This window comes from Rhizobium sp. BT-226 (assembly GCF_025847085.2).
Taxonomy (GTDB): Bacteria; Pseudomonadota; Alphaproteobacteria; order Rhizobiales; family Rhizobiaceae; genus Rhizobium; species Rhizobium sophorae.
The window spans coordinates 1-53,662 of record NZ_JAOYTI010000001.1 but is presented as its reverse complement, the minus strand read 5'-3'; the positions used below and the strand labels follow the sequence as shown (position 1 = coordinate 53,662).

Genomic DNA, 53,662 nt, shown 5'->3' with positions numbered 1-53,662 from the left:
ATCGGCATCGCGAATAACTGGCCCATGATCAAGGCAGCCATCTTTCACTGAACAAGCACTAGCCTGTCCTTGGCTTGGCTGAACTCCCGACATGAGTGCGCAATTTCCTGCATTAGCCAACGGTGAGGCGGCGCGCACATGTAGCTCTGGCCGTCGTCACCCACGAAATTCATGAGCGGCAGGACGGAAAACTCTTCCTCGTCGCCGACCGGCGCGAATGGCCCGACCTTGAACCGGTACCCTGGAAACCGATTGCCGAGGTAATTCTCGAACCGTTCCTTAGCCGCCATGACTACCGCCCGCTGCTCGAATGGCGGGACGATGATGAATTCCAAAGCTTCTCTCTCAGTAGCCATACGCATTACCTCCTGTAATCCCGACTAGCCGGCCGATCACGCTTCCGCAGGGCTGGCATCGGAACGGGATACTTTCCAAATAGACGCTCTCGATCAGCTCTTCCGCGTCTCGCGGAACATCGTCGCCGGTCGGCATCTGCACCACCTTTTCACTGTCTCTCATGCAGTTCTCGCACCTGATGTGGAGCGCGAACCAGGCTGACGACTTCAATGCTGCTAGACCCATTCTGTTCTCCTTTCGTTCTCATGAAAGCAGAAGCCGCATTGAGAGTCGAATCGATTCTTGCCGGACGAAAAAGATTCTTCATGTCGTCATATCGTACAAAATGTACTTGACCATGGATCGTACATAACGTACGTTCAGTCCATCAACGAAACGCCACGGCGCGAGGATGGAATGCAGCACATTCGCAACATCGAGACTGAGCAGAGCAAGCGCGACGCTCGCTGGAATGCAGCCCGGACCATCGCCGACTGCGACGCCTACATGGCGATCGAGGCTCAGCGCATGGGCGCTCACGGCTTCGAATTCATCCGCCAGCCTCAGCACCGTCTCCGCGGCCCGTCGTGGCTGCGCGGCGCTACTGCCTCCGTCCAGGAGCACTACCGCTACGCCCGCGAAATCATGAACATCCGCGATGAGGATCAGCTCTATGCGTAACAAGGCTGAACGTCTCGCTGCTCTTCATCAGTTGAGCGCCGCCGACGAGGCCAGCTGCGTCCGCTACGGACTGAGCGTTCCGAACGCGCTCCTCCTCTACATCCAAGATCGCATCATCATTCATCAGCATTGGGCGCGCTCCTACGCCGCCTATGCCCGCGAGCAGATGGGCGTCACCGATGGGGACCAGGTCTATGCGTGACGCCCCGTCGGATATCCAAGCCCGCCTCACCGACATCAACCGCCGCGCCGCCCCTGTCCTCGAAGAGAACAGCCGGCTCCACGCCGCGCTCGGCAAGGCCGTCACCCTCATCCTCACCATGGCCGCTGTCGGCGTCCTCACCTTCATCGCTATCGCGCCGACTGAGCAGAGCCTCAAGGCAAGCGCCCTCGTCAACCAGGAGAATGTTCAATGACCGCTCTCGCTAAGCAGGAAATCGCACCGCAGGAAGATGTCAGGCTCATCCCTGCGAATGACGCGCCAATGGTCGCCATGATCGAGCGCATCGCCATGGATCCGAATATCCCGATCGACCGCCTCGAAAAGATGCTGGCGATGAAAGAGCGGATGGAGGATCGCAGCCGCGAGATGGCGCGGGAGGATCGGATCGAAGCGGCCCGCCGCGAATGGCTCTCTGCCTTCTCGGCCGTCCAAGCGGAGATCGGCCCGATCTTCCGGACCAACGACAACAAGCACACCAAGTCGAAATACGCCGACCTTGCGGATATCGAGCGCGTTGTAACGCCGATCCTGACCAAGCATGGCTTCTCGACGACGTCAGCGCCAGTCCATTGCGATCTGGCCGGCCATATCCGCATGCAGCTCACGATCGGACATGCTGGCGGTCACGAGAAGGTCTACGAAGACGATTTCCCCCTGGACAACACCGGTTCCGGTGGCACGGTCAACAAGACCGCCATCCAAGCCAAGGGCAGCACGCAAACCTACGCCCGCCGCTACCTGAAGGCCAGCGCGCTCGATCTCGCCTTTTTCGATGACAAGGATGGCAACGCGCCACCGGCCAAGACTGACGAGCCGATCACCGAAGCGCAGGTTTCCGTCATCCGCGACTTGGTCGCCAAGGCCGAGCTCGAGACCGACCAGTTCTGCAACCACTGGAAGGTCGAATCCATCCCCGACATTCCGTCTTCAAAGTTCAACGAGGTCGTCGGCTCGCTGCGCCGTCGCATCGCGGTCATTGCCGATCGCGCCAAGGGGAATGCAAATGGATAACATCGTCCAAGGCACACCCGAATGGCACCAGATCCGCGTCGGCAAGGTCACAGCCTCGAAGGTCGCCGACATCATTGCCAAGACCAAGACCGGCTATTCCGCCTCGCGCGCCAACTATGCGGCGCAGCTCATCACCGAGCGGCTGACCGGCCTACCGACCGAAGGTTTCACCAATGCCGCTATGCAGTGGGGAACCGAGAACGAACCGGAAGCCCGGGCGGCCTACGAGTTCAACTGCGTAGCTTCCGTCGTCGAGGTGGGCTTCGTCCCTCACCCGACGATCGGCGAGACCGGCGCTTCTCCGGACGGCCTTGTCGGCGACGATGGCCTTGTCGAGATCAAGTGCCCCAACACAGCCACGCACATCAAGACGCTGCGCGGCGGCTCGGTACCTGGCGACTATGTCACGCAGATGCAGTGGCAGATGGCGTGCACGGGCCGGAAGTGGTGCGATTTCGTCTCCTACGATCCGCGTATGCCTGAATCCATGCGGTTCTTCTGCCAGCGTGTCGATCGCGACGATGCCATGATCGCCGATCTTGAACGCGAAGTGGTGGCGTTCCTCAACGAGGTCCGCGCGGCCGTGATCGACTTGCGCCGCCGCTACGATCCACCGGTTGCTGATGAGGCAGCCGACATGCTGATGGCAGGCTAGCCATGTCCACCAACAACCGCATCGTCGACACCGACCAAGCCCGCGACATGCTGGTCAAGTACATCATGGGCAAGACCATGCCCTTCACCTGCAGCATCACGGACGGCAAGCACCGAACCAGCGACCAGAACCGGCTTCAGCGCCTGTGGGTGTTGGAGATCTCAGCGCAGCTCGGCGACCAGGCGCCGGAAGAGGTCCGCGGATACTGCAAGCTCCATTTCGGCGTGCCGATCCTTCGGAACGAGAACGACGTGTTCAAGGCGGAATATGACGCCGTGATCATGCCGCTTCCCTACGAGCACAAGCTCAAGCTGATGATGGTGCCGTTTGATTTCGGCGTCACCCGCCTGATGACGACGCGGCAGAAGACGATCTACCTCGACACGGTCCATCGGCACTATTCCGAGCAGGGCGTGATCCTCACCAATCCAGAAGATTTGAAGCGGAGAGCGGCATGACCGAGAAGCGTCTCTATGAGGTCGTCAACCCTTCCGACGCCATCACATTTCGCGCCACGGTCGTCGAGGCGGCCTGCATCGCCGACCGTCTCCGCCCTGCCTGGTATTTCGTGAAGGACGTTCAGACCGGCGAAGAGCCGAAGATCGACAACCTCGAAGAAGTGTACGAGGCGATCTGGAAGAGCGCCGACAAGCTGGCCTCCTACGCCGAAGCGTACCGTTCGTTCATGGTCGGCAGCCGTTCCGAGCGGGAGCTTCTTGAGGAAGCTGTTTCGCGGATGACTGAGGACGAGGCCAAGGCCTACCGCGCCCAGTGGCACGACAAGCGCCGCACGTCGATGAACGATATCTGCCGACAGGTTTGGGAAACGGCCGAGAAGATTGCCTCCTACGAAGCGGAGGCAGCATGATCGACTGGCAGAAAACCGCGTCCAGCGTCATCGGCGAGGTTCATCGCAATCTCCCGACTGATGCCGACCTCGCCACCCGCAAAAAGGCGCTGCGCGCCGCTCGCCCGTGGGAATTCGCCTCGACGAGCTGGGGCAAGAAGGTCTGGGCGAAGCACTCGCGGAAATATCTCGAAAAGTTCGGCCTGCCGCCGCTGAAGGCGAAGGCCGTCGAAAACCACCTGTCGCCGCTTGAGCGGCTGATGGCGAAATCGAAGGAAGCGAACCCATGACCGAGATCGAGGCAAACTGCCAATTCGTTTCCGTCAAGATCACCGGGAAGCACGACCCGAAGAAGCCGGTCCCGCTCCGCCTGAAGAAGGACGCTCGCAATCCGAACCTCTGGGCGACCGCAGATGGCAAGCGCGTCTTCAACTCCGAAGAATGGGCCGCAAAGTCCATGGAGATGGACACGCCGGAGTACCGGGAGGCCGGCCGCAAGCGGATGGAGGCCTCCCGCCTTGTCCGCGCCGAGGTCGTCGAGAACTACGACGGATGGGTGACGACGACCGGCGACGAAGACGATTATGCCGCTGATGTTGCCGAGCTTCTCGAAAAGCATGGCGATAGGCTGTCGTGGAGTGGGATGCCGGACGATGAGATCCCGTCGCGGCTTCCGGCATGGGCTTTCTGCTGCCGAGAAGACGGATTTGATTTCGACCTCGAGGAAGTGCTCGACAATTATCTTTCCGACAACCACCACGAAAGCGCGCGCGACTGGCTGGTAGATCAGAAAGAGCTTTGGGATTTCTGGACGGCCTGGTCTGCGAAGCAAACCCAGCTCAAAAGCTATTTCATCGACACGCAGCGGATCGTCGTCATTGATCGCCCGCGGTATGAGGTCGAGCTTGCCGACGCAAAGGAATATCTTGCGGGGTTGCCAGCATGAGCACCCGTCAGCAACGCCGCGCCGCCCGTTCTTTCGAACGCCGAGGCCTGAAAGGTGATTGGGGCCTCTGGCGCATCACCGATCTGCCAAACGGCATTCCCGGCGGCAAGGGCTGGAACAAGGAAGTCCGCCGTGTCCAGGCGAACAACCTCTATGTCGTGCTGGTGCGCGCGTTCGTCGACGAGCAGGGCAACGAGGTAATTCACCTCGCCATCCGGACCGCATCGCAGCTGGAGCCGCCGTGGCGCGACATGCAGCGCATCAAGAACGAAATCTGCGGGGAAGAGGCGACGGCCGTCCAGGTCATGCCGCCGGCGTCCGAATTGATCGACGAAGCCGACATGTATCACATGTGGGTTCTGTCCGGTCGCCTCCCCTTCACCTTGGCAAGGAGAGCAGCATGACAGACCGCCCTATTCTATTTTCGTCTCCGATGGTGCGCGCCCTGCTCGCCGGGACCAAGACGCAGACGCGGCGACTGATCGAGACGACACCCAAGCCCATGGCTCCCGGTCAGATACTCGTGATGACCGGCCCTCGCTTTGGAGGGACGGCATATCGTTTCGCCCCTCGCATCAGAACCGGCGACCGGCTCTATGTTCGCGAACACTGGCGGTCGCGGGCCGACCTTGATCGCATCCCCCCACGCGAAATGATGAGCGGCGTTGCCGTTTGGTATGAAGCAGATGGGAAAGGGCCGGCAACCGATCTGCATATGCCCGGCAAGCACCGACAGGCGATGCACATGCCCCGTTGGGCCTCGCGCCTGACGCTCACCGTCACCGACGTTCGCGTCGAGCTGCTGCAGAACATCAGCAAAGCGGACGCGATCGCGGAGGGGATAGTTGAGGACGACGGCAGCGAGCCGGATATCTTCTATCTTCCAGGATCGCACCTGATTTCTGGCGTCAATGCACCGAAAGGTCGCTTGCCGATCGGGCAGCACAGCGATCCTCGCCTTGTTTACCGAGACCTGGTGAACAACCTGCACGGCGGCGATCTTTGGAAAGAGAACCCTTGGATGGTCGCCTACACCTTCTCGGTGCATCGCGGAAACATCGATAAGATCGCGAGGTCAGCATGAGAACCGCAGCCGACTACCTTCGCAAGCATCCCAGCGCGCGACCGAGCACCATCGCCTTCATCGATCGCCGGAACGCTGTCGTCGAGCAGCTCAAGAGAGAGCTTGAAGCAGACGAGGCAGCAAAGCGGCCGACGCGCAAATCGATCATTGGCCGGTTCATGCCGTGGTTCGGGAGGCGAGCATGATGGAAGACTACGGCTGGGCCGCGTATTGGAGCAATGAACCTCGCCCGTTCATCCTTGTCCACACGGCCAGCAGCACCCGCAAAGAGGTCTGCATCAAAGTCGGCGCAGTGTGGAAGCACGCAGGCGAGACGGACATGCAGGGCTGGCGGCGTGCTTATCGCGAAGGCTGCCGGACAACCCGGGTCGTCGTCAGACCGTTTGGGGGAACGCCATGAGAGCGGTTCCGGAATGGATTGGCAAGACCGACAATGACGCTATCCCGCCGCGCGTCCGCCTGCGAGTTTTCGAAAAGTTCAACGGCGTCTGCCAGCTTTCGGATCGGAAGATCCTGGCTGGTGAAGCGTGGGACCTGGACCACATCAAGGCGCTGTGGCGCGGCGGCGAGCATCGCGAGAGCAATCTGCAGCCGGTCCTGAAGCAGCCTCATCGCGTGAAATCCGGTGAAGAACAGACGGAGCAGGCCAAGGCCGACCGCGTTCGCAAGAAGCACCTTGGCATCTGGCCCCAATCGAAAGCGAAGATCCGCGGCGGCGGTTTCAGGAAGACGAGGGATGTGTGAAATGAGCAAGATCACCCAGACGCAAAAGTCAGGGCAGGATAGTCCACATGATCGTGCCGAAAACCACGATGAAGCAGATGGGCACACTGAGAAAACGGAGCATTCCGATGTTGGTGTTAAGACGCCCTACCCAAGCGAACCACCAGCCCGGCCCCTGGTTTCCATCTTCCATGAGATCACTCCCGAATTGAATTCTGCTCGAGACCACGAACTGCCGAGAGAGAGCCCAGGTTCCACGCCTTGCGCAAAGACCGAAACCGTCGACCACATCGAAGCCATGGAGCGCAGGATAGCGGAACTGGAGAAGGCGCTACGAGATAAGTTCTGTCCACGCCCGTGCAATCACCGACCCGACGAGTTTGGCGTGGGAGACTGCGTTGATGCCGGGGAATGTGGGTGTGGTGCTCTTCACGCGCTTATCCCAGAGAAGGAGGGGTAGGATGACGCCAGACCTCCCATATTGGCCGGCCGCCATGGACCAGAAATCCGCAGCTGCATATTGCGGCGTCTGTGTCGAGACCTTCAAGAAGGTTTGCCCCGTTCGGCCGCTGAAGTTCACGGAATCCACAAGGGGCGAAAGATATCTTCGTCAGCGCCTGGACGAATGGCTGGCGTCTCTCGATCCAAACAAGCAGGATGCCGCCCCGAAGCGGAAATTCGGGGAGCGGCTCTATGGTGGTCAAAGTGAAGCTGGAAGGGCTTAACGTCATCAAGGCGCGCGGGAAGTGGTACGTCTATGTGCGTTCCACGAAGGAGAAGCTGATCGGCGGCTTCGATGGAACGCGGGCCGATCTCGAAAAGCGCATGGCGATGCCCGACTTCATCGGCGCCTACAACGGACGCCGGAAGCTGACGGAAAAGCGGACATATGCCGATGGCACGCTCGGAGCCCTCGTCTACTGGTTCGAAAACGATTGCCCGAAATATCAGACGCTCGCCGACGCCACGAAGAAGGACTATACCGACGCCTTCGGTTGGCTGCGGCCGGAATTTGATTATCCGCTCGACGACATAGAGCAGGCCGACATCTACGATATCCGCGATCGATGCGCCAAAGAGAAGTGGCCCCGCTTCGCTGACCAGATGGTCGCCGCCCTCTCCTCTATGTTCAGCCAGGCCGTCAAGCGCCGGAAGATGCGAACCAATCCAGCCAAAGGGCTCGACAAGGCCCACACGTCAGATCCGAACGCCAACCGGGAATGGTTCGCCCATGAATGGGAGTACGTGCGGGATAACGCTCCTCGATATCTCCTCACCCCGATGATCATTGCCAGACACGCCGGCTACCGCGGGCAGACGCTCGTCAAGCTCCGCTGGTCGGATTATGGCCCTCACCCGCAGCATGGGTGGAAATGCTTTCGCAAGGTGACGAGGAAGAATCAGGAAAACACGATGGTGCCAGCCGTCGAGGAGCTTCAGGAGTATATCGACAAGCTGGACAAGACGGCCTTGGAGATCTGCACGCGCCAGGACGGCACGCCGTGGGAAGACGAAAAGCAGATGCAGACGGCAGTCAGCCACTATCTGCGGGATCTGGAGCGGGATGGGAAAATTGGCGCGGGAACCACGCTGCATGGCCTGCGGACGACCTATGCTGCCGACCTTAGACGGGCTGGCGTGGAGATCGGCGATGTCGCTGCTGCGCTGGGTGACCGGTCAGAGCGGATGGGCGCTCACTATACCCGGCACGTCGAGAATGAAAGCAAGGTAGTCCGCGCCTTCAACAGCAAAAAGAAGCGGTAAAATGTTTTGCAAATCTCGTTTTGTTCCGTCGTTTTCAGTCGTAAAATCGAGCATGTTTTGCAACGGGAAATCCAACAGCTCAAGGATTTCTAAGGGATTTTAAGTCCCTTGCGTCTACCAGTTTCGCCACGCCCGCTTGCGGCATTTTCAATATCTTGCGTCATGGGCGATGGGAAGAGCCGCAAGGGGTAAAAAATCATGCCTGTTTTGCCGGCAGCACCGACGAATGATCGGCCAGGCATTTCCCTCCCGAAAGCGATGAAGGCTGCGCAGTCTGTCGTGGGAGAAAACAGAAAAGACGCGGCGAGCCTCACGCCCGCCGCGCCTTCATTATTTCAGCGTCAAAGATCAGGCGAGCTTGGCAGCAAGCTTGGCGACATGGGCGCCCTGGTATTTCGCGCCTTCCAGCTCGATCTCGGAAGGCAGGCGAGAGCCGTCGCCGTTGGTGATGGTGGAGGCGCCGTAGGGCGAGCCGCCCTTGACTTCCTCGGTACCCATCTGGCCCTGGAAGGCATAAGGCAGGCCGGCAACGACCATGCCCTGATGCAGGAAAGTCGGGATGAAGCCGAGGATGGTCGATTCCTGGCCGCCGTGCTGGGTTGCCGAGGAGGTGAAGACCGAACCGAGCTTGCCGACGAGCTTGCCGGCGAACCAGAGGCCGCCCGTCTGGTCCCAGAAATTGCGCATCTGCGAGGCGACCGTGCCGAAGCGGGTGCCGGCGCCGACGATAATCGCGTCATAATCCGCCAGTTCATCGACGGTGGCGATCGGAGCCGCCTGGTCGACCTTGTAATAGGAAGCCTTGGCGACGTCTTCCGGAACCAGTTCCGGAACGCGCTTGACGGTGACCTCGGCACCGGCCGACTTCGCGCCTTCGGCGACGGCGTAGGCCATAGTTTCGATATGGCCGTAAGCCGAATAATAAAGGACGAGAACCTTCGCCATCTTTTATCTTCCTTGAAACATCGGGTTGAATTTCGTGCCCGACGCGATTTCTATCAGCGCGCCTGGCTGAACAAAGCCCCGTGACGAAGAACTAAGTGTTCACCACTTGGAGACGAAAAATCGCTTGCGGTTTTCATTTCGGCAAAAATGACGCATCGCCCGAATTAAAAAGTTAGAGCATCATGTCGCCCGAACCCCCCTGTACTTTTCGGCATCATGCCTCTGGTGTTTGCAAAGCGACCGAACGGCGCTACCTATTTCCCAGCCTCACATCACGGAACATCCCATGAGCCAAGACATCGTCGTCACCGCCGCCATGCTCGCCATCGGCGACGAACTTCTCTCCGGCCGCACCAAGGATAAAAATATCGGCCACCTCGCCGATCTGCTGACGCTTTCCGGCATCGACCTCAAGGAAGTGCGCATCGTCGCCGACGACGAAGACGCGATTGTCGAGGCGCTGAACGCGCTTCGCGGCAAATATGATTACGTCTTCACTTCGGGCGGTATCGGGCCGACGCATGACGACATCACCGCCGACGCCATTTCCAAGGCTTTCGGCCTGCCTTGTGAATACGACGAAGCGGCAATGACGCTGCTGGCCGAAATGTACCGCCGCCGTGAGATGGAATTCACCGAGGCGCGGCAGCGCATGGCGCGCATGCCGCGGGGCGCTGTGCATATCGCCAACCCGGTCTCGACTGCGCCGGGCTTCATCATCGGCAATGTCTATGTCATGGCCGGTGTGCCCCAGGTCTTCCAGGCGATGGTCGACAATGTGCTGCCGACGCTTCGGACCGGCACGCCGGTGCTCTCGCTCGCCATTGCCTGCCCTTACGGCGAAGGCGAGATCGGCACGCCCTTGACCGCGATCCAGAAAGCACATCCGGAAACCAGCATCGGCTCCTACCCGCGCTATATCGGCCAGAAATTTTCGACCGAGATCGTCGTGCGCGGCCGCTCGCAGGCGGTGATCGACGCGGCCGGCGCCGAGGTGCGAGAGATGATCGACGCCATCGGCCGAAGGAAGGACATCGCCGAAAACCATTCCGCCGAGGCTTGAGAGCAACGCCGGAACTCAAGGCCATCCTTGATCCCGATCAAGGAACAGGAGAACGGTCCGGCGCATTCCTTCCCTCGCGCAAGCCCTTTCAGCGCAAGGAGAATTGATATGTCCTACAAAACCATTCTCGCCATTCTCGATACATCCGACAATAGTTCTGCGGTTGCCGATTTCGCCTTTGCCATCGCCGCTGAAAGCGGCGCCCATGTGATCGGCTTGCATGCCGAAATCATTTCCGCCGTGCCGTTGGTCGCGCCGATGGAAATCCCCGATCCCGTTGCCGTGCAGGCGCTGCAGGATATGGCGCATAGCGAAACGATTGCCGTGGAGCGCATCTTCAGGGCGAAAGCGGAGGCGGCTGGCGCCTCCTTCGAATGGCGCAGCTTTGCCACATCAACCGGATACGGCTCCGCCCCGCTGATCGAAAGTGCGCGCAGCGCCGACCTCCTGATCGCCTCGCAGGCCGACCCGGCCAAACCTTCCGACAGCCACGTCGACGTCGACAGTTTCCTTTTCGAAACCGGCCGGCCGGTGCTGATGATCCCCTATATCATCCGCCAGCCGAAGCCGATCAAGCGCGTGCTGATCGCCTGGAACGGATCGAAAGAGGCGGCGCGCGCGACCTTCGACGCGCTGCCGATCCTCAAAGCCGCCGACGAGGTGGAGATCTTTTCGGTCGATCCGGCCGACACGGCGCTGCAATCGCCGCTGACCGCCGGCGCCGACATCGCCGCGACGCTTGCTCGTCATGGCGTCAAGACGACGCTTTCGTCGGCCCAAAGTGTGGATAAGAGCGCATCGCATGTCATCGAGAACCGGCTTTCGGACAGCAGCATCGATCTTCTCGTCATGGGCGCCTATACGCATTCCTGGCTCTGGCAGATGATCTTCGGCGGCACGACGAAGACCCTGCTGCAATCGATGACGGCGCTGACCCTGTTGTCGCGTTGATTGGCTGCTCTTGCCTTTTGCCGGCAAATCCCGCTAATTGCGGCGACCGATGACAGCTTCGAGCCTCGGCCCCATCTCGCGCAGTTCCGGCTGCGCGATTTGCGTTTTGCCGATCGCCGCTTCAAGCCTGTCCGGTCGCCGGCAAACGGCGTGTCGTTTTTTCATGCCGCGGAGCAGCCCGATGTCCCTTCCCGATAAAGCCTTTCCCGTTTCCTGGGATCAGTTCCACCGCGATGCGCGCGCCCTTGCCTGGCGGCTTGCCGGCCTCAATCAGGCGTTCAAGGCAATCGTCTGCATCACCCGCGGCGGCCTCGTTCCGGCGGCTATCATCTCACGCGAGCTGAACATCCGGCTAATCGAGACTGTCTGCGTCGCTTCCTATCATGACTATGTGAACCAGGGCGACATGGTGCTGCTCAAGGGGATCGCGCCCGAACTTCAGGAAAATGGCGGCGAAGGCGTGCTTGTCGTCGACGACCTGACGGATACCGGCAAGACCGCCGCACAGGTGCGCACCATGCTGCCGAGGGCCCATTTTGCCTGCGTCTACGCCAAGCCGAAGGGCGTGCCGACCGTCGACACCTTCATCACCGAGGTGAGCCAGGACACCTGGATCTACTTCCCCTGGGACATGGGCTTCACCTATCAGGAGCCGATCGCCAAGGGCGCACGCTGACACCACCGATCGCGGCGCGCGACCAGCGCATTTACCACTTGAAATTGTTCCAATTTTTGTCGGCGCGGTTTCCCGAATCCGCTATCGGGATCTGCACATCTATTTTATCTTGTCCGCATAAACTCGACAGCTGCGAATCACATCAAATTGCGCTTAAAGCGTGCAAGAAACGATGCGATATAAGGAAGCAAGATGGCGCGGTGGGGGCATAGAGGAGCGGTTGTGACCGTCGGGCTGGCCGCATCACTGTTTCCCCTCACGCCTGTCCGCGCCGAGCCTGCTTATATTCCCCTCGTGCGCGACTATGTCGAGAAGCAGATCCGGCCGATCGTGGAAACGCCCTTGGTGCTGAAAGCCATTGCCGAACAGAACGCGGAGTTCGGCAATGTCAGCGAAATGGATATGCGGGTGCTCGACGACACCTACCGATCGGAGGTCGATCAGCATCACCTGCATATGGTCAAGCTGCTGCTCGACAGATCCGTGTCGCATTACCTGAAAGCCAGGCAGGACGCCTCGCAGGGAGCGATCGTCGAATTTTTCGTCACCGACAGTCATGGGCTGAATGTCGGGCAGAGCATCATTACCGCCGATTACTGGCAGGGCGACGAGGAGAAATACCTCAGAACCTTCGCCAACGGCTCGCGCGAGGTCTTCATCGACCGGGCGGAGCGCAACGAATCCACCCAGATACTCGAAACGCAGGCGAGCTTCGTCGTCATGGACGAAGAGAACAGGCCGATCGGCGTGGCGACCGTCACCATCGCCATAGATGCGCTCTGATAGGCGCTTGCATGCGGGCGAATCGGCATGCCCATTTGCACCGGAAATGCCATCACAAGATTTGCCGCAGGGCGCTTTTTTCTCGTTCCGACCTTTTCCTTAGCCGGCAATGCCTGCAAGCCATTGTAATTTCAGCGCTCCCCGGCTTTCCCCAATCTTCACAGGCGCATCCACAAGATGTTGTGGTTAGCAATCAATTAAAAGCCAGCCCTTGACGGAATCAGCTGTTTCAAACTTTACTGTCTCTGATGTTGCGGCGGCGACAGGACCGGAGGTAACGAGCCCGGTTCCCTTTTGAAAATCAGGACGCAGAATCAGGGTGATGGGCCGGGAGCGGTTCAGGCCTGACAGGATCTCTGTGCGATTTTCAGCCTCCAAAAAAAGTGACATTGGGACTGGCGATAATAGCTGTTAATACTATATTTAGCGTTTGCAGCCACCATCACCACAAGATACAGGAAGGACATCTCCGGATGACACCCCTGTCACGATACGGAAACGCGGCTGGCTGCACGACGATAAAGTGCCGCCGGATAGGAATTTTGCGCCCCGGTCGCGGGGACCGGGCGCCAACACGAGGTCAAGACCATGCGCATCGAACGTCGTTTCACGAAGGCCGGCCAAGGCGCCTATGCGGATATCGAATTCCGCAAGGCGACGAGCGAGATCAAGAACCCCGATGGTTCGGTCGTGTTCCGCCTCGAGAACATCGATGTTCCCGCGCAGTTCTCCCAGGTCGCGACCGACGTTCTGGCGCAGAAGTATTTCCGCAAGGCCGGCGTTCCCACCCGGCTGAAGAAAGTCGAGGAAAACGACGTTCCCTCCTTCCTGTGGCGCTCCGTTCCCGACGATGGCGCGCTGAAGACCCTGTCCAAGGATGAGCAGACCGGCTCGGAAATCGATGCGCGCCAGGTCTTCGACCGTCTTGCCGGCACCTGGACCTATTGGGGCTGGAAGGGCGGCTATTTTTCCTCCGAGGAAGATGCCTCGGCCTTCAAGGACGAGCTTGCCTATATGCTCGCCACCCAGCGTGTCGCCCCGAACTCGCCGCAGTGGTTCAACACCGGCCTGCACTGGGCCTATGGCATCGATGGTCCCGGCCAGGGCCATTTCTATGTCGATCCCTTCACCGGCAAGCTGACCAAGTCCAAGTCGGCCTACGAACACCCGCAGCCGCATGCCTGCTTCATCCAGTCTGTCGAGGACGATCTCGTCAACGAAGGCGGCATCATGGACCTCTGGGTGCGTGAAGCCCGCCTGTTCAAATACGGCTCCGGCACCGGCTCCAACTTCTCGATGCTGCGCGGCGAAGGCGAAAAGCTTTCCGGCGGCGGCCGCTCCTCCGGCCTGATGAGCTTCCTGAAGATCGGCGACCGTGCTGCCGGCGCCATCAAATCGGGCGGCACGACGCGCCGCGCCGCCAAGATGGTGGTCGTCGATATCGACCATCCCGATATCGAGGAATACATCAACTGGAAGGTCAAGGAAGAGCAGAAGGTGGCGGCCCTCGTCACCGGCTCCAAGGTCGTCGCCAAGCATCTGAAGGCGATCATGAAGGCCTGCTTCAATTGCGAAGGCGGCGACAACGGCGATTGCTTCGACCCCAACAAGAACCCTGCCCTGAAGCGTGAAATCCGTGCCGCCAAGAAGGACCAGGTTCCGGAGAACTACGTCCAGCGCGTCATCCAGTTCGCCCGCCAGGGCTACAAGGATCTGCAATTCAAGACCTACGACACGGATTGGGATTCGGAAGCCTACCTCACGGTATCCGGCCAGAACTCCAACAACTCCGTCTCGATCAAGGACGACTTCCTGCGCGCCGTCGAAAATGATGGCGAATGGAACCTGACCGCCCGCAAAGACGGCAGGGTGATGAAGACACTGAAGGCGCGCGATCTCTGGGAAACCATTTCCTACGCCGCCTGGGCCTCGGCCGATCCCGGCATTCACTTCAACACGACGATGAACGACTGGCACACCTCGCCGGCCGGCGGCCCGATCCGTGGCTCGAACCCGTGCTCGGAATATATGTTCCTCGACGACACGGCTTGCAACCTTGCCTCGCTGAACCTCCTACAGTTCAAGGACAAGGCCACCAAGCGCATCAACATCGCCGATTACGAACATGCGGTTCGCCTGTGGACCGTCGTGCTGGAAGTCTCGGTGATGATGGCGCAGTTCCCGTCGAAGCGCATTGCCGAACTCTCCTACGAATACCGCACGCTCGGCCTCGGCTACGCCAATATCGGCGGCCTGTTGATGTCGTCGGGCATTCCCTACGACTCCGCGGAGGCACGCGCCATTGCAGGCTCGCTGACCGCGATCATGACCGGCATCTGCTATGCGACCTCGGCCGAAATGGCTGCCGAGCTCGGCCCGTTCCCGAATTTCGCGCCGAACCGCGAGAGCATGCTCAAGGTCATTCGCAACCATCGCCGTGCGGCGCATGGCGAGAGCTCCGGCTATGAAGCGCTGTCGATCAACCCGGTCGCACTGATCCATTCGGAAAACCCCGACCAGGATCTCGTCGCCCACGCTAAATCGGCCTGGGACAAGGCGCTCGAGCTCGGTGAGCAGCATGGCTACCGTAATGCCCAGGTCTCGGTCATTGCGCCCACGGGCACGATCGGTCTCGTCATGGATTGCGACACCACCGGCATTGAGCCCGACTTTGCCCTCGTCAAGTTCAAGAAGCTTGCCGGCGGCGGCTACTTCAAGATCATCAACCGCGCCGTGCCCGACGCGCTGCGCACGCTCGGCTATTCGGAAAGCCAGATCGCCGAGATCGAGGCCTATGCAGTCGGCCACGGCAACCTGAACCAGGCGCCGGCTGTCAATCCGTCGACGCTAAAGACCAAGGGCTTCAGCGACGAGAAGGTGGAAGCCGTCAACGCCGCGCTGAAAAGCGCCTTCGACATCAAGTTCGTCTTCAACCAGTGGACGCTCGGTGCCGACTTCCTCAAGGACACGCTGAAGGTTTCCGACGAACAGCTGGCCGACATGAGCTTCAGCCTGCTCGATCATATCGGCTTCTCGAAGAAGGACATCGAAGCCGCCAACATCCATGTCTGCGGCGCGATGACGCTGGAAGGCGCGCCCTTCCTCAAGGCCGAGCATCTGCCGGTCTTTGATTGCGCCAATCCCTGCGGCAAGATCGGCAAGCGCTACCTCTCGGTCGAAAGCCATATCCGCATGATGGCGGCGGCCCAGCCCTTCATCTCGGGCGCGATTTCCAAGACGATCAACATGCCGAACGAGGCGACCGTCGAGGATTGCAAGAACGCCTACATGCTGTCGTGGAAGCTCGGCCTCAAGGCCAACGCGCTCTATCGCGACGGCTCGAAGCTGTCGCAGCCGCTCAACGCCTCGCTGATCGAAGACGAGGACGACGAGGATGCGCTGGAGGAACTGCTGCAGGCGCCCCTCGCCGCCCAGGCTGTCACCGTCACCGAAAAGATCATCGAGCGGGTGATCGAGCGTGTTTCCCGCGAACGCGAGAAGCTGCCGAACCGCCGCCAGGGCTATACCCAGAAGGCCGCCGTCGGCGGACACAAGGTCTATCTCAGAACCGGCGAATTCGGCGACGGCCGCCTCGGCGAGATCTTCATCGACATGCACAAGGAAGGCGCTGCCTTCCGTGCGATGATGAACAATTTCGCCATCGCCATCTCGCTCGGCCTGCAATATGGCGTGCCGCTCGAAGAATATGTCGAGGCCTTCACCTTCACCAAGTTCGAGCCGGCCGGCATGGTCATCGGCAATGATGCGATCAAGAACGCTACCTCCATCCTCGACTACGTCTTCCGCGAACTTGCCGTCTCCTATCTCGGCCGCCATGACCTCGCCCATGTCGATACGTCGGATTTCTCGAACACGGCACTCGGCAAGGGCATCCAGGAAGGCAAGACCAACCTGCTCTCCACCGGCTGGACCCGCGGCTACAAGCCGACGCTGGTGTCCGGCACCGGCGGCGAACGCCAGGCAGGTGAACCCAAGGGTGCGGCGACCGCCGCCCCTGCCCGCGCCGCCTCCTCCGGCACCGTGACTGCCTTTGCTGGCAGCGCTGCCCGCAAGCTGGAGCCGACGGTCGCCATCGCCACCTCCGAAATCGTCGCCTTCAAGCGTGATTACGAGGAGCGCGCCAAGGAACTGGCGGAAGAGATCGCCGAAGAGGTGATCGAGGAAATCACCAGCGACGCAACGGCCTTGTTCTCCGACAAGGCGGCGGCAGACGCGGCAACGGCGAAATCCGAAGCCAAGAAGCGGGAAGCCGAACGCCGCCAGCGCTCGATCATGCAGGGCTATACCGGCAACATGTGCTCGGAGTGCCAGAACTTCACGATGGTGCGGAATGGGACCTGCGAGAAGTGCGATACGTGCGGTGCGACGAGCGGGTGCAGCTGATCATTCGCCCTCCTCTTCTCTTGTGTGAGCGGGTGAATCAGGAAATGCAGCAGGCTGCTTTCCCTCATATCGAGAATTTCCCAGGCGGTAGGTCGCCTGGGAAATGCCTGAAGGAACAAAACAGGATCAAAAATTCGTAAGCCGCCAATAACGAGTTGGGCGTTGGCCGGGCCCAAGCGGGCCAAGAACTAAACCATCGGCTTCTGACGGATTGTCGCACTCAGGCCCAGCATGGAAACCATATATGGTTGAATCGGTAACTCTCGTAGACTGGTGCAAGCGCTTGGCGACATCTTTAGTCTTCATCCCGCTATACGGCTGCGATCCTGTGGTCCAACATTTTGCCGATTTTGAACTGAGCGGCGACTATAAAGCGATAGCCCAGTGCGCAACTCAGTATCTGCCCAGCGATCATTGGCTTCGCGAAGACCATGATGACGCCAAACAAGTGAGATTCCTTCAGCTCCCGCCAGGTAAATTTTCGACCATCATTGATGTTGTTGGATCGGGAGCAGGGCGGACCCACGTCAGCGTATCGGAGTGGTCGATAGGAGGCATGCCTGAGTTGTATGGGAGCTATTTTACCCACTGTGCATCGAAAAAAGCCTGACTAACCATGCGTATATGAGACCATCAACATCATCGAGATCATGTTGATGGGAGTATAGGAGCGGCGTTGCGGTCAGTCGCAGACAATGCCGTAGATGTCGCGATATTGTTCCAACTGTTCTTTCGGACCGGCCAACAGCAGCGGGCAAGCGGTATAGTTGCCCTTCACTTTCCCATTCTCGATATACATCCAATCGAAGATATCCGACCTTTCGAACTCGACGCGATCATCGGGCTTGATGTTATGGATGTATTCCGGCGTATCGCCAAGAAGAGCGGTGAAATGATCACCTGATGCCCTGATCTGATAGACCCACATGTATTCCACGTCAGGCTCCATCTCGTCAGTGGTCAGGGCCACGTCCTTGCCCTTGTCCGTGAACCCAGCTTGATGCTGTAATTTTCGGTTCCCGGCGGTGGACTGCGCAGTTTCTCCAGGAAGCCGTCCAAACCTTTTTCAGACTTCTCATGGGCTGTCGCCGCGCGCGATCGACTTGACGTTTGGGTTGTCGCTGGCCAGAGCGAGTTCGGTAGGAATGGCCAGGATGGATAGTCCAAGCATTGAGAAGAGTGGAATGACGCTGCGCAACATTCGATAGATCCGAAATTGTTGTTACCATACCAACGCAGTATCGCCACCTGGGGTTGATTTCAATATCTGGTTTGGAATTGGATGCGGTGCTCCTAGCGGGTCCGGCCGCTGCTTTTTCTCAGGAAAGGTTTCGCGTTTGAATGGCGAATGGACAAGCGGTTGCTTCCTCGCGAAAAAAGACAGCCATGACTCCTTCAGGCTGTCTTTAGCCGGCACCTCCGGCTTGCGCTCAAAAGGAAAGGAAGTCGAACAGGAGCTTACTCAACCTCGCCGCCCAAGATGGCTTCACGGTCCCGACTGCCAACGGCGGGCCGGATGATGGCGCCAAGGGCGATTGATAGAACCGGTTGAGCATCGCGTCGCAGGCGTAGTGCCCCCAGTTCGTCAGATGCTCCGTCTCTTTCGCGCCCAGAAAATGGAGATAGGTGCCGACCTCGGAGGGAACGACCGACGACGGCGGCAGCGTGTATGACGCGTAGGGCCTGAGCTCGAAGTCCTTGCTGTCGATCGACCAATAGACGCCGCGGGTTCTTGCGCGCAGAGCCGATTTCGCGAGATCGTCGAGGCCAAGCTGATCGGCCTGTTTTGCAGCCTTGAAGCCGCCGATCAGGTCTCGCCGCCTCAACGACCTGACCTGATTGTCGGTGGTATCGAGAACACGCTTGAGCTGGGAGAGATAGTTCCAGTATCCGCGGGTCGAGGATCGCCAAGGCGCTCCGGCATCGCTGACAAGCAGGCAATCGCAGCGTTTCAGCGCCGGCTCGATGCCGTGATTGTCATAGATGCCGCCGTCGCTCAATATCGCCCTGCCCGGAGCAACCGGTTCGCCAACGGTGTCGTCGAGCTTTTCTCTCTTCCAGGAAAACTGCGACAGATCCAATCGTAGCGGCGACAGCACGGGCGGGAATGCCGCCGAAGCCGCAACCGCGGTCGCGAGCGAAAGTCTCGGATGAAAGGACACCCCGATCCTGTAATCCGCGAGATAGCGGTTCGACATCCGGAAGAGCGAACCGGTGCTGAGATTGCTGGAGCAAAATACGAACCAGGGCAATCTCGGAAGATCGCTCAGGCTTGGTGATTTTTCGTCGAAGAGATGCCGCTCGTAGAGTTTAGCGGCTTCCTCGGCCGCGCTCGAGAAGGGGTTGAACACGCCCTTCAGGAAGCTCGGCCCATCCGCGAATAGCTGACTGAAGGCCAGAATGCGATCGAGGTATTCGGTCTTGAAGTTGACGGCGACCTCGTTCTCAAAGACCAGCCGTGGCCAGATATAGGCGAGCAGGCCGGACGCGATGGATCCGCCCGACACCGACGAGATCATATCGAGTTTCGCGAGAAGACCGGCCTCATTGAGCCTGGCAAGCGATCCCGCATGGAAAAGCATGGCCCGATAACCGCCGCCCGAAAGGCAGAGGCCGAGTTTATAACGCTCAGCGGGCTTCTCGGGTTCGTCGGATCCCGGCAGCACAGTGTCTTCCTCGAAATGCTCGTCCTCTGACATGTTTTATCGCGTCACGTTAAAAGGGATGGCGACGATGTATACCAGATCAAGGCCGATCCGCCACACCGCGGAGTGGCCGAAGCCTGCCTCGCGCTGTCCCCATCAGACTTGCAAGACACTCCTCTCAGTGTTCAATAACAAGTACAAAGGCGGAGGGAATCGATGCGTTACATCGTGGCTGGGTTGTTGCTTCTTATCGCATTTCCTCTGTCTGCGGCGGAGATCACGCGACAGCCGTTGGAGGGTGACACGGACCTCATCTCCGTCACGGGCGTCTTGAACGACGGTGACGAAATCGTCTTCAGAAACGTGGCCGCTGCCTCCAGCAAGGCCCTTGTTTTTCTGAACAGCGAGGGCGGGGATCTGAAAGCCGGGATCGAGATCGGGCGTGCCATCCGCCTTCGAGGCTTTGCGACGGCTACCCCGCCGGGGACCTTGTGTGCGTCAGCTTGCGCCCTCACCTGGCTTGCCGGTTCGCAGCGGTTTCTTCAGCCCGAATCCAATATCGGTTTCCATGCCGCCTATCGCGTGGTCGACGGAAAGGCCAGCGAGAGTGGTGTCGCCAACGCACTGGTCGGAGCTTATCTCAACCAGCTGGGATTGTCCGAGACTGCCATCGCCTACGTGACGTCAGCGCCGCCTGAAGGCATCGCATGGCTGACAGCCGCCAAGGCACAGAGCGTGGGCATCACTTACGACGCGATTGATGAGGACGGACCTGATCCGGCGTCCGAGGCGGGCAAGACGTTTCCGCACGACCCGATGGGCGCGGTGACGGCCTTCTACTCAGCGCTCGCAGCAGCCGATGGTGAAACCGCCTCGGCGCTGGTCGTTCCGGAGAAGCGTGGCCAGGGACCCTTCAACGAAGCGTCGATCCACGCCTTCTACGGCGCGATGTCGCAACCGCTCAAACTCACCGGCACGGCGCTGCGCAGCAATGATGATGTCAGGGTTTCGTACCAATACGTCACCAGTGACGGCCGTCGCTGCCAGGGTCGCGCCGATGTCCAGACCACCTATGTGTTTGGCAAGACTTTGGTCTCGAGGATTAAAGCACTTGATGGCTGCTGAGCCGCTGCCTTTGCTTTGCGGGCAGTCACTGACCGCTCGCCTGTCCTTCAGGCAAACTGCCGAACCTTGCGGCTGCTTGCCCTCGATCAGGTATACGTAATCCCTATACCTACGGGAGTTGGCATCGCATTTGTGCCATTTCATGTCCATTCTGGCTTCATCCTCATAGCCATAACACCAGTCGACGCGATCGAGCAGCGGACCGATCTGACGAGAACATTTCAGACCTACCCCAGCAGCATCTGATCAATGCACAAGGGGAAATCTTCTGGCAAGCGACACAATCAGAAGTGATGATACAAGGTAAACCCCGGTTCTCGCCGCGATCGCGAGATCGCGGTCCACGCGATCCGACGCGGTGCCGGCAATTGATGCTGGAGCTGCAGAAAAGAAGGGAACGCTTCTTCGGATTTCGTCGCGGGTTCGCTCTGCCGTTACGGTTTCACGCGGTCAGGATGCGCCGCTTGGAAAGCCGGCAGCTCGGCGCATCTGCCGTCGATGTCGACAATGCGCTTGAAAGCGGTCATATCAACGCCCCAGCGGCGGGCATTGTAGACCTGGGGAACGAGACAAAGGTCCGCCATCGTCGGCCTATCTCCGAAGCTGAACGCGCCATCGGCTTTGCCGATCATGGCTTCCAGTTTGCGCAGTCCGTCGGTGATGAAATGTTTCATCCATTCCTCGCGAGCATCGGCCTTCTCGGTCATGGTCATCAGATGCGACACGACATGCATGTTGCAGATCGGATGAATGTCCATGGCGACCGCATATGCGAGGGCGCGCACTTTCTGGCGATCGACAATGTCAGGTGGCAGCAATCCACATTCCGGCCGTGTCTCGGCGAGGTATTCGGCGATCGCCAGCGACTGCGTCAGTGTTTTCCCGTCGATCACCAATGTCGGCACCAGCCCCTGCGGGTTGAGGGCCAGATATTCCGAAGTCTTGTGTGCGCCGTCCAACAGGTTGATGGGCACGGTTTTGTAGTCGATGCCCAAGAGATTGAGCGCGATGCGGACGCGATAGCTCGCCGATGATCGCCAGTAGTCGTAGAGAACGACCTCGTTCATTGCGGCCGGGCCCCGCTGTATTTTTCGACTGTCTGCTCCATCGCCCCGAAGATCGAATGGCCGGCCTTATCCTTCATCTCGATGCGAACCTGATCGCCGAACTTCATGAACGGCGTCTTCGGCGATCCAGTCTCGATGGCCTCGATCATCCTGATTTCGGCGATGCAGGAGTAGCCGTTTCCCCCCTCTTCCACCGGTTTTCCCGGGCCGCCGTCGAGCTTGTTGGAAACGGTGCCGGAGCCGATGATCGTTCCGGCCGCGAGATTGCGGGTTTTGGCGGCATGGGCGATCAGCTGGCCGAAATCAAAGGTCATGTCGATGCCGGCATTCGCCTTGCCGAATGGCTTGCCGTTCAAGCTCACCAGTAGCGGCAGATGCAGCTTGCCGCCATCCCAGGCATCTCCGAGTTCATCCGGCGTCACCGCGACTGGAGAAAAAGCCGATGCTGGCTTCGACTGAAAGAAACCAAATCCCTTCGCCAGTTCGTCCGGGATCAGACCGCGCAGCGACACGTCGTTGACGAGCATCAGCAGACGGATGGCGCTGCGGGCGGCCTCCGGGCTGGACCCCATTGCAACGTCGCCGGTTATGACGGCGACCTCGCCCTCCATGTCGATGCCATAGGCCTCGTCAGCCGCCAGGATGGGATCGCGCGGCGCGAGGAACGCGTCTGACCCGCCTTGATAGATCAGCGGATCGGTCCAGAAGCTTGCCGGCATCTCGGCACCGCGCGCCTTGCGCACCAGTTCGACATGGTTGACGTAGGCGGAGCCGTCGGCCCATTGGTAGGCTCGCGGCAAAGGTGACGTTGCGTCATGTTCGTGAAACCGGATCGTCGGCTGGGCTCCGGTCTCGACGCCTTCGGCAATGAGCGCGAGCCTCGGAGCCACATGCGCCCAGTCATCGAGTGCTGCCTGCAGGGTCCGAGCGATGTGACCGACCTCCGAACAGCGGGTCAGGTCGCGGGAAACGACGACGAGCCGGCCGTCCCGCGTGGAGTCTTTTAACGTCGCAAGTTTCATGTCCGAAATTCCGTGCCGGAGGATGGCTTCACCTGATGCATCACTTGATACCGGGGGTCCCGTCGAACTTGCGTCCCAGGCCGTCCCAGCATTCGAGGTAATCATCCTGCAGCGTTTCGAGCTCGGCTGCGTATTTCGTCAGTTGCTGCGGGTACCGGGTCTCGAACATGAAGGCCATGGTGTGATCGAGCTTCACCGGCTTGAGCTCGGTGTTGGATGCCTTTTCGAAGGCGACCGCGTCCGGCCCGTGGGGAAGCATCATGTTGTGCAGGCTCATGCCGCCCGGCACGAAGCCCTCCTCCTTGGCGTCGTACTGGCCGTGGATCAGACCCATGAATTCGCTCATGATGTTGCGGTGGTACCAGGGCGGACGGAAGGTGTGCTCGGCGACCAGCCAGCGCGGCGGAAAGATCACGAAGTCGACATTGGCGGTACCGGCATCTTCGGTGGGTGCGGTCAGCACCGAAAAAATCGACGGATCGGGATGGTCGAAGCTGATGGCGCCGACCGGAGAAAACGTCCGCAAATCGTATTTGTAAGGCGCGTAATTGCCGTGCCAGGCCACCACATCGAGCGGCGAGTGGCCGATGTCCGTGACATAGAATTTTCCGCACCACTTCACATGCACGCGGCACGGCGTTTCCTTGTCCTCGAAAGCGGCGACAGGTGTCTTGAAGTCGCGCGGGTTTGCCAGGCAGTTGGCGCCGATCGGCCCGCGGTCTGGCAGCGTGAATTTCGCGCCGTAGTTCTCGCATATATAGCCACGCCACACCGTCTGCTCGCCGCCCCTCAATATCTTGAACATCATGCCGCGCGGGATGAGGCATATTTCCAGGGGCTCGACATCCATGATGCCCATTTCGGTGAACACTCTGATGGCGCCGAGCTGCGGCACGAACAGCAGTTCGCCGTCGGCGTTGAAGAAGTAGTCGTCGACCATGTCTTCATTGAAAAGGTAGGCATGGGCCGACATGCCGACCTGAGTGGTGGCATCGCCTGCCGTCGTGATGGTCCGCACCCCTTCGAGAAACGTCAGTCTCTCCGAGGGTGCGGGGATGGGATCCCAGCGAAGCTGGCCGAGAGGAAGCGAATGTTCGTCGAGGCAAGGCGCGGTTCTCCAGAGCGGATAGGAAGCGTTGGAGAAGCGGCGGGTGTGGCGCACACTCGGGCGAATGCGATAAAGCCAGGACCTTTCGTTCGTCCCGCGGGGTGCTGTGAACGGCGAGCCGGAAAGCTGCTCCGCATAGAGACCGTAATTGCATTTCTGCGGGCTGTTCTGGCCCTGCGGCAAGGCGCCGGGCAGCGACTCGGTTTCGAAGTCATTGCCGAATCCCGGCATATATTTCAGTTTGTTTGTCGTCGCGGCTTCACCGTTGGACGTCTGGATCGATGTCTGGTCCATGCTCACTCCTCCCCGAAAACTCTAGAGTTTACTCCGCTGCAGTCCCGATGACACCACGCTTGATCTGATCGGCCTCGATCGACTCGAACAGAGCACGGAAGTTGCCTTCGCCGAAGCCTTCGTCACCCTTGCGCTGGATGAATTCGAAGAAGATCGGGCCTATGACGGTCTTGGAGAAGATCTGCAGCAGGATTTTCGTCATGCCGCCATTCACCACACCTTCGCCGTCGATGAGGATGCCGTGCTTCTTCATGCGTTCGATCGGTTCGCTGTGACCGTTCACGCGCTCATAGGACATATCGTAATAGGTCTCTGGCGGACCCGGCATGAAGCGCAGACCGTTGTCGGCAAGCCTGTCGGTGGCGTCGTAGATGTCTTCTGTTCCAACGGCGATATGCTGGATGCCCTCGCCCTTGTACTTCTTCAGATATTCCTCGATCTGGCTGGTGTCGTCCTTCGATTCATTCAGCGGTATGCGGATCTTGCCGCAGGGCGAGGTGATGGCGCGGCTCACCAGACCGGTGATGCGCCCATCGATATCGAAGAAGTGGATCTGCTTGAAATTGAACAGGTTGCGGTAAAAATCCCACCATTTGTCCATGTTGCCGCGAAAGACGTTGTGCGTCAGATGGTCGAGATAATAGAAGCCGATCCCCTGGGGCTGCGGGTCGCGCTCGCCAAGCCAGTCGAACTCGGCTTCGTAGGCCGATCCCTTTGCACCATAGATCTCGACGAAATAGAGCAGCGATCCGCCGATGCCGACAATCGCCGGGACGTCGAGTGCCTTGTCGTCCCCTTCATAGGGAACGGCGCCTTTCGACACCGCGTGGTCGAAAGCGTGCCTGGCGTCGACGACGCGCCAGGCCATCGACGGGGCGCAGGGACCATGATTTGCGACGAAACGCGCGGCATGGCTGCCGGGTTCGGCGTTCAGGACGTAGTTGATGTCACCCTGTCGCCAGACGGTGATGTCTTTCGTCTTGTGTTTGGCGACTGCGACATAGCCCATGCGTGTGAAGAGCTCGCGTAGCGTATCGGGCTCAGGATGGGCGAACTCGACGAATTCGAAGCCGTCGGTGCCAGCCGGATTGTCGGCGGTGATTTCCGAGGGCGGCGCGTCATGTGGGAAGGGACCCATTTTCTTTCCTCCAGAGGAGATTGCATTTCTATGCAAAGTGTGGCCCAAAACACGTGCAAAGTTCTTGCATTCTTCATGCTCTAGGAAGAAATTATGCACGATCCGTGAGTGTATTGGAGATTTCATGCAATGAATGAACCGCTCGACAAATTGGATTTGCGCCTGCTCCAGGAACTGCAAAAGGACGGCAGGCTGACGAACAACGAGCTGGGGGAGCGGATCGCGCTTTCACCGTCGCAATGTTCGCGCCGGCGCACGAGGCTGGAGGCTGAGGGATATATCCGCAGCTACCGCGCTTACCTCGATCGGCAGAAGCTGGGCCTGGATATGCTGGTGGTCATTTCCGTGACGCTGGCGACCCACAACAGAGACAATGCCCGCCGATTTTCGCAACTGATCAACGGACTGCCGGAAGTTCTCGAAGCCTATGCCCTGACCGGTGAAATGGACTATCACCTGACGGTGGCGACCCGCGGGCTCGCCGACCTCTCGAAATTCGTCAACGACGTTCTGTTGCCCCACGAGTCGGTGCAGCACGTGAAGACGTCGATCGTGCTCGACACGCTGAAGACATTCGAAGGTTTTCCGGTGCTCATGCCGGGGCACTGACATGGCGGCAGCACACCATGATGTCGACGGCATCGCTCTGCGCAGTCAGAGCGGCAGTTCGGTCGAGAATTTCAGCTCACGCAGTACGAAGCTGGAGACGACGGTGCGCACATGCGGATTGCGCATGAGATAGCGGGTCATGAAGGCTTCGTAGCTTTCCACGTCCCTCGCCCTGATCTTCAGCATGTAGTCGAAGGCGCCCGACAGGGCGTAACACTCCATGATCTCAGGCCGCTCCAGCACCACCGCAGCGAACGACGCGACCGCCTCTTCGTGGTGATCCTCCAGCGTCACATGCGCGATGACACAGAGCTTGAGATCGAGTTTTCCAGGATCGAGCAGTGTCACCCGCTTGCGGATGACGCCGTCGGCTTCCAGCTCCTGGATCTTCCGCCAGGCCGAACTCTGCGACATGCCGGCCTTTTCCGCCAGGTCTGCCAGCGAAAGGCTGCCGTCGGCCTGGACGAGTTGCAGAAGCTTGCGGCGAAAATTCCCAGGTTCTTTCATTTTCCGCATCATATTGGGGAAGATTTGCCAAGAGTATGGCGATAGCCAGCACGAAAGAAAAGAAAATCCTCCGAATCCGGATCATAATGGCAGGAATAGCGCCGTGCCTGGGAGGATCAGCCTATGACCAAGGAAAGCAACTACACCGCCAAACTGCCGGGCCCGGATGGCCTATATGACTACACTCCGGATGAAGATGCGATATGGGGTGAACTCTACCGGCGTCAGATGAAGCTGCTCGCCGATACGGCCTGCCGCGAATATCTGGACGGCGTCAAAATGCTGGGGCTGAAGCCCGATAAGGTCCCTCAGCTTCTCGACGTCAACAGACGCCTGAACGAGACCACCGGCTTCGGCGTCGAAGGCGTGCCGGCCCTCATTCCGCCCTCGCGCTTTTATGAGCTTCTGTCGCAAGGCAAATTCCCGCTCGCAACCTTCCTGCGCCGTCGCGAGCATATCGAGTATATCGAGGAACCGGACCTGTTCCACGAGGTTTTCGGCCATTGCCCCATGCTCACCAACCAGAGCTATGCCAATTTCGTCCGGCATTTCGGCGAAACGGCCGTCCGCCTCGGCAAGGGCTATTCATGGCACCTGTTCCGGATCTTCTGGTTCACTGTCGAATTCGGCCTGATCAATACGCCGCAGGGACGCCGCTGCTTCGGCGCGGGCATCGTCTCATCGCCCAGCGAAGCGAAGGCGGCAATGGAAGGCAAGGCGTGCGAATTCCGGCCGTTCGATCTGCTGAGCGTGCTGAGAACGCCCTACCGGATCGATATCCTCCAGCCGATCTACTATGTCATCGACAGCTTCGCCGATCTTGAAGCGATCGTGGAGCAGGATATCGAGGGCACGATCCTGAAGGCAAAATCACTGGGTGATTTCGCCCCCGCTTTCGAAGCAAAAGCTTCGTGAATCGCGGATGATATGGCGCCGGCGGCAATCGAGCCTTGCCTAATCACGGAACGTCAACGCTTATCAATATCGCCTCGCCGCGGTGCGGCGAGGCAACAGTCCTACGAGCACTACTGCATGACCGCCGCAAACCGCATCCACTTGGCGATCGAGTCGATCGGTGAGTTGTCCGGCATCTTGAGAGGGCTCTGATTGGGCGTGAACCCACGCGAAAGAGCAGAGTCTGGATCCGCAAGCAGCACGCCCACGAAGGTCGACGCCACGAGACAGCTCCCGACTTCGCCCAATCGATTTCCGCCTGCAGCCTCGGCTTCGGCCAGAATGTAGAACCAGAGCGGCGTACGCTCGTGGAAACGCGATGCGGTGCCGGCGAGGAAGTTCTTCAGATCGGGCTTCGCGGCGAACAATGCCGAGACGTCTTGGATCGGCGAGGACTGCACCGCGCCAATCTGGTTGAGATGCTTGTGCAAAGCCTGACCCGTCGGGAGCCTGAGATTGTAGCCCCGACGAAGGTTCCGCCTTGCCAGGTTCTTGAACAACGCCTTAAGCTGTTGGTTGGTCTGGTCTTCACCCTCCTTGAACAGCGTATGCAATGGCGGAGCAAGCTCCGTATCGATCCTCCTGGCAAGACGGGCCGGCTCTCCATCGCCCGCATCATGGGGATCGGCTCCGGTAAAGCGCGTCCAGTCGATTATCCAGTTCTTGGGCAGCTTCTTGTCGTCATCCAGCCTGCCGCCGCCGCCGGTGAATTCGAAAAGCAACTGCAAGGTGGCGCGCGGTAGAAAACCTGTGCCCGGCCGCCCAAAGTTCTTGTTGTAATCATAGAAGGCTCTGACCATGGAATGACCGAACCGATAAGCCGCTGTAGAGAACTCCAACGGCAGAGCATTGCCGAGCCGGGTATTCTGCCTCCGGGCATCGAACTCGGCTCTGAACTTGAAGAAGTGAGATGCCCGATCCTTGACGACACGGTCCACCACAACCGGATCGCAAACGCCCTTGAGATATCCTTCGACAATCAACCATTGGTAATGAAGTCTTGTCAGAGCCTGCGCTGAGCTGAAATCGGCGATCCAGCCCGTGTCATGCGATGCAAGATAGTCGACGGCCTTGTTGTGAAACCGGAGAAAGCTCAGATGGAACTGCGCGACGACGAGATTTTCGTCGTTGCGATTATCCCCGATTATCGCGCGTTGAGGCAAGCTATCGGAGAATTTCTGAAACGCCTCGGGAGTCATCGCGGCCTGAGCCAGACGTAAAGCCGCCTCCCGGACAGAAGACTGGACCTGGCCATAGCGAGGAAGGTCACGATGTTCGTCGAGGTTGTCTGGAAGCGGCCCCGGGTCGACGGCTGTCCCGACACGCATTTTGTCTTTCAGCGTGGGGTGACGAAGGCCGGAGATCACTTTGACAACATCCGCATCGATCCCCTCGCCGACAGCAGATCCGCCGTAGACACTATCCAGATCGAAACGGGGCGAGCGAGCATTCCTGAACTGGCTCTCCACTGTCGACGAGGCGACAGGCGGGTGAGCGTTGACCATGCTCGAGATTGCCCCTTCGCGATCAGTTCGGGCCGTCAGCTCGTGATCCAGGAATTGTCCCCAATATGTGAACACAGGCGGGAGCGTGGAATCTTCCGTCGGATCCTCGCTCGTCGGCGTCGCGACAACATCGATCATCATGTCGCCGAGCTCATCGAGCTCCCCAAGCGTCTCCGCCGTATTGGGAAGGTAATTCTCTGGCGCATCTAATGGCGGTACGAAATAACCGAAGTCAGCTTCTTCATCGACCGCGACGTCACCCGTCGCTGGCCGCCCGGCCCGAACGCTCGGGCCTGGAACTGCACGCTCTTTCTCTGCACCCCCGTGCGATTGAAAAACGATTGCCATTGGCAACACCCTCCGTTTTCCAGCCCGCGGGATAATTCATACAGCTAGAACGCGAAGTCAACTAATCATATTGGGCTATTATTCATCTTAAAGTTGGTAAATTACCCGTAAACCCAGTCGATATCTGTGCGGATTCAGCGCACTCGTTTTGTGCGCATCATACCCCCTGCCCCGCTGTTGGCGCCTCGTCGCAAAGCGGTGCCACAGCGGGCATCGCTGGCGCTTTTCGCGGCAAGTCCGTTATTGCACTGCAGTATCGATAATCGGACAGAGCCTCCCTCGGGCACAAAAATAACGAGGAAATCCAATGGTGAAGAGATGCAGAAGTATAGGCTACCTGAAAAGCAATGAAACGCGGGCGAACGACCGCTAGAATTTTCATTTGCTAACTCAACAATAAGATGTATATTTGCCGCCGAGATTTCGGCTAGGGGAAGTACATCCCGAAATCGACCTACAAGGTACAATTTACTACGCTTCTTTGCCGAACGCTCCAATTTTCGGTTGGCGAAGCTTTCTGTTCTCGCGGCAAGTCAGCGGAAAAAACATCAATCCGCATCGATCTGCCTTTAGGCCCGCCGCTGTCCCGAACGCGAGGTTCAGCTCGATTAACGGGTGCCGCGTCCAGCTTGCGGCTTTTGTATTGCTTTGAAACCGTGAAAAATGGGGGGAGTTGGTATCATGGCGAAATCAACGCGAGGCAGGGTCAACGCACCGAGCGACGGCACATCGGGTCTTGGCATGGTGGTGCGATTTACACCCAAAGCAAGGAGCGAGGGTGTACAGCAACTCGAAAAAGGCGGTTTCCGTGTCGCGTCGTCCAAAGATTTTCGAAGCGCCGCGGCGGTGCCAAATGATTTCGATGGCGCTGATGTTCAATACTTCGAACGTTTCGGAATCGCGATTGTGCGACGGGACGGAGAGAAACTGAAGCCCATGCTGCAAAATGCCATGCAACAGAAGGTCATCAGCGCGGCTCGGCCGGAGCGATCCTATCGTGCCCTCGGCGGCCCGCTGACGAAGCGCCTAGACCTCGCACAGGGAACGGTGGGCGGCGTTGCAACCCCTTTGGACCGTGACTACCTGCTCGGCTATCGTGACGCCGTGAACGAACTGGTCGATCGCTTATTGGGCAAAAAGGGGGCAGAGGGACTTGTCGCCCAGGCCGCCTTTGACGAGACCAGCAACACCTGGGGACTTCAGGCTGCCAGGGCTATCGAAGGTGAACTGAGCGGGGCCGGCATCAAGGTAGCAGTACTGGATACCGGATTTGACGAAACTCATCAGGATTTTGTCGGCCGTTCAGTCACCAAGAAGCTCTTTGCAACACGTAGTTCCGAAGGCGACGTTCACGGTCACGGAACGCATTGCATCGGTACGGCATGCGGTCCATTACGACCGACCAGCGGCCCACGCTACGGCATCGCCTATGAGGCGGAAATCTACGCTGGAAAGGTGCTGGGCGACGACGGCTTCGGCACCGACCGGTCCATCATTGCCGGCATGGAATGGGCGCTGGATGAAGGTTGCCATGTTATTTCGATGTCGCTAGGCGCTGCAACGCAAGTTGGAGATGCACCGAGTGACGACTACGAGCAAATTGGGCAAGTCTGTTTAGACGCGGGAACTTTAGTTATTGCCGCTGCCGGGAACGAAAGTTCTCGTCCTCAACAGATTGAGCCAGTTGGTTCTCCGGCGAACGCGTCCACGATCCTGGGAGTTGGTGCCGTGGATCGCTCCTTCGCGCCGGCGTCTTTCTCATGCGGCGGTTTGAATCCTGGTCAGGAAGTGGATATTGCCGCTCCTGGCGTCGACATATTTTCGAGCTTGCCTGATGACAAGTATGACCGGTGGAATGGCACCAGTATGGCGACCCCACATGTTGCTGGCGTTGCAGCTCTTATTGCTCAGTCTGATCCGAAGTTTCGCGGATGGGCGCTATGGGCGCGCTTGATTCAGCTTACAAAGCCTCTATCTTCCCCTGCTAGGGATGTTGGCAAAGGCCTGCTCCAAGCAAGAGGAAGCGGCGAGGTATGACGATCGACAAGATTGAAGTCACCATTCGGATCGACAAAAACGAGACCCGCAGCCTGGGAGAGGTCGTCGGCGACCTGAAATCGCAAGGCCTCGAACAGGTGCAAAGCCACGAGCGCTTCATGATTGTCAACGGTAGTGTCAATCCTGACGCGCTCGACGCGCTTCGCGCGGTAAAGGGCGTCGCTTCAGTTCGGAAAGATGTCGGATACAAGACCCAAGCGAACTGATCATGCGGGCGGCACGGCGCAGGCGCCGAGCCGGAGGTCTCAGTGACAAGCTGAGAGAGTGGGATTTTCAATATACTCCCCTCACTTCGGCGTGGCCGAACTTCGATTGACGAAGTCCACCATGACTCCCGTCTTGACCATGCCAGCCAGCTCTTCGGCGTCCCAGTTCGTCAGCCGCACGCAGCCATGCGATCCCACCTTGTCGATGAGCTTCGGCTCGGGTGTCCCATGGATTCCGTAGGTCGGCTCGGTCAGGTCGATCCAGACCGTGCCGACCGGGCCGTTCGGTCCTTTCGGGATCGTCAGGACCTTGTCGTTCTTTCCCTGCTTGAAATTGCGCTTCGGGTCATACCGGTAGACCGGCATCCTCGCGACGCCCTTGACCTTATGCTTGCCCGACGGCGCCGGATTGTCTTCGCTTCCGATCGTTGCGGGATAGACGGCAAGCAGCGATCCGTCCGCCGCATAGGCGAGCACCTGCCCCGTCTTCTTGTCGGCCTCGATCCTCTTGACCTTTCCGTCCTTGGGAGGACCGGGGTCCACGACCCACACGGTATCGCCAGGAGCGAACTGCGAAGCCGGGTTGAGCGCATGCACGAGATCGATACCCATGTGGAATCGCTCGGATAACTTCTCGGCAACGCTCGTATACCCCAAGCTCTGCATCTTTGCCTTCTCGCCATAGTCGTCGGGGATCTTGTCAACGAGACCCGCGGCATCCTCTGCCGAGACGACATAGCTCTCAACGATGGGGGCATTGCCTTCCAGGCGGGAGGCGACGTCTGGATCCAGTCTCCCATCGACAGGCAGATTGTTCATCGCCTCGAAGCCGGCCACGGCCTTATCGACGTTTTCGCCGGAGAGACCATCGATCACGCCGGGAGATGAGCCTGCACGGTCGAGCAGGACTTGAAGGCGGACCATCGCCGGGTCTGGATCTCCCGGCGCCGGCTTCTCAGTCCCAATGGACGCAATCAATGCGGTATTGATTTCTTCAGGTCGGAGCTCCCGCGCGGCGGCACCGCCAACGGAGAAGGCCAGAGCGAGCAGCGACATCGGCAGGGCTGTTTTCATGGACGACAAATGGCCGGCGCCGCAACTTGTTCCAGTGCGAACCGAGCGAGGCAGGCGTTCACGATGATTTCAATGTCCAGTCTCTGCAAATTCAGTAAAACCGCCATTCGATCCGAAGGAGCTCGTGAATGCCGCGCGACAGCGTCAATGACCTGATGGCCTTTCTGGCGGTCGCCCGAGAGAAGAACTTTACGCGGGCGGCTGCGAAGCTGGGCGTGTCTCAATCGGCGCTCAGCCACGTTGTCCGCCAACTCGAGACGCGGCTCGGAATCCGGCTTCTGACCCGTACCACGCGGGCAGTTTCGCTCACCGACGCTGGAGAGCGGTTGTTTCGAGGCGTCGGACCTCATTTCGACGAAATCGAGGCTCAACTCGACATTCTCACCGAGTTCAGGGAGAAGCCGGCCGGGAACATCCGCATCACCGCATCCGACCACGCGATCAACTGGATCATCTGGCCGAAGCTCCAGCGTTTCCTGCCCAACAACCCTGATATCAAGGTGGAGTTGATGCGCGAGAACGGGCTGTCGGATATCGTGACCGAGCGCTTCGACGGCGGCGTCCGCATGGGAGAGCAGGTGGCGAAAGACATGATATCGACACGCATCGGGCCTGATTTCCCGTTTGCCGTCGTCGGCGCGCCCTCATATTTCGACGGCAAGGGGGTTCCGGAGCATCCGCAGGACCTCGTCCGCCACAACTGCATCAACGAGCGCCTGCCCACATATGGCGGCTTCTGGGCATGGGAGTTCGAAGACAATGGGAAAGAGATCAGGATCAGGGTGGAGGGACAGCTTGCCTTCAACAACGCCTATCAGAGTGTGGAAGCGGCGCTGGAAGGCCTTGGCCTGGCATACGTCCCGGAAGACATCGCTCTTCCTCATATCGCGGAGGGTCGCCTGAGACGCGTGCTGGAAGCCTTTTCGCCACACTGGGATGGCTACCATCTCTACTATCCGAGCAGAAGGCAGTCCTCTCCGGCTTTCGTGGCGCTCGTGGACGCCTTGCGCCATCGAGCCTGACGATAGTCATCGTCTTTTCTACGGCGCCTTTTGAATGGCTGCCTATTCGATTGAACGAATCATGGATGGAAAACGCTGACGCGCAGGGGCCGTTTCCGGTGAGGCCCTATTTTGGCCGCCCGCTGGTGACCCTCTCAGTGAATTGTCTTCGACCGCTTCTCGGCATGCGAAATGTCATCGAGCGTCGCCATAAGCTTTTCGAACTCGTTCAAGACACGATTGAACTCGGCGTCCTGCATGTTGGCGATTTCGGATATCGTCGAGGACACGGACGCGATCAGCTTGTCGATCCAAACGCAGCGCTCGGCCGGCACATGTCCGAGAACCTCCCGCCGATGCGTCTTCAGCTCGCGGAGGATGCGAACGATAAGGGCTCCCCGGTCCGCCCGGCTCAAGAGCGGAAGCCTTGTCTGTGCCTGCTGGATTTCCGTTATCAGCGTCGTCGCCATCCCCGATCTCCAACCCTCGTGCAACCAGGTATCACAACCGTAGCGTTTGCAACACGGACTTTAGTCCGACTGACCAAGTGGTGCAATCGGGTCCGCACCGTGCGACCACATCAGTTACTCGCCGCTACGAGATCCGACATGTCGCAGCTACGCCGCGGTCCTTCCCACGGTTGATATGTATTGTCTTGCGGCCGATACGACCTGTAGCGAGCGGCGCAGCGGGCTGCCGCCTGTGCATTCACTTTCATGCCGACGCCGCCATCGGCCCCGGCGACAATCCGCTGGAACGGCGAAATGCACTCGCGGGTCCCGCCGCTATAGGATCGATAGCTGTTGGTCGCGGGATCGAAAGAGCGGTAACGGTCCGTACACCAGGCAAGATGCTCGGCGGCAAGTTTTGGCTGCCGTGTTTGAAGTTCGGTCGGCACGCGAGCGGAATCCGGCCTCGCCCTTGCGGTGACGATGGCCGATGCCTCGGTGACATAGCTGGAATAGAGAGGCGGAATTCGTTCATAGCGCTGCTGCCGAGGATCGACTTTCACTGGCGTCGTCGTCCAGAGATCGGGCACTGCGAGGTCATTGAAGGCGTGGGGCTCGGAATCCGCCACGACGTGGGAGGCGACAGATGCAGCAGCCATGCAGGCCCCGACCGAGCTTAAGATTCCAAAAGCGACGGATGCGATAGCTTTCATTGTCCGGACCCCTGCAGTTGAGCCTGTGGAACCCAGACGCGGCCGGCAGCGCTGTTATGTCGGCCGCCGGTAACGACAAGCACGGCGAGAATGCCGGCGATTGCCAGCAGGATGGCGATCAGCGGCACGGCCAGGCCGCCGGATTTCTCTTCGGAATAGATCATGTTCCTCTCCTCGCTGGCGCTCCGGCGGCGGAGGTCGCCGCCGGGCACCGCCCGTTATGCCGAAATGATGTAGACGATCGTGAATGCAGAAGGATCGACGATGACGATCCGGCCATCCGCGAGGAGGAAGAAACGGTAGGCTTTGTACTGCGGTACAATCTCAACGATCCGCGGCGGCAGTGGCTCGAGCCTGATTTTCTTCGGGATGGTGGTGCCGACCGAAACAGTGAAGTCCACCTCCCGCACCGGCTCGACATGAACCTCCTTCACAACGCTACGGATTTCGGTCTGCTGCTCGACGGAGATATTCACGTTGGTCGTGTTGTTCGTCTCAGTCTTCGTGGTGTTCTGAGTGTTGCTGTCGGCGGATGTGTTGTTGGTCTCGACCTTCGTCTTGCTGTTCGACTGGGTCTCAGTCGAGCCGCTGGAAGACTTGACGTCGCCGGACTTCTGGGTTTCACCGGAGCCGGTCGACGTGCCAGTGTCCTGGCTGCCGGCAGGTTTCTGGCTTTCCGTCGAGGACTTGCTCGACGTGGAAGACTTCGAACCGTTCTGGCTTCCGCCAGAAGCGTCCGTACCTGCGGCACCGGAGCCAGATTCGGTCGAGCTTCCGGACTGCGTCTTAGCACCGGGCTGGGTTGTCGTTTGATCGGAAGATCCATCAGTGGAGGTTCCGCCCGACGCACCCGACGAGCTTCCGTCGGAGCCGGAAGGCTGCGTCGCCTGCTCGCTCGATGCTCCCGCGCCGCCCGAGGAGGCACCGCCCGCATCCGGCTGCTGTGTTGCGCCACCGCTGGATTGGTCGTTTTGAGCGGCACCCTTCTTGGGAAGAATCGGTGCATCCTGCGCCGTAGCGGACATGATGCCGACCGGCGAAACGCCAATCGAAAGTGCTGTCATCAGCATGACGAGTGTCTTGGTCTTCATAACAATCTCTCTGCTTTTTTGGCCGCACGACGACGCAATCGTCCGTCGTGCGGCGGTTCTCAGGTTCTGACGTGATATTAGGAGGCAAGACGCGGCCGAGACCGCAAAGATCAGGTCACTTGATAACCTGAATCACCTTGCGGGATGACGGTTCAACGATGATGCGTTCATCATTGACCACTGCGTAGGCATAGGTCGGGTCATCCGGAATAGGCGTCACGACGACCGTCTCCGGCAGGGGCTGGCCGACGACAATCTTCTCCTTCACGACCACGCGCGCCGACGGTGCCGGAGCCTCGCGGACATAGGTGATGACCTTTTGCGGCGGCGGATCGATTGCCGTGCCAACGACTGCACCGGCAACGCCGCCGACAGCAGCACCAACGGGACCGCCGACGATCGCGCCGGTGACCGCGCCACCGGCCGCACCATTGACGGTCGAAGATTGGGCGAATGCGACGCCCGATATCAGGGTCGCGGCAGTGGCCGCACCGACGATAAGCTTGGAGAGCATTTTCTCCTCCTTCTGTTTCGAGGCGGCCTTCGTGACCGCTGCGAAACCAACTAGCTGGAGGCAGGGTCGTTCCACGCCCCGGACCTCAGTCCGATCGGCCCCGGCCTTTGGTCCTAAAACCCATTTCAATATTGGTCGCCGGCGCTAATTGTGGATCGGAAGGCCCTGTGATCGCGGGCATTGAGGAGACTGGAGGAGATGGCACGATCCAACCGCCGGGAAGCGGGACGCAGGCGCCTGGCGATGCGCCTGCCGCAGATGCGCAAGCTGATCATGGCAGCCTGCGACCCGTTGCAGCTCGAGCTCTTCGAAGCCTACCAGATGGCTGTCGAAGCCCGCGACGCAGTGCAGCGGCAACGGTTCGATCCGAATCTGGTGCGGGAATACGATGAGACTTGTTCCGACATCGAGCAGCACGTCATCCGGGCCATGCGCGAGCCTTCCTACGCGCAGCGCACGAGCTGAGTCAGTGAGCCGTCATATCTAAATTAGGCGGGCAGAAACTTCTGTACGCTCCATTCGGAATGCATGCGACCAGAGCCGTCGGGCCGGCCGAAGAGATAGCCCTGCCCCATCTCGCATCCGAGCCGCTGCAGTGCTTCGGCTTCCGGCTCCTCTTCGACGCCCTCAGCGACGACCTCTAGTTTCAAGCCGTGCGCAAGGGAGATGATGGCCCGCACTATTTCGAATATGCTTGGATTGCCGGTCATTCGCCTGACGAAGGACTGATCGATCTTGAGCTTGTCGAGAGGAAGATCGGCAAGATAGTTCATCGACGAATAGCCGGTCCCGAAGTCGTCGAGGGCAATGACGATCCCTCGATCGCGAAGCACGCGCATCTTGGTGATCGAGGCGCCGCCTTGATCGAGGAAAGTGGATTCCGTCAATTCGAGACATAAGCGGGAAGAAGGAAGCCCGCTGCAGGACAACGCGTCCATCACGTCGGCCTCAACGTCGGACCGCTCGAACTGAAGTGCCGAAACGTTGACTGCGACGCTGAACTCGCCGGGCCAAGCGGCCGCCTCGGTGCAGGCTTCAAACAGCGTCCAGCGGCCGATATCGCAGATCAGGCCAGAGGATTCAGCGATCGGGATGAACTCGGCCGGAGATATCAACCCGAACTCCGGATGGTTCCATCTGATCAATGCCTCCGCGCCGACGAGGCGCCTGCTTCTCAATTCGAGCTGCGGCTGGAACTGCAGGAAGAACTGCCGGCTCTGAAGAGCATCGCGCATGTCCCGCTCCAGCCGGCGCGACCGCGCTTGGCGAATGGCAGTAGAAGGATCGAAAGACGACCATCGTTGCCCAGGGCTGGCCTTGACGGCGTCCAGTGCAGATTCAGCGGCGGTCGGAAGAGCGCCGGGAGCCGCGTCGCCCGAGCGCGCTACTCCGAGGCGAATCGAGACCGGGACAACCGCGCCGCGGAGCAATATGGGCTCTTCGAACAGCCGCAAAAGACTATCTGCAAAATCTTCGATCCGACGTTCATCGGTTGTGAAGGTGGCGATGGCGAAATGGTCGCCGTCCAGTCTTGCCAGCAAATCGTCGGCGAAGGCGCTCCCCAGCCTGGCCGCCACCGCTTTCAAAAGCTCGTCCCCAGCGTCGCGGCCAAGAGTGGCGCAAAGCGACGAGAAACGCTCGATATCCAACACCGAGACGAGGACCTCGCCTTCAATGGCAGCCAGTCGAGACGCGAATTCCCGACGATTAAGCAATCCGGTGAGGTCGTCCAGCTCGGACAGTTTCTTCAACCGCCGTTCATATTCGCATCGCGCGGTGACGTCTCGTATGATCAGGCAGCCGGCGAACCGCGACCGCGCCGCCGTCGGCTGTTCGGTAGGTGAAATTGTGATGGACGCCTCGTAATGAGCTGCATGTGAACCGCTGTTGCCGGTGAAGTCGGCGAGCGCGGTATGTATCTTGCCTGGCTCAGCATCGTGCTCTGAAACCAGCCTCTGCAGGATGCCGATCATGGCGGTGTCGGCGCCATCGAGAAGGGAGGCGCCAATATCGACTCGCAACAGGGCTTTTGCGGATTCGCTCACCTCGACGATCCTCAGATCGCCGTCGAATGCAACGACGCCGTCCGAACTGTCGGCAATAATCCTTCTCATGAGGCGTCTTGTGTTTCGAGCTTCCGTGTTGGCTATGGCGACAAGCATTTGACCGAGGTCGACGCGTTCGTTCAGGGCCAGCATCCACGCGAGCAGGAGCAGCGACCACGGCACCGCTGTCCCGACAAGAAGGCCGTACTGCCATTGCAGCAGGAATGCGCCGATTTCGCCGACGATGACCATGATCAGTCCGACTGCCGCCATCGTGACAATTGCCGTCGAGCGCCCACAGATCACACCGACAATAAGCAGGGCCGCAAACAAGAGTTCCAACGGCGCTTGGTCGAGCATCCCGAGGAAGCGGTTCTGCAGCAGCGTTTCCGCAGCGAGCACGTGGATGAGCGGGCCGGCGATGGCTCCGTATACGGGAACGGCAAAAATGTCTTTCAGCTCGGTCGCGGATGCTCCAACCACAACCGAGCGGTCTCTCACCGCCTCGGCCGGTACGCTCCCATACAGAACTTCGGACAAGGAGAAGGTCGGGACAGTGTCGGGTCTTATCGAGTAGTCGACCAGCAGGGAACCGGAACTGCTGTCGATCCTGCCAAGGGCTGATGCAGCGGACTGGGTGGGATTCCCGTCAAGCTGGCTTCCCAAATCGAAACGGCGGACGATCCCATCCGCATCCATCGCGACATTGGCAAATGCGGGCCAGGCATTCTGAAGAAGCTGTGGGATCGGCCTCGTCACCGCGGTTTGAGACGATGACGCCGTCTCCTGCTGCCGGAACACCGGCAAAAGCACGCCCCCTCCGGCTCTAGTCAGCGCCGCCGCCAGGCGGTCATCCTCCTGCTTGCTGGAGAATGCACTGAAATCGACGTCGAGGAAAACGTCTTTGGCGCCTGACGCGATCAGCTTATCGAGCACGGTCGCATAAATGCTCCGCGGCCAGGGCCAAGTCCCAACGGCATCGAGAGAATGCTTGTCGATTGCAACGAAGACGACGTTGCCGGTGGCTTGGCGAGGAGCCCATTCGAAGCGCTTGGCAAAAAGACTGTTGTTGATTCCTTGAAAGATGCCGAAATTGGCACTGGCTAGCGGCAGTGCCAGCATCATAGCGATCAGCAGAATGCGAACCGTTATGGTGCTGACGCTACCGGAGAAATAGTCCCCAGCAGCCCTGGTCCTTCGTCTCACTTGTTCTTGCCTTTGCCGTTTCCGTTGCCGCCGCTATTGTTGTCGCCCTTGCCGCTGTTGTCATTGCCGCCGGAATTACCGCTGCCGTTTCCGCCGGAATTGCCGTTACCGCTGCCCCCGCTATTGTTGTCGCTCTTACCGCTGTTGCCGTTGCCGTTTCCACCGGACTTGCCATTGCCCCCGCTGTTGCCGTTTCCGTTACTGCTGCTTCCATTGCCCTTGCCGTTCGCGCTGTTACCATCGCTGCTGGCGCTGGAACCCTTATCCTTGCCCGCGGCCGAAGACTTATTCTCAGCCTCGGACGCTTCGACTGCACCCGCGATTTTCGTGGTGCCGACGGGAGGAATCTTAGCGAGCGACGGTGCAACCGACGTGATCCCGGGCTTGGTTGCCTGGCCCCTCACCGTCATGCCCGCCATGCTGTCGACTGTTGCGCTTTGGCGCGGCCCAAGGTTGGATTGTTGGCCGCTTGCGAAAGACGTTACCTGAACCAGGCCGCGATCCACGAAGACGGATGCCTTCGTCTTATCGACCGTCACGTGGAAGATCGTCCCTTTCACGACGGCCGCGAGATAGGGCGTCTGCACGGTCGTATGCGGCTGGCTTCGCTTCTCAATCTCAAGCTCCAGCGAGCCAACCTGCTGGACGATCTGCGTCTGCGGCGAGAGGAACCCTCCATAGCCGGTGATGGAGGCGAGCGTGTTCGGCTGGAAAGTGATGCTTTCGACGCCCCTGGCAAGCTGCACCCGCCCGCGCGGACCAGTCGAAACCCATGCTCGGTTGGGAACCACGTCGCCGGCGCGCAGCTCCAGCCAGTTCGTTCTGTCGACGGTATATTTCACCTGCTCCGTCGCCCTGACGACCTTCCAGTCGCCTGCAGCCGCGAACGCGGCGGTCGACAGCAACAACAATGCTGCGACCAGAATTCGAAATATTGCCACCATAGATGCTATCCCCGACCTTCAGCCGAGTGAAGCACCTTCCAATTAAGAATGATTATAAATGGGGACGTTGATTGTAGAAATCGCTTGATTGGAATGCAGGTATACGGCGACGGGCGTTATGAAACACGGCCGACGACGACCAACGCACTCATGCCGCCACACGGACGCACTCCGTGGCGCGATTCCAGTTGCTCGGCCACCTCGTCGACGATCTCCAAAATGCGCCCCGGCGCCCGCTTTTCGATCTCTCCTCTGAGCGGAGTGCCTTGACAGAAGGCTGCAGCGACGTCGTGCGCGGCCGCGACGGAGGTCAACTCGATCCGATCGCAAGAAACCGAATCAAATCCAGCCGAAGACATATGCGCCTTGATCGTATGGGGGTCGAAATAGGAATATGGCAGGCGACTTAGAAAGTCCGGCGGGTCGGAGCGAAAGATGCCTGCCAGGCATTCGTCCATATATCTCGCGAAGTCGTTAGCAGAAAGTGAATCCCAGGTCGCAAACAGGAAACGACCGCCGCTCCGCAACACTCTTGCAGCCTCGCCATAGGCCCTCAGCTTGTCCGGAAAGAACATCACCCCGAACTGGCAGACGACGAGATCGAACATCGAGGGCGCGAAAGGGAGATTTTGCGCGTCGGCGTGCATCCAGTGAGTCCGCGACATCGTCAGCGATGGTGCCCCGACGTCGATCATCGCCTGACTGAGATCGGTGGCAACGAGCTCTGTTGCATGATCGAGTGTCGCCCGCAAAGCGCGTGTCAAGGCGCCAGTCCCCGCCGCGACCTCGAGAACGCTGCCGGGTTTCAACCGTCCGGCGACGATCGCTATCTCCGACGCATAGGGTTCGAAGATGATCGGCACGAGGAGGGTGTCGTAAAGCTCGGCGACGCCTTCCTCGAACGGCGCGAGAGAAGAGGCAGATGCGTCATGGGCGCTGCTTTCGATATCCATGGAAATCGTCACTCACATGCCTCCAAACCCTGGTCTGTCGATCGTGAGATATGACTGAATCTGTTGATGTCTATGGACGTCAGACCTTGGTCCTAGCCCTGTCGGACCGAAGTCCCTGGGGGTGGAACGCGAGTCGGACTCGCGCCGTTTCGAACGATACTGAAGGAGATCCGAACATGAACCAGAGTCATAGATCCCGAGTGAATGACGCCTGTAACGCGTCCGTCTTCGCACTTGTTATTGTTCTGGCCGCTCTTCTCTACATCTTCGGCGCAGCCATGTCCGGCGATACCGCCGGGTTGACCCAGAGCGTGACAGGCGCCGAGGTGTTCGATACCAGGAATGTGCCCTGATGCTGTTTGGAAAACTCTAAAGACGCGGTAGGTTAATCGGGCAGTCTCTTACCGGTATCAAAATGAATTGGCTTCGCCGCTGGAATGCCCGCTCTCTCGCCTCCCAGTTTTTCATCGCGGGTGGGCTCATTTCGATTGCCGCCATGTTCGTGGTGGGCTTTTTTGTGAGCCACCTGATAGAGGAGACCGTTATCCACAACTCAGGCGCGGCGACGGCGCTTTATGTGGACAGCGTGATCGCGCCGCTGCTTCCCGATATGCAAACAGAATCACTGCTTGATGAAGCGAGTGCTCTGGCTCTGGACGAGACGCTCGGTCAGGGTGCACTCGGCAAACGCCTTGTTTCGTTCAAGCTGTGGCGAAGCGACGGCACCATCCTCTATTCGAACGAGAAGGAACTGGTGGGCAGGACGTTTGCAGTCAGCGACAAGCTGCGGAGGGCATTCGCAGGGTCTCTCGTCGCGCGCTACGAAATCGCCAGCGATCCGGAAAGCGACAAGGAGCGCGCGCTCGGCAAGCCGCTGATGGAGATCTATAACCCGGTGCTCCAGCCATGGTCCGGACAGGCAGTCGCCGTCCTCGAGTTCTACGAGACAGCGGAAGGACTGGGCGATAGTCTGGCGCATGCCAGGCTCCGGAGCTGGGGCGCCGTCGCCGCCCTCACGGCGACCTTTTTCCTTGTTCTCTCCATTCTGGTGTTCCGGGGTAGCCGCACGATCGAGGCGCAGCGCAAGGATCTCAAAGAACGGGTCACCGAACTCTCTGCGCTGCTTGCGGAAAACCGCGGACTTCAGCGGCGCCTGCAGCGCGCCTCCCAGCGGGCGGCAGCGCTGAACGAAACATATTTGCGCAGCATCGGTGCCGATCTGCACGACGGTCCGGCCCAGCACATTGCCTATGCCTCCTTGCGCCTGGACAGCGACGTGTTGATCAATGCGTCCACCCAGCCCGAAGCGCGCGAAAAGGAGCTTGCCTGGATACGTTCGAGCCTTGCCGAAGCGATGGCGGAGATCCGCAATATCTGCAGCGGACTGGTGCTCCCTCAGATCGAGAAGTCCTCGATCACCGAGATCGTCAAGCGGGTCGTCGAAGCGCATCAACACAAGACCGAAACACCTGTCGAAACTGTCATCGACGAGGATGGACCCGAACTCGCTCCTGCCGTGAAGATCTGTATCTATCGCTTCGTTCAGGAAGCCTTGAACAACGCCTATCGCCACGGCGGCGGCGTTCAGCAGACTGTCAGGGCCGTATCGCACAAGGGTCATGTCCGTATCGAGGTCAGCGATCGCGGCGACGGCTTCGATCCGACCGAGGTGAGGCCAACGAGCCTCGGCCTCGTCGGGTTGCGGGAGCGCATCGACAGCCTGGGAGGATCTTTCGACATCAAGACAGGCGAAGGAGGAACAACCGTGACCATGATCTTCGAGCCAATGGAAGTGGGAGAATAGGGATGACAGCAATCACCATCGGCGTCGTGGACGATCATCCGCTTTTTCGTGAGGGTGTAACGCGCAGCCTCTCCGAGATCAGCGGCTTTATCGTCGTTGGCGAGGGGGCCAGCAGCGATGACGCTGTGATGATCGCTTCGGACAACCACCCCGACATCATGCTCCTCGATGTCTCGATGCCCGGCGGCGGACTTTCTGCGATCAGTGACGTCCTGGCGCGGAGCCCCACAACGAAAGTGCTGATGTTGACGGTATCCGAGGAGGTAGACACTTTACTGGGAGCTCTGCAACGGGGTGCGATGGGCTATGTTCTGAAAGGTGTTGGTTCACGTGGCCTGGCCGAAGCGATCCAAACCGTTTTGCGCGGCTCGCGATATATCTCGCCGACCATGTCGGCGAAAGTCATGGAAAATTCCTTGAATGGCGGAACCTCCGACAAAAGCAGCCTGACGCCACGGGAACGCGAGGTGATGGATCTTGTCGCTCAGGGTTTGTCAAACAAGCATATCGGCTTGCGTCTCAGCCTGCAGGAAAAGACGGTGAAGCACCATATGACCCAGATTCTGAGCAAGCTCGGCGCCTCGAACAGGACTGAAGCGGCTTTACAATGGCGCGAACGCCGCTGAAAGAGGTTATCGCCCGCCTACCACATTTCAGCGAAGGAAGCGGCTCAGCCGGCGGGCATCGTTGGCCGTCGCCTGTCGATTTATAATCGTCCGGCCCTTCGAGTCCTTCATAATGTAGCGACCGCGCTGCAGGACTTCAGTGATGCCATTCGAATGACGGACGTCGATCGAGCCATCGGACGCTGCTGTCGCTCTCGCTCCAGATCCCGCTGACGATCCTGTGGTCGAGGAAGTGGATCCGCCGCCGCCGGAGGAATTCCCACCGGAGGAATTCCCACCGCTGTTACCGTTGCCGCTGCCATTCCCTCCCCCGTTGCCATTGCCGTTACCGCCGCCGTTGCCGTTACCGCCGTTGCCGCCGCCATTCCCTCCACCATTACCATTGCCATTCCCGTTGTTGCCGTCCTTTGCCTGCGCAAAGTCCAATGCCAGAACAGGAAGGGAACCGCCGAAATTCAAACTGACTGGCAATGCGGCAGCGACGAGTGCGACGGCCGCGCTGCCGCCCAATCTTAGAAAATCGCGTTTCCGGATACTCATGCCATAGCCTCGTTCGCCCGTCCTCGCGGTTTCCCATACAATATATGAATATGACGTATGAGATTTCTCGCTGTTCCGAGTAAAGAATGCAACCGACCTAGGTAGTAGGCACCGGCAAGACTTTGGTCCGGCTTGACCCGATTGCAATGCTTATCATCGGAAAAAGGCCGTGCAATGTCACCGTAAGCACCATTGCTGGCCTCCGTTCAATCCTTTGGATTAAGCACGGAAGCATTTCTATGGAACTTCTTTCCCTGTCGTCGCTTTGATTGTCGAAGTGCAACAGAGGAAACCCCAATGGCAAATCCGAACGACTCCCCCGCAGTCCAGTCGATGCGAAATGAGCAGGCAGAGCAGCGGAAGCAGCCGCGAAAAGGCGAACTCGACAAAGCAATCGAGGACACCTTTCCAGCGTCCGACCCGGTGTCAGCCACCCACACCTCCATTCCCGCCGGCCGCAGCGACGTCGAGGCGGCTGAGCGTGTGAAGCGGGAGCCAGATCCCAGCAGGCTGGACGAGGAATTTCCACTCGTGGATCAAGCCCTGCGCTCAAGCGGTGAAACCGCCCGCCCCTCCGAAGGATATGATGTGGATCGCGAAGAAATGCGCGCGCTTCAGAAGGAAGCCGGTCGGATGGTTGAATCTGCTTCGGAACTGGCTACTGGAACAGCCCGCCTGGCAAAGGCGGAAGCACGCACATTCGTCCATGACCTCGAGGATCGCATACGCCGGCAGCCGCTGACAGCCGCAGCGATCGTCGCCGGCATCGCCTTCGTCTTCGGCGCGACGCGTTGAGGAGCCAGCCATGGCAGCGCGATGGACTGGCGGCTGTCTTTGCGGATCCTGCCGGTACGCATTCGCCGTTGATCCGCCGCATTCGGGGTACTGCCACTGCGACATGTGCAAGAAAGCGACCGGAGGCCCTTTCGCGGTCTTGGTCCAGGCGAGGATCGACGACCTTGCCTGGACGGCCGGTACGCCCACCTCGTACCGATCCTCGCCGATTGCGACTCGTGGCTTCTGCTGCAAGTGCGGAACACCACTCTATCTTCAATACGACGGCGACGAACTGATCCGGGTGACCGTCGGCTCGCTCGACCACCCGGAAAAGATCAGCCCGGCGGGACACTACGGTGTGGAGAGCCGTCTTGATTGGGCCGATTGCGGGCGGGGACTTCCTGAGGAGGAAACTCAGGAGCGCTTCTAGAGGATATCCGGCACCGCCTCGAATTCCGGGGATCTCATGAAAATCGCAACCTACAATGTCAACGGGATCAATGGGCGGCTAGACATCCTGCTGGGCTGGATCAAGGAGGATGCCCCTGATGTGGTCTGCCTCCAGGAACTGAAGACCGACGACGCCGGGTTTCCGCGAAAGGAGATCGAACGGGCCGGCTACGGCGCCGTCTGGCACGGACAGAGATCCTGGAACGGGGTCGCCATCCTGGCGAGGGGCAAGACACCGATCCTGACGCGGCGCGGGCTTCCCGGCGATCCCGATGACAGCCACAGCCGCTATATCGAAGCCGTCATCGATGGTATCGTCATCGGATGCCTGTATCTGCCGAACGGCAATCCCTTCCCGAGTGCTAAGTTCGACTACAAGCTCCGCTGGTTCCGGCGGCTGCACGGCTACGCCGCCGAACTCCTCGAACTCGAGGTGCCTGCGATCCTGGCCGGCGACTTCAACGTCATGCCGACGGAGATCGACGTCTACAAGCCGGAGCGCTGGCTGGACGACGCCCTCTTCAGGCCTGAAGTGCGCAAGGCCTACGCTGATCTCGTCGCTCAGGGATGGACCGACGCCGTCAGGCATCTGCATCCGGGAGAGCGTATCTATACCTTCTGGAAATACTGGCGGAACAGCTTCGAACGTGATGCAGGGCTTCGGATCGACCATTTCCTGCTCAGTCCGGCAGTCGCGCCATGGCTTCGATCGGCAACAGTCAGGAGAAAGCCGCGCAGCTGGGAGCATACGAGCGACCACGCGCCCGTCATGATCGAACTCGACGTTTCCGAAGCTGGAGCCGACCTATGAGCCGCGATACTCAGGCGAGGTAAGCAGAGGAGCGAGGGAACCTCGCCATATCGCGGGAGTTTCCTTGCAAAGGGAGGTTACTGCAATGAACGAGAGCAAGAACTACCTGAACACCGACGAAATCCAGGCCGACGACCAGTTGTCGCCCAAGCCTGTCGAAGGAAAGAACCCGCCAAGACGGTTGCAGAAAAGCGAGGAAGCCATCGCCGAAGGGTCTGACGACACCGAGCGCATCCGGGTTCCGCCCCCGGTTCCGAATCCCGATTGATCGGCAGAGTTGCACCCCGCGCGTGGCGGCGTCAGTCATCGGTGCTCAGATCATAGATGCGGCCCGTCAGCCAAGCCGGCCAATCCCGCTCGAAGAAGGACCTGGCGCTTTCATCGAAAGTGCGGTTTGCACGCGTCGACAGCCTGATCTCATCGCCATCGAGCCGAACGACGATCTGCTTGTCCCGATCTGCTTCGCGCTCTCTCCGGAAACGATATTCCTCCAACGGAGCTGCGCTCGCCAGCGGAAGGGATTCACCCTTAGCATCGCATATCGCGCGTGCCCCACGGCTGCCGCCGCCATTGCGAATGAAGAAGTCGAGCGCGCTGAGCACCGCTTCCGAAGCGAGCGCCATGTGCCGCCATTGTACGCCTCGGACCGCCTCGCCTGCACGACCGTAGGCGACGCCGCGAGCGCGAATGTCCGCATTCAGCTGCCGCGCCTCGATCAAGGCCTGGGCGACGCTCTGCTGATCGCAGAGGATGCCGGCCTTCTCGCTCATGCGTACCTGCACCTCCGAGCGGATCGATTTGACGGTGAGTGGGCTCTCGGTGCGAAGGGCGGAAAGGAGGCTGGCGATGCCTGCCTCTGCCGTACCGGTTATATCCTCTGTGGCTGCTCGCTTCGCCCTGCCGCTCGCGCTGATATGCTCGGCCGCGCGGGTGCCGAAGACCTGTCCGGCATTGAGCGCCGCTCCGCCGGGCCTCGTCACACCGTGTGTGCCCGCTGCTTCCCCGACAGCGTAACAGCCGCCGAGACTGCTGCTGCCCCAGGTGTCGACCATGATGCCGCCGTTCATGTGCTGGTTATTGACCGCAAATTCCAGCGGCTCCTCGGCAATATCGATCTTGTAGCGGCGGTAAAGTTCGATCGCGAGCGGGTTCATATGCTTCAATCGATCGATCGGCATGTCCTGGTCGGCACCGGCCTTGCCGAGATAGCCGCGGACGTCTTCGTCCAGTCTTTCCAGGCTGAACGGCAGGTCACCCGGCACGGGTGGCGGATTGCGATTGAAATCCATAAAGACGCGCCGCCCCGCGGCGGTTTCGCTGGAGATAGCAAGGTCGACCAGGCTCGAGCCGAAATCGAGCATGCGCGTCGCGTGAAACGGCCATTGATAGCCCTTGCGGAAGACGTTCGACGCCAGCTCCTGCGTGCTGCGATAGTATTCTGCCAGGAAATGGTGTTCGGCGCCTTCGGAATCGAGCGAGTAGATATGCGGGATCGCCTGCACGTAGGTGCCCGACAGGTTCCATGGGAAACCTTCCCTGCGTGTACCGATACCAAACTGGCTTTCGGTCAGGTTGACGAGTTCGACGCCTGCCTCCAGCGCCAATCCGAGAGAGCCGAAGCAGCCGTTGGGATAAACGCTGTCGCGATAGAGTTCGCCCGGTCCGCCGGCGGCGAGCACGATCACGCCACTCACGAACAGCGCGATGCCCAGCGGGTTCTCCTCCGTGCGGTCGCTGGCGCGCATGACGAGCATGCCGACGACATGGCGGTCAGCCCCCTCACCCCCAGTGAGAATCTTGACCGCCGTGGTCTGGTTATAGAACGGCACTCCGAGGCGGATAGCCTCCTCGGCCAGCACCTTGACCATCAGGCGCGAGGTGCGCGGGCCGCAGCTGGTGGCGCGGCCGACCTCATCGTGATCGGTCTGGTATCTCAGCGTCCCACCAAGCGGATCCTGAGGCAGCGGCAGGCCTAAAAACTGGAGCGACGCCATCATCCGGGACGAGCCCACGGCCTCGACGTAGGCCGTATCCTCGTCCATCGCGCCGCCGCTGCGGATGGCGCGGGCCATCGCCTTGTAATTGTCGCCCTGATCGGCGGTGTTTGCCGTGTGCAGGGTCTGCTTGTCGGATCCCGAACAGGCCGAAGTTCCACCCCACGCGTTTTGGCTGACGATGACGACGTCATCGCCGCGCCGTTTCATTTCTACCGCCGCCCGCAGACCTGCAGCACCCGATCCGACGACGACGCAACCGGCGCGATAGACCGGCGCCTCGATGCCGGTGAGCCGGGCCGTTTCCGAAGGCACAGCCTCGGGCGGAAGCCGCGGCATGTCGACATCGGTCAGTGCGTCAAGAATTTCCTGCGGAACGCCTATGGTCATTGACGTTCAGCCAGCGGGATGTCGACCCAACGCCTCTGCCGGGAAGACTCCATGCATGCGTCGACGATCTGGCAGATGTGGTGGCCGGTCTCGAATGTCGGCCACATCGGCCTGTTGGCAACGATCGAGCGGATTACCTCGGCCGCTTCGATGATCTTGCTTTCATTGTAGCCTAAGCCGAAATTCGGCAGAGGAAGGAAAGCCCTGAAGGTGGGATTCTCCGGACCGACGTCGATCTCCCGGAAGCCGCGCCGACCCGTCCGGTCGTCGTTGGAGTAGAAGCCCAGCCGGTTTATTTCGTCATAGGTGTAGGCGATGCTGCCTTTCGTTCCGTAGATTTCGTAGGTCTGCATGAACTTGCGGCCGGTCGCAACACGGCTGAAATCGACGATCCCGCCGGCGCCGTTCTCGAACCGGCATAGCAGGTTCGTCGCATCGGGATTGGTAATGTCTGCCCAGGACTCATCGCCTGTCAGTTTCACCTGCTCGCCATAGGCAAGGCCCTCGACGACGGGCCGGCGCGGCGTCACGATCAGATTGTCGGCGATCAGGGAACTGACGTGGCCGACCAGGAAATCCATGAAACTGAAGATGTGCGAGCCGGTGTCACCGACGATCCCGGTCGGCGCAAGCTTTCCATCGGCCCGCCACATGAAGGGCGCGTTCGGATCGCCATACATGTCGACGTGCTGGCAGCCGCGGAACAGCTTGATCTCGCCGATTTCGCCGGATTGAATGATGTCTTTCGCCAGATCATGGACGGGATTTCGGGGAAAGGCGTGTCCGACACGGGTAATCACACCCTTTTCCCTGGCGATGTCGGCCAGTTCCCGCGCTTCGGCGGCGGTGTTTGCCAATGGCTTCTCGCAGTAGACATGTTTGCCAGCCAGCAAAGCGGCCTTGGCCACCTCGTAGTGAAGATGGTCAGGCAGGCAAATATCGATCAGATCGACATCGGGATCAGCGACGGCCAGTTTCCAATCCTGAAGAACCCTTGCGCCCGGCGCCCTATGGGCAATATCCTCGGCTGCCGTCGAGGGGCCTTCGACGAGAGCGACGATCCGTGCCGTTCCATCCGACACTCCGAAGAAATGCGGAAACGTCTGATAGGCCATCGTGTGGACTTTTCCCATCCAGCCCGAGGCGCCAAGCACTGCAACTCTGACTTCAGACATTGTCGTCTCTCCTCTCGACAGGACTTACCGGATTTCGGCGCGGGCCCGAGGCCTCGCATCGTTGCGTTCATAGGCGAAGATGGTGGGGGCAAGTGCCGGCAGGCCGCGAATGAGGTCCGATCCCTTTTCGCCGACCATGATTGTCGGAGCGTTGGTATTGCAGGACGGCACGCGCGGCATGACCGAGGAATCGCAGACCCTGAGGCCTTCCAGGCCGTGGACCTTGAGATCCAGCCCGACAACCGCGTCCGGTCCCCTCCCCATCTTGCAGGTGCCAACCGGATGATGGTCGGTCTTGGCGTTGGTGCAGCCATAATCGAAAAGCTGCTCGTCGGTCATGACCTTCGGTCCGGGAAGCCGTTCGGCCATGACATAGGGCTTCAGCGCCGCCTGCTGCATGATTTCGCGCGCGAGCTTGAGCCCCTCCAGCGACATTGTCCTGTCGTGAGGATCAGACCAGTAGTTGGGGTCGATCAAGGGAGTGGCAGCCGGGTCGGAGGATGACAGACGGACCGTCCCGCGCGAGCGCGGATGCAGATAGGCGGAGTTGAGCGTCACGCCCGCATTCTTGAGCCGCTCGACACCTGCCTCGATGCCCGATCCCAGACCTAGGTGGAACTGGATATCGGGAGACCGTGCCAGCGGATCGGCATACCAGAAGCCACCGGTCTCGAAGAGCGACGAGGCGACCGGTCCGGTCCGGAACAGGACATATTGAAGCCCTGCCCAAAGCGTCCGGTGGATCTTTGCGACGCCGTCATAGGTGTGATCGCCGGTGCATTCGGCGATGACGAATAGATCCAGGTGATCCTGGAGGTTGCCGCCGACACCCGGCAGATCGTGCAGCACCTTGACGCCGACAGAGCGCAGATGGTCGGCCGGTCCGATGCCGGACTGCAGAAGCAGCTTCGGCGATCCGATGGCGCCCGATGAGACCAGTACTTCGCGATCGGCGCGGACGATCTCCTGGCCGCGCGAGGTCACGATCTCGACGCCTGTCGCACGGCCTCCTTCCACGATAATGCGTGCGACGCGCGCACCCGTCCGGACCGTCAGGTTCTTGCGGTCCTTGATCGGCGAGAGATAGGCGAGCGACGCCGACGACCGACGGCGATTGCGCTGCGTCAGCTGGTAAAATCCCACGCCCGCCTGCTGGCGACCATTGAAATCGTGATTATAGGGGATGCCGAGCTCCTGCCCTGCACGGATATAGGCATCGCAGATCGGCAGCGCTGCCGCCGGCATCGAGACACCCAGCGGACCGCCATAGGAATGGTAGTCATCGGCGAAGCGTTGATTGTCCTCGGCGCGTTTGAAATAGGGTAGGATCGAACGGTAGTCCCAGCCCTCGCAACCGTCTTCTCGCGCCCAGAGGTCATAATCCACGGCGTTTCCGCGGGTATAGAGCTGCGCGTTGATCGACGAGCCGCCGCCGATGACCTTTGCCTGCGTATAACGAAGCACCCGGCCTTTCATGTGTTTCTGGGGAACGGTTTCCCATCCCCAGCTGGCGACACCTTTGGTCATCTTAGCGAAGCCGGCCGGCATATGAAAAAGAGGATTCCAGTCGCCGCCGCCCGCCTCGAGCAGGAGCACGCTGACATCGGGATCTTCGCTCAGCCGGCTTGCCAGAACGCATCCTGCCGGACCGGCGCCGGTGATGATGTAATCGAATCCCATGTTACTGTCCTGTTGCATCCGGCCTGGCGACCGCCAGCGCCTGTGTCATGCCTGCAAAGTCCTTCAACGCAATATGGTCTGCCACTCTCAGCGCCTGGGCGGCCACGGTGAGCGCAGGATTGACCGCAGCCGAGGTGGGGAGGAAACCGGCGTCGACGACGAAGAGGTTCTCGTGATCGTAGGACCGGCAGTACGGGTCCAACGGCGCTGTCGCGGGATCGTTGCCGATGCGGACCGTTCCGCACTGATGGGAAGGCGTGCGCTTGTCGAAGGGCCGCGACAGCACGATCGGAAATCCGATCGATTTCAGGATCGCCTTCAGCTTGGCGACAAGAGCCAGATGCGCATCCCAGTTGGTTCGCTGCCATTGGAGAACGATCCGATCTCCATCGACCATGACCCGGCTTTCAGGATTGGGCACGTCCTCGCTCATCGCATAGAAGTCGATGGCATGGCTCGTGACGAGACGCAGGAACCATTCCGGAGCCTGCGGCAACGAGCCCTTGAGAACCTTTTCGGAGATGCGGCCGAGGAGCTGCACATTGCCGAGCGGCGGTCCTCCCTCCCCGTCCGAGAGATAGAAGTCGTTGAAGGCAAACGTCTTCTGGTAGATGGCGGTGTTCCGGAACCGCGGCGAGACGCCGATGACGGCGGAGGCGTTGTGATTCATGAAGTTGCGGCCCACCTGATCGGAGGAATTCGCCAGGCCCCTTGGGAAGCGGTCGTTTTTCGAGCGCAGCAAAAGCACCGATGACTGGACGGCGCCTGCCGAAAGGATGACGATCTTCGGTGACACCGTCAGCGTCTCACCGTTCCTGACATAGGTGACCCGGTCGATCCGGTTCCCCGCCCCTGTGTCGAGCCTTATCACCCGCGCATTGGTCTCGAGCCGCACGTTCTCGTGCTTCAGCGCCACCGCAAGGGCTGCGGTCTCGGCATCCATCTTGCCGTCGCGTGCGTTCGGATGGGCATCCCATGGTGTCTGCGCCTTGGAGAGCCAAGCGTCGAGGTCCAGGCCGAGCGGCAACGAAGACGGATGCAGGCCTTTCTGTTTGAGGCGCGCCCTGATATAGGCGATCGGCGCCTCGTCAGGCACGGGCGGGTACGCGTAGCCAGCCGAGTGGTGCGGTTCGGTGGGATCTTCGCCCAGGCTGCCGCGAACCTGATACAACAGTTCCGCCTTTGAGTACCACGGCTCCAGCGCCTCATAGGGAAACGGCCAGGCCGGCGACACACCCTCGCGGTGCTTGATGACGTCGAAATCCTCCCTGCGATAACGCGACAGCACGGCGCCGTAGAATTTCGAATTGCCGCCGACATTGTAATAGTTGCCCGGATTGAAGCCTCTGCCGTCTGCCTCGTACCAAGTTTCCTTCGGTCGGAAATGCCCGCGCTGGAAGATGGCGCGCTGGTCGCGATTGACCGGAAGATCGGCGATATGATCGCCGGCTTCGAGGATCAATATCCGGGCGCCGGTCGCGGCGAGACCGGCGGCGACGGTGGAGCCACCGACGCCTGAGCCGATGATGACGATATCTGGTGAACCGTTCATATCAGCACCTGGCCCTCACGCGATCCGGGCCTGGCTATTGGGATCGAAGAACACGGCCTTGTCGAGATTGAATGCGAGGCGGGTGTTTTGTCCTGGAGCGATACCGGTATCGGCGCGCAGGCGGGCGACGACGGATTTGCCGCCGAGCTTGGTGACGGCGAAGGTGTCGGAGCCGGCCGGTTCCACCACCTCGAT

The 53,662-nt window shown here is 59.8% G+C and carries 62 protein-coding genes and 1 pseudogene (1 of these 63 cut by a window edge); 37 read left to right on the top strand and 26 right to left on the bottom strand.

Annotated elements, in window-relative coordinates:
- Positions 1 to 51 carry the end of a hypothetical protein gene (locus tag OIU37_RS00315; protein WP_264254992.1) on the top strand. The gene continues 300 nt to the left of window position 1, outside the view, so the window shows 51 of its 351 coding nt (coding positions 301-351); its start codon lies off the left edge, out of view; it ends in the stop codon at positions 49 to 51.
- Here OIU37_RS00315 and OIU37_RS00310 read toward each other — a convergent pair.
- Together OIU37_RS00310 and OIU37_RS00305 are read right to left on the bottom strand one after the other, a co-directional pair.
- A complete protein-coding gene (locus OIU37_RS00310) occupies positions 45 to 335 on the bottom strand; it encodes a hypothetical protein (RefSeq protein WP_264254991.1) in 291 nt (96 codons plus the stop codon). The two genes, OIU37_RS00315 and OIU37_RS00310, sit on opposite strands and share 7 nt — an antisense overlap.
- A 10-nt stretch (positions 336 to 345) precedes the next feature.
- Complete coding sequence (locus OIU37_RS00305) at positions 346 to 582, bottom strand: hypothetical protein (RefSeq protein ID WP_264254990.1); 237 nt, start codon at positions 580 to 582, stop codon at positions 346 to 348.
- Positions 583 to 753: 171 nt separating this feature from the next.
- On the opposite strand from OIU37_RS00305, the gene OIU37_RS00300 reads away from it, so the two are divergent.
- From OIU37_RS00300 to OIU37_RS00225, 16 genes are all read left to right on the top strand, one after another.
- Positions 754 to 1,017 (top strand): hypothetical protein, encoded by a 264-nt coding sequence (locus OIU37_RS00300; protein ID WP_264254989.1) that lies wholly within the window; start codon positions 754 to 756, stop codon positions 1,015 to 1,017.
- Positions 1,010 to 1,219, top strand: coding sequence for a hypothetical protein (locus OIU37_RS00295; RefSeq protein WP_264254988.1), 210 nt, complete (start codon positions 1,010 to 1,012; stop codon positions 1,217 to 1,219). The genes OIU37_RS00300 and OIU37_RS00295 overlap by 8 nt, the downstream gene beginning before the upstream one ends.
- Positions 1,212 to 1,433, top strand: coding sequence for a hypothetical protein (locus OIU37_RS00290; RefSeq protein WP_264254987.1), 222 nt, complete (start codon positions 1,212 to 1,214; stop codon positions 1,431 to 1,433). Before OIU37_RS00295 ends, OIU37_RS00290 begins: the two co-directional genes overlap by 8 nt.
- Positions 1,430 to 2,251, top strand: a complete 822-nt coding sequence (locus tag OIU37_RS00285) for an ERF family protein (RefSeq protein WP_264254986.1) — start codon at positions 1,430 to 1,432, stop codon at positions 2,249 to 2,251. Before OIU37_RS00290 ends, OIU37_RS00285 begins: the two co-directional genes overlap by 4 nt.
- On the top strand, positions 2,244 to 2,906 hold the full coding sequence (locus OIU37_RS00280; RefSeq protein WP_264254985.1) for a lambda exonuclease family protein: 663 nt from the start codon (positions 2,244 to 2,246) through the stop codon (positions 2,904 to 2,906). Before OIU37_RS00285 ends, OIU37_RS00280 begins: the two co-directional genes overlap by 8 nt.
- Before the next feature lie 2 nt (positions 2,907 to 2,908).
- Positions 2,909 to 3,364: a hypothetical protein gene (locus tag OIU37_RS00275; protein ID WP_264254984.1), complete on the top strand. Its 456-nt coding sequence runs from the start codon at positions 2,909 to 2,911 to the stop codon at positions 3,362 to 3,364.
- A complete protein-coding gene (locus tag OIU37_RS00270; protein ID WP_264254983.1) occupies positions 3,361 to 3,774 on the top strand; it encodes a hypothetical protein in 414 nt (137 codons plus the stop codon). Before OIU37_RS00275 ends, OIU37_RS00270 begins: the two co-directional genes overlap by 4 nt.
- On the top strand, positions 3,771 to 4,043 hold the full coding sequence (locus OIU37_RS00265; RefSeq protein WP_264254982.1) for a hypothetical protein: 273 nt from the start codon (positions 3,771 to 3,773) through the stop codon (positions 4,041 to 4,043). The genes OIU37_RS00270 and OIU37_RS00265 overlap by 4 nt, the downstream gene beginning before the upstream one ends.
- A complete protein-coding gene (locus OIU37_RS00260; protein ID WP_264254981.1) occupies positions 4,040 to 4,699 on the top strand; it encodes a hypothetical protein in 660 nt (219 codons plus the stop codon). Before OIU37_RS00265 ends, OIU37_RS00260 begins: the two co-directional genes overlap by 4 nt.
- Positions 4,696 to 5,103 carry a hypothetical protein gene (locus tag OIU37_RS00255; protein WP_264254980.1) on the top strand — a complete coding sequence of 136 codons (408 nt, stop codon included), beginning with the start codon at positions 4,696 to 4,698 and terminating at the stop codon, positions 5,101 to 5,103. Before OIU37_RS00260 ends, OIU37_RS00255 begins: the two co-directional genes overlap by 4 nt.
- A 251-nt stretch (positions 5,104 to 5,354) precedes the next feature.
- Entirely contained in the window at positions 5,355 to 5,783 is a 429-nt protein-coding gene (locus OIU37_RS00250; RefSeq protein WP_264254978.1) for a hypothetical protein, read from the top strand.
- On the top strand, positions 5,780 to 5,968 hold the full coding sequence (locus OIU37_RS00245) for a hypothetical protein (RefSeq protein ID WP_264254977.1): 189 nt from the start codon (positions 5,780 to 5,782) through the stop codon (positions 5,966 to 5,968). Before OIU37_RS00250 ends, OIU37_RS00245 begins: the two co-directional genes overlap by 4 nt.
- Positions 5,965 to 6,183 (top strand): hypothetical protein, encoded by a 219-nt coding sequence (locus OIU37_RS00240; RefSeq protein WP_372353409.1) that lies wholly within the window; start codon positions 5,965 to 5,967, stop codon positions 6,181 to 6,183. Before OIU37_RS00245 ends, OIU37_RS00240 begins: the two co-directional genes overlap by 4 nt.
- Positions 6,180 to 6,527 (top strand): HNH endonuclease, encoded by a 348-nt coding sequence (locus OIU37_RS00235; RefSeq protein ID WP_372353408.1) that lies wholly within the window; start codon positions 6,180 to 6,182, stop codon positions 6,525 to 6,527. Before OIU37_RS00240 ends, OIU37_RS00235 begins: the two co-directional genes overlap by 4 nt.
- Before the next feature lies 1 nt (position 6,528).
- A complete protein-coding gene (locus OIU37_RS00230; protein ID WP_264254976.1) occupies positions 6,529 to 6,966 on the top strand; it encodes a tektin family protein in 438 nt (145 codons plus the stop codon).
- Positions 6,967 to 7,199: 233 nt separating this feature from the next.
- Entirely contained in the window at positions 7,200 to 8,270 is a 1,071-nt protein-coding gene (locus OIU37_RS00225; RefSeq protein ID WP_264254975.1) for a tyrosine-type recombinase/integrase, read from the top strand.
- A 348-nt stretch (positions 8,271 to 8,618) separates the two neighbouring features.
- Here OIU37_RS00225 and wrbA read toward each other — a convergent pair whose 3' ends face one another.
- Positions 8,619 to 9,215: an NAD(P)H:quinone oxidoreductase type IV gene (gene wrbA / locus OIU37_RS00220; protein WP_264254974.1), complete on the bottom strand. Its 597-nt coding sequence runs from the start codon at positions 9,213 to 9,215 to the stop codon at positions 8,619 to 8,621.
- A 286-nt stretch (positions 9,216 to 9,501) separates the two neighbouring features.
- On the opposite strand from wrbA, the gene OIU37_RS00215 reads away from it, so the two are divergent.
- The 6 genes from OIU37_RS00215 (at position 9,502) to OIU37_RS00190 (ending at position 17,702) form a co-directional block, all read left to right on the top strand.
- Positions 9,502 to 10,278 (top strand): competence/damage-inducible protein A, encoded by a 777-nt coding sequence (locus tag OIU37_RS00215; RefSeq protein ID WP_180695381.1) that lies wholly within the window; start codon positions 9,502 to 9,504, stop codon positions 10,276 to 10,278.
- A gap of 108 nt (positions 10,279 to 10,386) precedes the next feature.
- Positions 10,387 to 11,229 (top strand): universal stress protein, encoded by an 843-nt coding sequence (locus OIU37_RS00210; RefSeq protein WP_180695382.1) that lies wholly within the window; start codon positions 10,387 to 10,389, stop codon positions 11,227 to 11,229.
- A gap of 181 nt (positions 11,230 to 11,410) precedes the next feature.
- Positions 11,411 to 11,905 carry a xanthine phosphoribosyltransferase gene (gene gpt, locus OIU37_RS00205; RefSeq protein ID WP_168310149.1) on the top strand — a complete coding sequence of 165 codons (495 nt, stop codon included), beginning with the start codon at positions 11,411 to 11,413 and terminating at the stop codon, positions 11,903 to 11,905.
- Between the two features lie 192 nt (positions 11,906 to 12,097).
- Entirely contained in the window at positions 12,098 to 12,688 is a 591-nt protein-coding gene (locus tag OIU37_RS00200) for a hypothetical protein (RefSeq protein WP_168310148.1), read from the top strand.
- Between the two features lie 588 nt (positions 12,689 to 13,276).
- A complete protein-coding gene (locus OIU37_RS00195) occupies positions 13,277 to 17,092 on the top strand; it encodes a vitamin B12-dependent ribonucleotide reductase (protein ID WP_264254973.1) in 3,816 nt (1,271 codons plus the stop codon).
- Positions 17,093 to 17,336: 244 nt separating this feature from the next.
- Positions 17,337 to 17,702 (top strand): hypothetical protein, encoded by a 366-nt coding sequence (locus OIU37_RS00190; protein ID WP_264254972.1) that lies wholly within the window; start codon positions 17,337 to 17,339, stop codon positions 17,700 to 17,702.
- A gap of 72 nt (positions 17,703 to 17,774) precedes the next feature.
- Here OIU37_RS00190 and OIU37_RS00185 read toward each other — a convergent pair whose 3' ends face one another.
- A complete protein-coding gene (locus OIU37_RS00185) occupies positions 17,775 to 18,062 on the bottom strand; it encodes a DUF2314 domain-containing protein (RefSeq protein ID WP_264254971.1) in 288 nt (95 codons plus the stop codon).
- Positions 18,063 to 18,522: 460 nt separating this feature from the next.
- Positions 18,523 to 19,791 carry a patatin-like phospholipase family protein gene (locus OIU37_RS00180; protein WP_264254970.1) on the bottom strand — a complete coding sequence of 423 codons (1,269 nt, stop codon included), beginning with the start codon at positions 19,789 to 19,791 and terminating at the stop codon, positions 18,523 to 18,525.
- A gap of 162 nt (positions 19,792 to 19,953) precedes the next feature.
- On the opposite strand from OIU37_RS00180, the gene OIU37_RS00175 reads away from it, so the two are divergent.
- Positions 19,954 to 20,862, top strand: coding sequence for an ATP-dependent Clp protease proteolytic subunit (locus OIU37_RS00175; protein ID WP_171602219.1), 909 nt, complete (start codon positions 19,954 to 19,956; stop codon positions 20,860 to 20,862).
- A gap of 434 nt (positions 20,863 to 21,296) precedes the next feature.
- Here OIU37_RS00175 and maiA read toward each other — a convergent pair whose 3' ends face one another.
- The 4 genes from maiA to hppD are packed head-to-tail and all read right to left on the bottom strand — an operon-like array spanning position 21,297 to position 25,491.
- Positions 21,297 to 21,929, bottom strand: a complete 633-nt coding sequence (maiA, locus tag OIU37_RS00170; RefSeq protein WP_264254969.1) for a maleylacetoacetate isomerase — start codon at positions 21,927 to 21,929, stop codon at positions 21,297 to 21,299.
- On the bottom strand, positions 21,926 to 22,951 hold the full coding sequence (locus OIU37_RS00165; protein ID WP_264254968.1) for a fumarylacetoacetate hydrolase family protein: 1,026 nt from the start codon (positions 22,949 to 22,951) through the stop codon (positions 21,926 to 21,928). Before OIU37_RS00165 ends, maiA begins: the two co-directional genes overlap by 4 nt.
- 40 nt (positions 22,952 to 22,991) lie before the next feature.
- Positions 22,992 to 24,353, bottom strand: a complete 1,362-nt coding sequence (hmgA, locus tag OIU37_RS00160) for a homogentisate 1,2-dioxygenase (RefSeq protein ID WP_264254967.1) — start codon at positions 24,351 to 24,353, stop codon at positions 22,992 to 22,994.
- A gap of 28 nt (positions 24,354 to 24,381) precedes the next feature.
- Positions 24,382 to 25,491 (bottom strand): 4-hydroxyphenylpyruvate dioxygenase, encoded by a 1,110-nt coding sequence (hppD, locus tag OIU37_RS00155; RefSeq protein ID WP_264254966.1) that lies wholly within the window; start codon positions 25,489 to 25,491, stop codon positions 24,382 to 24,384.
- A 129-nt stretch (positions 25,492 to 25,620) separates the two neighbouring features.
- On the opposite strand from hppD, the gene OIU37_RS00150 reads away from it, so the two are divergent.
- The gene (locus OIU37_RS00150; RefSeq protein ID WP_168257898.1) at positions 25,621 to 26,100 is read left to right on the top strand and encodes an Lrp/AsnC family transcriptional regulator; all 480 of its coding nucleotides are present in this window, start codon (positions 25,621 to 25,623) and stop codon (positions 26,098 to 26,100) included.
- A gap of 45 nt (positions 26,101 to 26,145) precedes the next feature.
- Here the strand turns inward: OIU37_RS00150 and OIU37_RS00145 are convergent, their stop codons facing one another.
- Positions 26,146 to 26,607 (bottom strand): Lrp/AsnC family transcriptional regulator, encoded by a 462-nt coding sequence (locus tag OIU37_RS00145; RefSeq protein ID WP_168310137.1) that lies wholly within the window; start codon positions 26,605 to 26,607, stop codon positions 26,146 to 26,148.
- A gap of 123 nt (positions 26,608 to 26,730) precedes the next feature.
- Here OIU37_RS00145 and OIU37_RS00140 point away from each other — a divergent pair, with 123 nt between their 5' ends.
- Positions 26,731 to 27,522, top strand: coding sequence for a phenylalanine 4-monooxygenase (locus tag OIU37_RS00140; RefSeq protein WP_264254965.1), 792 nt, complete (start codon positions 26,731 to 26,733; stop codon positions 27,520 to 27,522).
- A gap of 110 nt (positions 27,523 to 27,632) precedes the next feature.
- Here the strand turns inward: OIU37_RS00140 and OIU37_RS00135 are convergent, their stop codons facing one another.
- Positions 27,633 to 29,414 carry a heme peroxidase family protein gene (locus tag OIU37_RS00135; RefSeq protein ID WP_168310135.1) on the bottom strand — a complete coding sequence of 594 codons (1,782 nt, stop codon included), beginning with the start codon at positions 29,412 to 29,414 and terminating at the stop codon, positions 27,633 to 27,635.
- 681 nt (positions 29,415 to 30,095) lie between these two features.
- Here OIU37_RS00135 and OIU37_RS00130 point away from each other — a divergent pair.
- Both OIU37_RS00130 and OIU37_RS00125 read left to right on the top strand, forming a co-directional pair.
- Positions 30,096 to 31,451: a S8 family serine peptidase gene (locus tag OIU37_RS00130; protein WP_180695395.1), complete on the top strand. Its 1,356-nt coding sequence runs from the start codon at positions 30,096 to 30,098 to the stop codon at positions 31,449 to 31,451.
- Positions 31,448 to 31,678 (top strand): hypothetical protein, encoded by a 231-nt coding sequence (locus OIU37_RS00125; protein WP_264254964.1) that lies wholly within the window; start codon positions 31,448 to 31,450, stop codon positions 31,676 to 31,678. Before OIU37_RS00130 ends, OIU37_RS00125 begins: the two co-directional genes overlap by 4 nt.
- Positions 31,679 to 31,759: 81 nt before the next feature.
- Here OIU37_RS00125 and OIU37_RS00120 read toward each other — a convergent pair whose 3' ends face one another.
- Positions 31,760 to 32,761, bottom strand: a complete 1,002-nt coding sequence (locus OIU37_RS00120; protein WP_264254963.1) for a L,D-transpeptidase — start codon at positions 32,759 to 32,761, stop codon at positions 31,760 to 31,762.
- Positions 32,762 to 32,880: 119 nt separating this feature from the next.
- Here OIU37_RS00120 and OIU37_RS00115 point away from each other — a divergent pair, with 119 nt between their 5' ends.
- Positions 32,881 to 33,774, top strand: a complete 894-nt coding sequence (locus OIU37_RS00115) for a LysR family transcriptional regulator (RefSeq protein WP_180695398.1) — start codon at positions 32,881 to 32,883, stop codon at positions 33,772 to 33,774.
- Between the two features lie 134 nt (positions 33,775 to 33,908).
- Here OIU37_RS00115 and OIU37_RS00110 read toward each other — a convergent pair whose 3' ends face one another.
- The 5 genes from OIU37_RS00110 to OIU37_RS00090 all read right to left on the bottom strand — a co-directional run bounded on the left by OIU37_RS00110 (position 33,909) and on the right by OIU37_RS00090 (position 36,520).
- Complete coding sequence (locus tag OIU37_RS00110; protein ID WP_168310130.1) at positions 33,909 to 34,223, bottom strand: hypothetical protein; 315 nt, start codon at positions 34,221 to 34,223, stop codon at positions 33,909 to 33,911.
- A 110-nt stretch (positions 34,224 to 34,333) separates the two neighbouring features.
- Positions 34,334 to 34,915 (bottom strand): BA14K family protein, encoded by a 582-nt coding sequence (locus OIU37_RS00105; RefSeq protein ID WP_264254960.1) that lies wholly within the window; start codon positions 34,913 to 34,915, stop codon positions 34,334 to 34,336.
- Positions 34,912 to 35,079 (bottom strand): hypothetical protein, encoded by a 168-nt coding sequence (locus OIU37_RS00100; RefSeq protein WP_264254959.1) that lies wholly within the window; start codon positions 35,077 to 35,079, stop codon positions 34,912 to 34,914. The genes OIU37_RS00105 and OIU37_RS00100 overlap by 4 nt, the downstream gene beginning before the upstream one ends.
- A gap of 54 nt (positions 35,080 to 35,133) precedes the next feature.
- Positions 35,134 to 36,006, bottom strand: coding sequence for a DUF1236 domain-containing protein (locus OIU37_RS00095; protein ID WP_264254958.1), 873 nt, complete (start codon positions 36,004 to 36,006; stop codon positions 35,134 to 35,136).
- A 115-nt stretch (positions 36,007 to 36,121) separates the two neighbouring features.
- A complete protein-coding gene (locus OIU37_RS00090; protein WP_171602204.1) occupies positions 36,122 to 36,520 on the bottom strand; it encodes a DUF1236 domain-containing protein in 399 nt (132 codons plus the stop codon).
- 198 nt (positions 36,521 to 36,718) lie between these two features.
- Between OIU37_RS00090 and OIU37_RS00085 the strand changes: the two genes are divergently transcribed.
- Positions 36,719 to 36,985 carry a hypothetical protein gene (locus OIU37_RS00085; protein ID WP_171602203.1) on the top strand — a complete coding sequence of 89 codons (267 nt, stop codon included), beginning with the start codon at positions 36,719 to 36,721 and terminating at the stop codon, positions 36,983 to 36,985.
- Positions 36,986 to 37,008: 23 nt separating this feature from the next.
- Here the strand turns inward: OIU37_RS00085 and OIU37_RS00080 are convergent, their stop codons facing one another.
- From OIU37_RS00080 to OIU37_RS00070, 3 genes are all read right to left on the bottom strand, one after another.
- The gene (locus OIU37_RS00080; RefSeq protein ID WP_264254957.1) at positions 37,009 to 39,771 is read right to left on the bottom strand and encodes an EAL domain-containing protein; all 2,763 of its coding nucleotides are present in this window, start codon (positions 39,769 to 39,771) and stop codon (positions 37,009 to 37,011) included.
- A complete protein-coding gene (locus OIU37_RS00075) occupies positions 39,768 to 40,715 on the bottom strand; it encodes a hypothetical protein (RefSeq protein ID WP_171602201.1) in 948 nt (315 codons plus the stop codon). Before OIU37_RS00075 ends, OIU37_RS00080 begins: the two co-directional genes overlap by 4 nt.
- 116 nt (positions 40,716 to 40,831) lie before the next feature.
- Positions 40,832 to 41,668, bottom strand: a complete 837-nt coding sequence (locus OIU37_RS00070; protein ID WP_240603572.1) for a class I SAM-dependent methyltransferase — start codon at positions 41,666 to 41,668, stop codon at positions 40,832 to 40,834.
- A gap of 176 nt (positions 41,669 to 41,844) precedes the next feature.
- Between OIU37_RS00070 and OIU37_RS00065 the strand changes: the two genes are divergently transcribed.
- The 3 genes from OIU37_RS00065 to OIU37_RS00055 all read left to right on the top strand — a co-directional run bounded on the left by OIU37_RS00065 (position 41,845) and on the right by OIU37_RS00055 (position 44,098).
- Complete coding sequence (locus OIU37_RS00065; RefSeq protein WP_171602200.1) at positions 41,845 to 42,021, top strand: hypothetical protein; 177 nt, start codon at positions 41,845 to 41,847, stop codon at positions 42,019 to 42,021.
- Positions 42,022 to 42,083: 62 nt separating this feature from the next.
- Positions 42,084 to 43,472, top strand: a complete 1,389-nt coding sequence (locus tag OIU37_RS00060; RefSeq protein WP_171602199.1) for a sensor histidine kinase — start codon at positions 42,084 to 42,086, stop codon at positions 43,470 to 43,472.
- A gap of 2 nt (positions 43,473 to 43,474) precedes the next feature.
- Positions 43,475 to 44,098, top strand: coding sequence for a response regulator transcription factor (locus tag OIU37_RS00055; RefSeq protein WP_171602198.1), 624 nt, complete (start codon positions 43,475 to 43,477; stop codon positions 44,096 to 44,098).
- Positions 44,099 to 44,125: 27 nt separating this feature from the next.
- On the opposite strand, the gene OIU37_RS00050 is transcribed toward OIU37_RS00055, so the two are convergent.
- Positions 44,126 to 44,638 (bottom strand): hypothetical protein, encoded by a 513-nt coding sequence (locus tag OIU37_RS00050; RefSeq protein ID WP_180695404.1) that lies wholly within the window; start codon positions 44,636 to 44,638, stop codon positions 44,126 to 44,128.
- Between the two features lie 297 nt (positions 44,639 to 44,935).
- Between OIU37_RS00050 and OIU37_RS00045 the strand changes: the two genes are divergently transcribed.
- The 4 genes from OIU37_RS00045 to OIU37_RS00030 all read left to right on the top strand — a co-directional run bounded on the left by OIU37_RS00045 (position 44,936) and on the right by OIU37_RS00030 (position 46,944).
- A complete protein-coding gene (locus OIU37_RS00045) occupies positions 44,936 to 45,433 on the top strand; it encodes a hypothetical protein (RefSeq protein WP_264254956.1) in 498 nt (165 codons plus the stop codon).
- Positions 45,434 to 45,443: 10 nt separating this feature from the next.
- Positions 45,444 to 45,845 (top strand): GFA family protein, encoded by a 402-nt coding sequence (locus OIU37_RS00040; protein ID WP_171602196.1) that lies wholly within the window; start codon positions 45,444 to 45,446, stop codon positions 45,843 to 45,845.
- 36 nt (positions 45,846 to 45,881) lie between these two features.
- Positions 45,882 to 46,676: an exodeoxyribonuclease III gene (gene xth, locus OIU37_RS00035; protein WP_182211807.1), complete on the top strand. Its 795-nt coding sequence runs from the start codon at positions 45,882 to 45,884 to the stop codon at positions 46,674 to 46,676.
- Positions 46,677 to 46,761: 85 nt separating this feature from the next.
- Entirely contained in the window at positions 46,762 to 46,944 is a 183-nt protein-coding gene (locus OIU37_RS00030) for a hypothetical protein (RefSeq protein WP_264254955.1), read from the top strand.
- Positions 46,945 to 46,975: 31 nt separating this feature from the next.
- Here the strand turns inward: OIU37_RS00030 and OIU37_RS00025 are convergent, their stop codons facing one another.
- The 5 genes and pseudogenes from OIU37_RS00025 to OIU37_RS00005 all read right to left on the bottom strand — a co-directional run.
- A complete protein-coding gene (locus OIU37_RS00025) occupies positions 46,976 to 49,060 on the bottom strand; it encodes an FAD-binding protein (RefSeq protein WP_264254954.1) in 2,085 nt (694 codons plus the stop codon).
- Positions 49,057 to 50,235 carry a Gfo/Idh/MocA family protein gene (locus OIU37_RS00020; RefSeq protein WP_264254953.1) on the bottom strand — a complete coding sequence of 393 codons (1,179 nt, stop codon included), beginning with the start codon at positions 50,233 to 50,235 and terminating at the stop codon, positions 49,057 to 49,059. The genes OIU37_RS00025 and OIU37_RS00020 overlap by 4 nt, the downstream gene beginning before the upstream one ends.
- Positions 50,236 to 50,259: 24 nt before the next feature.
- Positions 50,260 to 51,915 carry a GMC family oxidoreductase gene (locus OIU37_RS00015; protein ID WP_180695407.1) on the bottom strand — a complete coding sequence of 552 codons (1,656 nt, stop codon included), beginning with the start codon at positions 51,913 to 51,915 and terminating at the stop codon, positions 50,260 to 50,262.
- 1 nt (position 51,916) lies between these two features.
- A complete protein-coding gene (locus tag OIU37_RS00010; protein ID WP_264254952.1) occupies positions 51,917 to 53,467 on the bottom strand; it encodes a GMC oxidoreductase in 1,551 nt (516 codons plus the stop codon).
- A gap of 15 nt (positions 53,468 to 53,482) precedes the next feature.
- A pseudogene (locus tag OIU37_RS00005) lies at positions 53,483 to 53,662 on the bottom strand (sugar ABC transporter ATP-binding protein); the annotation flags it as partial.

What these genes read in the sequence shown, in the direction of transcription:
- OIU37_RS00305 (WP_264254990.1), bottom strand. Translation starts at nt 582, where the DNA reads ATGGGTCTAGCAGCATTGAAGTCGTCAGCCTGGTTCGCGCTCCACATC.
- OIU37_RS00300 (WP_264254989.1), top strand. Translation starts at nt 754, where the DNA reads ATGCAGCACATTCGCAACATCGAGACTGAGCAGAGCAAGCGCGACGCT.
- OIU37_RS00295 (WP_264254988.1), top strand. Translation starts at nt 1,010, where the DNA reads ATGCGTAACAAGGCTGAACGTCTCGCTGCTCTTCATCAGTTGAGCGCC.
- OIU37_RS00290 (WP_264254987.1), top strand. Translation starts at nt 1,212, where the DNA reads ATGCGTGACGCCCCGTCGGATATCCAAGCCCGCCTCACCGACATCAAC.
- OIU37_RS00285 (WP_264254986.1), top strand. Translation starts at nt 1,430, where the DNA reads ATGACCGCTCTCGCTAAGCAGGAAATCGCACCGCAGGAAGATGTCAGG.
- OIU37_RS00280 (WP_264254985.1), top strand. Translation starts at nt 2,244, where the DNA reads ATGGATAACATCGTCCAAGGCACACCCGAATGGCACCAGATCCGCGTC.
- OIU37_RS00275 (WP_264254984.1), top strand. Translation starts at nt 2,909, where the DNA reads ATGTCCACCAACAACCGCATCGTCGACACCGACCAAGCCCGCGACATG.
- OIU37_RS00270 (WP_264254983.1), top strand. Translation starts at nt 3,361, where the DNA reads ATGACCGAGAAGCGTCTCTATGAGGTCGTCAACCCTTCCGACGCCATC.
- OIU37_RS00265 (WP_264254982.1), top strand. Translation starts at nt 3,771, where the DNA reads ATGATCGACTGGCAGAAAACCGCGTCCAGCGTCATCGGCGAGGTTCAT.
- OIU37_RS00260 (WP_264254981.1), top strand. Translation starts at nt 4,040, where the DNA reads ATGACCGAGATCGAGGCAAACTGCCAATTCGTTTCCGTCAAGATCACC.
- OIU37_RS00255 (WP_264254980.1), top strand. Translation starts at nt 4,696, where the DNA reads ATGAGCACCCGTCAGCAACGCCGCGCCGCCCGTTCTTTCGAACGCCGA.
- OIU37_RS00250 (WP_264254978.1), top strand. Translation starts at nt 5,355, where the DNA reads ATGAGCGGCGTTGCCGTTTGGTATGAAGCAGATGGGAAAGGGCCGGCA.
- OIU37_RS00245 (WP_264254977.1), top strand. Translation starts at nt 5,780, where the DNA reads ATGAGAACCGCAGCCGACTACCTTCGCAAGCATCCCAGCGCGCGACCG.
- OIU37_RS00240 (WP_372353409.1), top strand. Translation starts at nt 5,965, where the DNA reads ATGATGGAAGACTACGGCTGGGCCGCGTATTGGAGCAATGAACCTCGC.
- OIU37_RS00235 (WP_372353408.1), top strand. Translation starts at nt 6,180, where the DNA reads ATGAGAGCGGTTCCGGAATGGATTGGCAAGACCGACAATGACGCTATC.
- OIU37_RS00230 (WP_264254976.1), top strand. Translation starts at nt 6,529, where the DNA reads ATGAGCAAGATCACCCAGACGCAAAAGTCAGGGCAGGATAGTCCACAT.
- OIU37_RS00225 (WP_264254975.1), top strand. Translation starts at nt 7,200, where the DNA reads ATGGTGGTCAAAGTGAAGCTGGAAGGGCTTAACGTCATCAAGGCGCGC.
- wrbA (WP_264254974.1), bottom strand. Translation starts at nt 9,215, where the DNA reads ATGGCGAAGGTTCTCGTCCTTTATTATTCGGCTTACGGCCATATCGAA.
- OIU37_RS00215 (WP_180695381.1), top strand. Translation starts at nt 9,502, where the DNA reads ATGAGCCAAGACATCGTCGTCACCGCCGCCATGCTCGCCATCGGCGAC.
- OIU37_RS00210 (WP_180695382.1), top strand. Translation starts at nt 10,387, where the DNA reads ATGTCCTACAAAACCATTCTCGCCATTCTCGATACATCCGACAATAGT.
- gpt (WP_168310149.1), top strand. Translation starts at nt 11,411, where the DNA reads ATGTCCCTTCCCGATAAAGCCTTTCCCGTTTCCTGGGATCAGTTCCAC.
- OIU37_RS00200 (WP_168310148.1), top strand. Translation starts at nt 12,098, where the DNA reads ATGGCGCGGTGGGGGCATAGAGGAGCGGTTGTGACCGTCGGGCTGGCC.
- OIU37_RS00195 (WP_264254973.1), top strand. Translation starts at nt 13,277, where the DNA reads ATGCGCATCGAACGTCGTTTCACGAAGGCCGGCCAAGGCGCCTATGCG.
- OIU37_RS00190 (WP_264254972.1), top strand. Translation starts at nt 17,337, where the DNA reads ATGGTTGAATCGGTAACTCTCGTAGACTGGTGCAAGCGCTTGGCGACA.
- OIU37_RS00180 (WP_264254970.1), bottom strand. Translation starts at nt 19,791, where the DNA reads ATGTCAGAGGACGAGCATTTCGAGGAAGACACTGTGCTGCCGGGATCC.
- OIU37_RS00175 (WP_171602219.1), top strand. Translation starts at nt 19,954, where the DNA reads ATGCGTTACATCGTGGCTGGGTTGTTGCTTCTTATCGCATTTCCTCTG.
- maiA (WP_264254969.1), bottom strand. Translation starts at nt 21,929, where the DNA reads ATGAACGAGGTCGTTCTCTACGACTACTGGCGATCATCGGCGAGCTAT.
- OIU37_RS00165 (WP_264254968.1), bottom strand. Translation starts at nt 22,951, where the DNA reads ATGAAACTTGCGACGTTAAAAGACTCCACGCGGGACGGCCGGCTCGTC.
- hmgA (WP_264254967.1), bottom strand. Translation starts at nt 24,353, where the DNA reads ATGGACCAGACATCGATCCAGACGTCCAACGGTGAAGCCGCGACGACA.
- hppD (WP_264254966.1), bottom strand. Translation starts at nt 25,491, where the DNA reads ATGGGTCCCTTCCCACATGACGCGCCGCCCTCGGAAATCACCGCCGAC.
- OIU37_RS00150 (WP_168257898.1), top strand. Translation starts at nt 25,621, where the DNA reads ATGAATGAACCGCTCGACAAATTGGATTTGCGCCTGCTCCAGGAACTG.
- OIU37_RS00145 (WP_168310137.1), bottom strand. Translation starts at nt 26,607, where the DNA reads ATGAAAGAACCTGGGAATTTTCGCCGCAAGCTTCTGCAACTCGTCCAG.
- OIU37_RS00140 (WP_264254965.1), top strand. Translation starts at nt 26,731, where the DNA reads ATGACCAAGGAAAGCAACTACACCGCCAAACTGCCGGGCCCGGATGGC.
- OIU37_RS00135 (WP_168310135.1), bottom strand. Translation starts at nt 29,414, where the DNA reads ATGGCAATCGTTTTTCAATCGCACGGGGGTGCAGAGAAAGAGCGTGCA.
- OIU37_RS00130 (WP_180695395.1), top strand. Translation starts at nt 30,096, where the DNA reads ATGGCGAAATCAACGCGAGGCAGGGTCAACGCACCGAGCGACGGCACA.
- OIU37_RS00125 (WP_264254964.1), top strand. Translation starts at nt 31,448, where the DNA reads ATGACGATCGACAAGATTGAAGTCACCATTCGGATCGACAAAAACGAG.
- OIU37_RS00115 (WP_180695398.1), top strand. Translation starts at nt 32,881, where the DNA reads ATGCCGCGCGACAGCGTCAATGACCTGATGGCCTTTCTGGCGGTCGCC.
- OIU37_RS00110 (WP_168310130.1), bottom strand. Translation starts at nt 34,223, where the DNA reads ATGGCGACGACGCTGATAACGGAAATCCAGCAGGCACAGACAAGGCTT.
- OIU37_RS00105 (WP_264254960.1), bottom strand. Translation starts at nt 34,915, where the DNA reads ATGAAAGCTATCGCATCCGTCGCTTTTGGAATCTTAAGCTCGGTCGGG.
- OIU37_RS00100 (WP_264254959.1), bottom strand. Translation starts at nt 35,079, where the DNA reads ATGATCTATTCCGAAGAGAAATCCGGCGGCCTGGCCGTGCCGCTGATC.
- OIU37_RS00095 (WP_264254958.1), bottom strand. Translation starts at nt 36,006, where the DNA reads ATGAAGACCAAGACACTCGTCATGCTGATGACAGCACTTTCGATTGGC.
- OIU37_RS00090 (WP_171602204.1), bottom strand. Translation starts at nt 36,520, where the DNA reads ATGCTCTCCAAGCTTATCGTCGGTGCGGCCACTGCCGCGACCCTGATA.
- OIU37_RS00085 (WP_171602203.1), top strand. Translation starts at nt 36,719, where the DNA reads ATGGCACGATCCAACCGCCGGGAAGCGGGACGCAGGCGCCTGGCGATG.
- OIU37_RS00075 (WP_171602201.1), bottom strand. Translation starts at nt 40,715, where the DNA reads ATGGTGGCAATATTTCGAATTCTGGTCGCAGCATTGTTGTTGCTGTCG.
- OIU37_RS00070 (WP_240603572.1), bottom strand. Translation starts at nt 41,668, where the DNA reads ATGGATATCGAAAGCAGCGCCCATGACGCATCTGCCTCTTCTCTCGCG.
- OIU37_RS00065 (WP_171602200.1), top strand. Translation starts at nt 41,845, where the DNA reads ATGAACCAGAGTCATAGATCCCGAGTGAATGACGCCTGTAACGCGTCC.
- OIU37_RS00060 (WP_171602199.1), top strand. Translation starts at nt 42,084, where the DNA reads ATGAATTGGCTTCGCCGCTGGAATGCCCGCTCTCTCGCCTCCCAGTTT.
- OIU37_RS00055 (WP_171602198.1), top strand. Translation starts at nt 43,475, where the DNA reads ATGACAGCAATCACCATCGGCGTCGTGGACGATCATCCGCTTTTTCGT.
- OIU37_RS00050 (WP_180695404.1), bottom strand. Translation starts at nt 44,638, where the DNA reads ATGAGTATCCGGAAACGCGATTTTCTAAGATTGGGCGGCAGCGCGGCC.
- OIU37_RS00045 (WP_264254956.1), top strand. Translation starts at nt 44,936, where the DNA reads ATGGCAAATCCGAACGACTCCCCCGCAGTCCAGTCGATGCGAAATGAG.
- OIU37_RS00040 (WP_171602196.1), top strand. Translation starts at nt 45,444, where the DNA reads ATGGCAGCGCGATGGACTGGCGGCTGTCTTTGCGGATCCTGCCGGTAC.
- xth (WP_182211807.1), top strand. Translation starts at nt 45,882, where the DNA reads ATGAAAATCGCAACCTACAATGTCAACGGGATCAATGGGCGGCTAGAC.
- OIU37_RS00030 (WP_264254955.1), top strand. Translation starts at nt 46,762, where the DNA reads ATGAACGAGAGCAAGAACTACCTGAACACCGACGAAATCCAGGCCGAC.
- OIU37_RS00025 (WP_264254954.1), bottom strand. Translation starts at nt 49,060, where the DNA reads ATGACCATAGGCGTTCCGCAGGAAATTCTTGACGCACTGACCGATGTC.
- OIU37_RS00020 (WP_264254953.1), bottom strand. Translation starts at nt 50,235, where the DNA reads ATGTCTGAAGTCAGAGTTGCAGTGCTTGGCGCCTCGGGCTGGATGGGA.
- OIU37_RS00015 (WP_180695407.1), bottom strand. Translation starts at nt 51,915, where the DNA reads ATGGGATTCGATTACATCATCACCGGCGCCGGTCCGGCAGGATGCGTT.
- OIU37_RS00010 (WP_264254952.1), bottom strand. Translation starts at nt 53,467, where the DNA reads ATGAACGGTTCACCAGATATCGTCATCATCGGCTCAGGCGTCGGTGGC.